The sequence below is a fragment of the Lysinibacillus sp. G1-3 genome (genome assembly GCF_056322905.1).
The window spans coordinates 1-57,671 of sequence record NZ_JBWHYQ010000025.1 but is presented as its reverse complement, the minus strand read 5'-3'; the positions used below and the strand labels follow the sequence as shown (position 1 = coordinate 57,671).

59 protein-coding genes and 1 riboswitch (1 of these 60 running past the window's edge) are annotated in these 57,671 nt (G+C 37.3%); of the genes, 14 read left to right on the top strand and 45 right to left on the bottom strand.

Annotated features, from left to right (window positions below; all coding sequences use genetic code 11):
* Positions 1-427, top strand: partial view of a GNAT family N-acetyltransferase gene (locus ACVYAD_RS22080; RefSeq protein ID WP_476427958.1) — the 3' portion only. It extends 98 nt beyond the left edge of the window; only the last 427 of its 525 coding nucleotides appear in the window; its start codon lies off the left edge, out of view; its stop codon occupies positions 425-427.
* Between the two features lie 63 nt (positions 428-490).
* On the opposite strand, the gene ACVYAD_RS22075 is transcribed toward ACVYAD_RS22080, so the two are convergent.
* Positions 491-1,354 carry an AraC family transcriptional regulator gene (locus ACVYAD_RS22075; RefSeq protein WP_476427957.1) on the bottom strand — a complete coding sequence of 288 codons (864 nt, stop codon included), beginning with the start codon at positions 1,352-1,354 and terminating at the stop codon, positions 491-493.
* 300 nt (positions 1,355-1,654) lie between these two features.
* Between ACVYAD_RS22075 and ACVYAD_RS22070 the strand changes: the two genes are divergently transcribed.
* The gene (locus ACVYAD_RS22070; RefSeq protein WP_432760137.1) at positions 1,655-2,050 is read left to right on the top strand and encodes an NUDIX hydrolase; all 396 of its coding nucleotides are present in this window, start codon (positions 1,655-1,657) and stop codon (positions 2,048-2,050) included.
* 116 nt (positions 2,051-2,166) lie between these two features.
* Here the strand turns inward: ACVYAD_RS22070 and ACVYAD_RS22065 are convergent, their stop codons facing one another.
* From ACVYAD_RS22065 to ACVYAD_RS21985, 17 genes are all read right to left on the bottom strand, one after another.
* A complete protein-coding gene (locus tag ACVYAD_RS22065; RefSeq protein WP_349659588.1) occupies positions 2,167-2,376 on the bottom strand; it encodes a hypothetical protein in 210 nt (69 codons plus the stop codon).
* 24 nt (positions 2,377-2,400) lie between these two features.
* The gene (locus ACVYAD_RS22060) at positions 2,401-2,577 is read right to left on the bottom strand and encodes a sporulation protein Cse60 (protein WP_349659589.1); all 177 of its coding nucleotides are present in this window, start codon (positions 2,575-2,577) and stop codon (positions 2,401-2,403) included.
* A 524-nt stretch (positions 2,578-3,101) separates the two neighbouring features.
* Positions 3,102-4,436, bottom strand: a complete 1,335-nt coding sequence (gene glnA, locus ACVYAD_RS22055) for a type I glutamate--ammonia ligase (protein WP_476427956.1) — start codon at positions 4,434-4,436, stop codon at positions 3,102-3,104.
* A gap of 300 nt (positions 4,437-4,736) precedes the next feature.
* Positions 4,737-6,083, bottom strand: coding sequence for a sodium-dependent transporter (locus tag ACVYAD_RS22050; protein WP_349659593.1), 1,347 nt, complete (start codon positions 6,081-6,083; stop codon positions 4,737-4,739).
* Between the two features lie 173 nt (positions 6,084-6,256).
* A complete protein-coding gene (locus ACVYAD_RS22045) occupies positions 6,257-6,844 on the bottom strand; it encodes an ECF transporter S component (protein WP_476427955.1) in 588 nt (195 codons plus the stop codon).
* 224 nt (positions 6,845-7,068) lie between these two features.
* Positions 7,069-7,257, bottom strand: a riboswitch (FMN riboswitch).
* Positions 7,258-7,551: 294 nt separating this feature from the next.
* Complete coding sequence (locus tag ACVYAD_RS22040; RefSeq protein WP_476427954.1) at positions 7,552-8,823, bottom strand: RNA polymerase subunit sigma; 1,272 nt, start codon at positions 8,821-8,823, stop codon at positions 7,552-7,554.
* Positions 8,823-9,353, bottom strand: a complete 531-nt coding sequence (gene sigX, locus ACVYAD_RS22035) for an RNA polymerase sigma factor SigX (RefSeq protein WP_386829324.1) — start codon at positions 9,351-9,353, stop codon at positions 8,823-8,825. The genes ACVYAD_RS22040 and sigX overlap by 1 nt, the downstream gene beginning before the upstream one ends.
* Positions 9,354-9,638: 285 nt before the next feature.
* Positions 9,639-11,414, bottom strand: a complete 1,776-nt coding sequence (locus ACVYAD_RS22030) for an ATP-binding protein (RefSeq protein WP_349659597.1) — start codon at positions 11,412-11,414, stop codon at positions 9,639-9,641.
* Positions 11,407-12,123: a response regulator transcription factor gene (locus ACVYAD_RS22025; protein WP_049668637.1), complete on the bottom strand. Its 717-nt coding sequence runs from the start codon at positions 12,121-12,123 to the stop codon at positions 11,407-11,409. The genes ACVYAD_RS22030 and ACVYAD_RS22025 overlap by 8 nt, the downstream gene beginning before the upstream one ends.
* 153 nt (positions 12,124-12,276) lie before the next feature.
* The gene (gene ccsB, locus ACVYAD_RS22020) at positions 12,277-13,464 is read right to left on the bottom strand and encodes a c-type cytochrome biogenesis protein CcsB (protein ID WP_476427953.1); all 1,188 of its coding nucleotides are present in this window, start codon (positions 13,462-13,464) and stop codon (positions 12,277-12,279) included.
* Positions 13,461-15,134: a cytochrome c biogenesis protein ResB gene (gene resB, locus ACVYAD_RS22015; protein ID WP_349659599.1), complete on the bottom strand. Its 1,674-nt coding sequence runs from the start codon at positions 15,132-15,134 to the stop codon at positions 13,461-13,463. The genes ccsB and resB overlap by 4 nt, the downstream gene beginning before the upstream one ends.
* 12 nt (positions 15,135-15,146) lie before the next feature.
* Positions 15,147-15,680: a thiol-disulfide oxidoreductase ResA gene (resA, locus tag ACVYAD_RS22010; protein ID WP_197144490.1), complete on the bottom strand. Its 534-nt coding sequence runs from the start codon at positions 15,678-15,680 to the stop codon at positions 15,147-15,149.
* Positions 15,681-16,032: 352 nt separating this feature from the next.
* The gene (locus ACVYAD_RS22005; protein WP_349659600.1) at positions 16,033-16,764 is read right to left on the bottom strand and encodes a pseudouridine synthase; all 732 of its coding nucleotides are present in this window, start codon (positions 16,762-16,764) and stop codon (positions 16,033-16,035) included.
* 577 nt (positions 16,765-17,341) lie between these two features.
* On the bottom strand, positions 17,342-17,926 hold the full coding sequence (locus tag ACVYAD_RS22000; protein WP_476427952.1) for a hypothetical protein: 585 nt from the start codon (positions 17,924-17,926) through the stop codon (positions 17,342-17,344).
* Positions 17,927-18,117: 191 nt separating this feature from the next.
* The gene (locus ACVYAD_RS21995) at positions 18,118-19,185 is read right to left on the bottom strand and encodes a D-alanyl-D-alanine carboxypeptidase family protein (RefSeq protein WP_349659603.1); all 1,068 of its coding nucleotides are present in this window, start codon (positions 19,183-19,185) and stop codon (positions 18,118-18,120) included.
* 91 nt (positions 19,186-19,276) lie between these two features.
* On the bottom strand, positions 19,277-19,870 hold the full coding sequence (gene scpB / locus ACVYAD_RS21990; RefSeq protein ID WP_349659719.1) for an SMC-Scp complex subunit ScpB: 594 nt from the start codon (positions 19,868-19,870) through the stop codon (positions 19,277-19,279).
* The gene (locus tag ACVYAD_RS21985) at positions 19,842-20,621 is read right to left on the bottom strand and encodes a segregation/condensation protein A (RefSeq protein WP_349659604.1); all 780 of its coding nucleotides are present in this window, start codon (positions 20,619-20,621) and stop codon (positions 19,842-19,844) included. Before ACVYAD_RS21985 ends, scpB begins: the two co-directional genes overlap by 29 nt.
* Positions 20,622-20,676: 55 nt before the next feature.
* Here ACVYAD_RS21985 and ACVYAD_RS21980 point away from each other — a divergent pair, with 55 nt between their 5' ends.
* A complete protein-coding gene (locus ACVYAD_RS21980) occupies positions 20,677-21,183 on the top strand; it encodes a DUF309 domain-containing protein (RefSeq protein WP_476427951.1) in 507 nt (168 codons plus the stop codon).
* Here ACVYAD_RS21980 and ACVYAD_RS21975 read toward each other — a convergent pair.
* The 11 genes from ACVYAD_RS21975 to ACVYAD_RS21925 form a co-directional block, all read right to left on the bottom strand.
* Complete coding sequence (locus tag ACVYAD_RS21975; RefSeq protein ID WP_476427950.1) at positions 21,177-21,551, bottom strand: GNAT family N-acetyltransferase; 375 nt, start codon at positions 21,549-21,551, stop codon at positions 21,177-21,179. The genes ACVYAD_RS21980 and ACVYAD_RS21975 overlap by 7 nt on opposite strands.
* Before the next feature lie 199 nt (positions 21,552-21,750).
* Positions 21,751-23,070 carry a diaminopimelate decarboxylase gene (gene lysA / locus ACVYAD_RS21970; protein WP_476427949.1) on the bottom strand — a complete coding sequence of 440 codons (1,320 nt, stop codon included), beginning with the start codon at positions 23,068-23,070 and terminating at the stop codon, positions 21,751-21,753.
* Between the two features lie 236 nt (positions 23,071-23,306).
* Positions 23,307-24,755, bottom strand: coding sequence for a spore germination protein (locus ACVYAD_RS21965; RefSeq protein ID WP_349659608.1), 1,449 nt, complete (start codon positions 24,753-24,755; stop codon positions 23,307-23,309).
* 15 nt (positions 24,756-24,770) lie between these two features.
* Positions 24,771-25,514, bottom strand: coding sequence for an RNA polymerase sporulation sigma factor SigF (gene sigF / locus ACVYAD_RS21960; RefSeq protein ID WP_206700774.1), 744 nt, complete (start codon positions 25,512-25,514; stop codon positions 24,771-24,773).
* Between the two features lie 58 nt (positions 25,515-25,572).
* On the bottom strand, positions 25,573-26,013 hold the full coding sequence (gene spoIIAB / locus ACVYAD_RS21955; protein WP_349659609.1) for an anti-sigma F factor: 441 nt from the start codon (positions 26,011-26,013) through the stop codon (positions 25,573-25,575).
* Positions 26,006-26,359, bottom strand: a complete 354-nt coding sequence (gene spoIIAA, locus ACVYAD_RS21950; RefSeq protein WP_079560712.1) for an anti-sigma F factor antagonist — start codon at positions 26,357-26,359, stop codon at positions 26,006-26,008. The genes spoIIAB and spoIIAA overlap by 8 nt, the downstream gene beginning before the upstream one ends.
* Positions 26,360-27,369: 1,010 nt before the next feature.
* Positions 27,370-28,620 (bottom strand): thymidine phosphorylase, encoded by a 1,251-nt coding sequence (locus ACVYAD_RS21945; protein WP_476427948.1) that lies wholly within the window; start codon positions 28,618-28,620, stop codon positions 27,370-27,372.
* A 14-nt stretch (positions 28,621-28,634) separates the two neighbouring features.
* Positions 28,635-29,816: a phosphopentomutase gene (gene deoB / locus ACVYAD_RS21940; RefSeq protein ID WP_386829340.1), complete on the bottom strand. Its 1,182-nt coding sequence runs from the start codon at positions 29,814-29,816 to the stop codon at positions 28,635-28,637.
* Between the two features lie 75 nt (positions 29,817-29,891).
* Entirely contained in the window at positions 29,892-30,794 is a 903-nt protein-coding gene (gene xerD, locus ACVYAD_RS21935; protein ID WP_476427947.1) for a site-specific tyrosine recombinase XerD, read from the bottom strand.
* Positions 30,795-30,907: 113 nt separating this feature from the next.
* A complete protein-coding gene (locus ACVYAD_RS21930) occupies positions 30,908-32,491 on the bottom strand; it encodes a hypothetical protein (protein ID WP_476427946.1) in 1,584 nt (527 codons plus the stop codon).
* Positions 32,491-32,913: a zinc ribbon domain-containing protein gene (locus ACVYAD_RS21925; RefSeq protein ID WP_349659614.1), complete on the bottom strand. Its 423-nt coding sequence runs from the start codon at positions 32,911-32,913 to the stop codon at positions 32,491-32,493. Before ACVYAD_RS21925 ends, ACVYAD_RS21930 begins: the two co-directional genes overlap by 1 nt.
* Positions 32,914-33,051: 138 nt before the next feature.
* Here ACVYAD_RS21925 and ACVYAD_RS21920 point away from each other — a divergent pair, with 138 nt between their 5' ends.
* Positions 33,052-34,515, top strand: a complete 1,464-nt coding sequence (locus tag ACVYAD_RS21920; protein ID WP_476427945.1) for a TcaA 3rd/4th domain-containing protein — start codon at positions 33,052-33,054, stop codon at positions 34,513-34,515.
* 44 nt (positions 34,516-34,559) lie between these two features.
* On the opposite strand, the gene fur is transcribed toward ACVYAD_RS21920, so the two are convergent.
* The 3 genes from fur to ACVYAD_RS21905 form a co-directional block, all read right to left on the bottom strand.
* Positions 34,560-35,024, bottom strand: a complete 465-nt coding sequence (gene fur, locus ACVYAD_RS21915) for a ferric iron uptake transcriptional regulator (RefSeq protein WP_079560689.1) — start codon at positions 35,022-35,024, stop codon at positions 34,560-34,562.
* Between the two features lie 259 nt (positions 35,025-35,283).
* On the bottom strand, positions 35,284-35,796 hold the full coding sequence (locus ACVYAD_RS21910) for a hypothetical protein (protein ID WP_079560687.1): 513 nt from the start codon (positions 35,794-35,796) through the stop codon (positions 35,284-35,286).
* Positions 35,797-35,869: 73 nt separating this feature from the next.
* A complete protein-coding gene (locus ACVYAD_RS21905) occupies positions 35,870-36,406 on the bottom strand; it encodes an NUDIX domain-containing protein (protein WP_476427944.1) in 537 nt (178 codons plus the stop codon).
* A 76-nt stretch (positions 36,407-36,482) separates the two neighbouring features.
* Here ACVYAD_RS21905 and ACVYAD_RS21900 point away from each other — a divergent pair, with 76 nt between their 5' ends.
* The gene (locus ACVYAD_RS21900) at positions 36,483-37,382 is read left to right on the top strand and encodes an aldo/keto reductase (RefSeq protein WP_386829348.1); all 900 of its coding nucleotides are present in this window, start codon (positions 36,483-36,485) and stop codon (positions 37,380-37,382) included.
* Positions 37,379-37,849 carry a VanZ family protein gene (locus tag ACVYAD_RS21895; RefSeq protein WP_476427943.1) on the top strand — a complete coding sequence of 157 codons (471 nt, stop codon included), beginning with the start codon at positions 37,379-37,381 and terminating at the stop codon, positions 37,847-37,849. The genes ACVYAD_RS21900 and ACVYAD_RS21895 overlap by 4 nt, the downstream gene beginning before the upstream one ends.
* Before the next feature lie 27 nt (positions 37,850-37,876).
* Here the strand turns inward: ACVYAD_RS21895 and ACVYAD_RS21890 are convergent, their stop codons facing one another.
* The 3 genes from ACVYAD_RS21890 to ACVYAD_RS21880 form a co-directional block, all read right to left on the bottom strand.
* Positions 37,877-38,380: a GNAT family N-acetyltransferase gene (locus ACVYAD_RS21890; protein ID WP_476427942.1), complete on the bottom strand. Its 504-nt coding sequence runs from the start codon at positions 38,378-38,380 to the stop codon at positions 37,877-37,879.
* A gap of 729 nt (positions 38,381-39,109) precedes the next feature.
* On the bottom strand, positions 39,110-39,376 hold the full coding sequence (locus ACVYAD_RS21885) for a YqkE family protein (RefSeq protein ID WP_197143970.1): 267 nt from the start codon (positions 39,374-39,376) through the stop codon (positions 39,110-39,112).
* A 23-nt stretch (positions 39,377-39,399) separates the two neighbouring features.
* On the bottom strand, positions 39,400-40,584 hold the full coding sequence (locus tag ACVYAD_RS21880) for an acetyl-CoA C-acetyltransferase (protein ID WP_476427941.1): 1,185 nt from the start codon (positions 40,582-40,584) through the stop codon (positions 39,400-39,402).
* A 256-nt stretch (positions 40,585-40,840) separates the two neighbouring features.
* Between ACVYAD_RS21880 and ACVYAD_RS21875 the strand changes: the two genes are divergently transcribed.
* Positions 40,841-41,812, top strand: a complete 972-nt coding sequence (locus ACVYAD_RS21875; protein WP_476427940.1) for an alpha/beta hydrolase — start codon at positions 40,841-40,843, stop codon at positions 41,810-41,812.
* A 348-nt stretch (positions 41,813-42,160) separates the two neighbouring features.
* Here the strand turns inward: ACVYAD_RS21875 and ACVYAD_RS21870 are convergent, their stop codons facing one another.
* The 3 genes from ACVYAD_RS21870 to sirA all read right to left on the bottom strand — a co-directional run bounded on the left by ACVYAD_RS21870 (position 42,161) and on the right by sirA (position 43,573).
* The gene (locus ACVYAD_RS21870) at positions 42,161-42,664 is read right to left on the bottom strand and encodes an S-ribosylhomocysteine lyase (protein WP_476427939.1); all 504 of its coding nucleotides are present in this window, start codon (positions 42,662-42,664) and stop codon (positions 42,161-42,163) included.
* A 162-nt stretch (positions 42,665-42,826) separates the two neighbouring features.
* Positions 42,827-43,045, bottom strand: a complete 219-nt coding sequence (locus ACVYAD_RS21865) for a YneF family protein (protein ID WP_049668607.1) — start codon at positions 43,043-43,045, stop codon at positions 42,827-42,829.
* A 102-nt stretch (positions 43,046-43,147) separates the two neighbouring features.
* The gene (sirA, locus tag ACVYAD_RS21860) at positions 43,148-43,573 is read right to left on the bottom strand and encodes a sporulation inhibitor of replication protein SirA (protein WP_053483154.1); all 426 of its coding nucleotides are present in this window, start codon (positions 43,571-43,573) and stop codon (positions 43,148-43,150) included.
* Positions 43,574-43,845: 272 nt separating this feature from the next.
* On the opposite strand from sirA, the gene ACVYAD_RS21855 reads away from it, so the two are divergent.
* The 5 genes from ACVYAD_RS21855 (at position 43,846) to ACVYAD_RS21835 (ending at position 47,290) form a co-directional block, all read left to right on the top strand.
* Entirely contained in the window at positions 43,846-44,199 is a 354-nt protein-coding gene (locus ACVYAD_RS21855; RefSeq protein WP_349659625.1) for a lmo0954 family membrane protein, read from the top strand.
* Positions 44,200-44,214: 15 nt separating this feature from the next.
* A complete protein-coding gene (locus ACVYAD_RS21850) occupies positions 44,215-44,853 on the top strand; it encodes a PspA/IM30 family protein (protein WP_349659626.1) in 639 nt (212 codons plus the stop codon).
* A 112-nt stretch (positions 44,854-44,965) separates the two neighbouring features.
* The gene (gene liaF / locus ACVYAD_RS21845; RefSeq protein WP_476427938.1) at positions 44,966-45,649 is read left to right on the top strand and encodes a cell wall-active antibiotics response protein LiaF; all 684 of its coding nucleotides are present in this window, start codon (positions 44,966-44,968) and stop codon (positions 45,647-45,649) included.
* Positions 45,646-46,683, top strand: coding sequence for a sensor histidine kinase (locus tag ACVYAD_RS21840; RefSeq protein ID WP_349659628.1), 1,038 nt, complete (start codon positions 45,646-45,648; stop codon positions 46,681-46,683). Before liaF ends, ACVYAD_RS21840 begins: the two co-directional genes overlap by 4 nt.
* Complete coding sequence (locus ACVYAD_RS21835) at positions 46,658-47,290, top strand: response regulator transcription factor (RefSeq protein ID WP_349659629.1); 633 nt, start codon at positions 46,658-46,660, stop codon at positions 47,288-47,290. The genes ACVYAD_RS21840 and ACVYAD_RS21835 overlap by 26 nt, the downstream gene beginning before the upstream one ends.
* 52 nt (positions 47,291-47,342) lie before the next feature.
* Here ACVYAD_RS21835 and ACVYAD_RS21830 read toward each other — a convergent pair whose 3' ends face one another.
* From ACVYAD_RS21830 to ACVYAD_RS21810, 5 genes are all read right to left on the bottom strand, one after another.
* Complete coding sequence (locus ACVYAD_RS21830; protein WP_476427937.1) at positions 47,343-48,002, bottom strand: HAD family hydrolase; 660 nt, start codon at positions 48,000-48,002, stop codon at positions 47,343-47,345.
* A 20-nt stretch (positions 48,003-48,022) separates the two neighbouring features.
* Complete coding sequence (locus ACVYAD_RS21825; protein WP_476427936.1) at positions 48,023-49,009, bottom strand: serine hydrolase domain-containing protein; 987 nt, start codon at positions 49,007-49,009, stop codon at positions 48,023-48,025.
* A gap of 183 nt (positions 49,010-49,192) precedes the next feature.
* On the bottom strand, positions 49,193-51,187 hold the full coding sequence (gene tkt, locus ACVYAD_RS21820) for a transketolase (protein ID WP_349659632.1): 1,995 nt from the start codon (positions 51,185-51,187) through the stop codon (positions 49,193-49,195).
* Between the two features lie 226 nt (positions 51,188-51,413).
* The gene (locus tag ACVYAD_RS21815) at positions 51,414-51,551 is read right to left on the bottom strand and encodes a hypothetical protein (protein ID WP_476427935.1); all 138 of its coding nucleotides are present in this window, start codon (positions 51,549-51,551) and stop codon (positions 51,414-51,416) included.
* A 53-nt stretch (positions 51,552-51,604) separates the two neighbouring features.
* On the bottom strand, positions 51,605-51,838 hold the full coding sequence (locus ACVYAD_RS21810; RefSeq protein ID WP_079560654.1) for a DUF896 domain-containing protein: 234 nt from the start codon (positions 51,836-51,838) through the stop codon (positions 51,605-51,607).
* A gap of 908 nt (positions 51,839-52,746) precedes the next feature.
* On the opposite strand from ACVYAD_RS21810, the gene ACVYAD_RS21805 reads away from it, so the two are divergent.
* The gene (locus ACVYAD_RS21805; protein ID WP_476427934.1) at positions 52,747-54,207 is read left to right on the top strand and encodes a serine hydrolase domain-containing protein; all 1,461 of its coding nucleotides are present in this window, start codon (positions 52,747-52,749) and stop codon (positions 54,205-54,207) included.
* Positions 54,208-54,408: 201 nt separating this feature from the next.
* On the opposite strand, the gene ACVYAD_RS21800 is transcribed toward ACVYAD_RS21805, so the two are convergent.
* Positions 54,409-55,002 carry a hypothetical protein gene (locus ACVYAD_RS21800; protein WP_476427933.1) on the bottom strand — a complete coding sequence of 198 codons (594 nt, stop codon included), beginning with the start codon at positions 55,000-55,002 and terminating at the stop codon, positions 54,409-54,411.
* A 366-nt stretch (positions 55,003-55,368) separates the two neighbouring features.
* Here ACVYAD_RS21800 and ACVYAD_RS21795 point away from each other — a divergent pair, with 366 nt between their 5' ends.
* Positions 55,369-56,604, top strand: a complete 1,236-nt coding sequence (locus ACVYAD_RS21795; protein WP_476427932.1) for an IS110 family RNA-guided transposase — start codon at positions 55,369-55,371, stop codon at positions 56,602-56,604.
* 175 nt (positions 56,605-56,779) lie between these two features.
* Here the strand turns inward: ACVYAD_RS21795 and ACVYAD_RS21790 are convergent, their stop codons facing one another.
* The gene (locus tag ACVYAD_RS21790) at positions 56,780-57,340 is read right to left on the bottom strand and encodes a DUF7018 domain-containing (lipo)protein (protein WP_476427931.1); all 561 of its coding nucleotides are present in this window, start codon (positions 57,338-57,340) and stop codon (positions 56,780-56,782) included.
* Between the last annotated feature and the right edge of the window lie 331 nt (positions 57,341-57,671).

The window sequence follows — 57,671 nt, the reverse complement described above, 5'->3', positions numbered from 1 at the left end:
GAAGTTTATGAATATCGCCAATTTCACCCATGAAGAACAAGCCAAGGAAATGATTGAGCTTTTTGATCAATTGGCTGAGGACCATAGGGCTATTCGTTTTTCAATTATTGAGAAGGAATCCAATGAGATTATCGGCTCTTGTGGATTCAATTCATTTGACCTAGAAGGAGCTACTGCAGAAATAGGCTATGATCTTGCTAAAGCACATTGGGGAAATGGCTATGCGCCCGAATGTATTTCCGCTTTGATAGATTACGCGTTCTCTACTTTAAGCATCACTAAAATTGTAGCAAAAATAGAGCCTGGTAATAGTAATTCTATAAAAGTAGTAGAGAAATTGAATTTTACGTTTGAAGGAACATTTCAAGAATATGAAGAATTCAAAGAATCTTTTTATGACATAAACATTTACTCTTTCAGTAAATAATTAGTGTAAAAAATGATAAGCCAAGAATGTTATCTACGAACATTCTTGGCTATTTCATTTCTATTACTTAATCGGAATCCAAATTTCAGAATAAAGGTTAGGACTAAATGGATCTTCGTCCGAGTAAACTTCCAGCTCAGCTGTCCCCGTAGGCTCGTACGGATTAGATGGGAACCATTCAGAGTAAATTTGTTTCCACGTATTTTGCATAGCATCCGGCATAGGGCCATGTACTTCAAACACAACCCATTTTGATGCCTGAACTTCCATTGCATTTAGTTCTTCTGGAACATTCCCATTATGATCCGTTGCAATCCAATAATCAATAAAACCATTTTTTTGTTCGCTGGCATTTGGTGCACAGACGCCAAGCACCCCTTTAATTTCTCCATTATTTAATGAAAATAATTGATGATCCATTCCCTTGCTGTTAATCTCATCCCAAAATTTAGGGATTTCTCTCGTATTCTCACCATTTTGACAACTATACGTTCTTTTTACTCCGACCACTTGAAACTTTTCTTTTTCTACGATTTTATACTTCATTGGTTCTGCTCCCTTCAAGCTCACCTGGATAACCAGGCGGTTGTATGATTGTAGTTGTCCTTGCTTCTTTCTTGCTTCACTGGGCGTTACGTGATGCTGCTTACGAAATGCCTTTGTGAAAGCTTCAGGAGAGTCGTAGCCATATTTGTAGGCGAGATCGATTACTTTCTGCTCTGTATTTATCAACTCTTGTGCCGCTAAGGTTAACCTTCTCCGTCTAATATAATCTGCAATAGACATATCCGTTAAAATCGAGAAAGTCCGTTGAAAATGAAAGATCGAAGAATTCACCTCTCGTGCGATTTGTTCCATTGTGATGTCATCTAATAAATGCTCCTCGATGTAATTAATTGCTTTTTGAATCGACTCAATCCAACTCATGTGCCCTCACTCCTTGCTTATAGCATAAAACATCAAAATTAGTTATTCCTGTCTTTTTATGCTAACTTTGGACTGGTTAAAATGAAAGCTTTTTTTATTGGCTTATCTCCCACCATAGTGTGGGGTTGATTTCCGTTCCGGCTGGGTGCTTTCCTGGGGGCGTTCGTGGAGTCGCCCAGCCTCCACTGCAATCAACTTTTTCACATGACATACACTTTAAATAAATGTCAGCTTCAGCACCCAATAAATAACTATAATACGTTAAAATTATTATTAAACAGCGTAAATAGATTGGAGGTTTTGATATTGGTTAAATGGCAAGGAGCTGCTGGAATTTGTTTAAACGAAGACAATCAATTATTAATGGTTTTGCAAGGTACGAAAGAAGAAGCAAAGACATGGGCAGTACCATCAGGAGGAAAAGAAGCTAATGAAAATTTTGAGAGATGTTGTATTCGTGAAGTGTATGAAGAAACAGGATATGTAGTAGACATCGTCAGAGAAGTGTTACATAAAAATAATGATGCAGTGGAAGTTCGTTATTTTGAGACGACTATTACCGGTGGACAAATGATGATACATGACCCCGATGAATTAATTTATGAAATTGCTTGGAAATCAAAAGAAGAAATACTCAATTTAACATTATCCTTCCCTGAAGATAGGCAATTTCTTTTATCATTATTTCAAAAATGAAATTGTCATGATCCATAGACAATAAATTTTAGGCTACTTGGCATTTTCTCAATCGCGAATATTTACCTTTTTTCCGCGGGTAGTTCCCTGTCACCCGCGGGTAAACTTTTAAAATATTATTTCATTTTTACCTTTTCAACGGCCGCTTCGTATATCAATTCGTTCTCGATTTTAATATATTGATTTCTTGCTGCCTTACAATAGCCTTCTTTTTCTAGAAAATCCTTTAACTCTGATTTCTTCGCAAATATTTTTTCAATGACATTCTGTTTCACTTCAAATTCATCTGTTTTTTTAGCAATAGATACCCAGTATATTTTTGACATGTTATAGCCCCCTCTTTGAATCAATTATTTATATATTATTAAAGCTGAATGTATAACATTATGCTCCCCTATATATAACGTATTATATTTTATATCAACTATTAAATAATCGTTTAAATCTAATAAAGCGTTATTAATGTCTTGTTCAAATTGAACAATATCATTGTTTTGGATCGTTACTACTTGAGTTGCTTGTGTCATACATTTTCCCCCTTTTCTTTTAATCATAGATTAAAAGGAAGTATTTGTCACAACAAAATGTTATCGTAGTAATAGTAGGCCATAAACAATAATGCTCTCCCCTCAATTTGTAAATAAAGGAAATAAAGATTGCCTGTATGTATTCTTGCCATTGTACTGGTGCAAAAGGATTTACTATTCTCAAAACCGTTTTTTTAAAATTACAATCTTTTAAAGCAGGACAAGTTATTGAGCTTTTGTAGATGTTAAAATTTAGAATTTAAAGACAGAAGAAATTCAGCCATTGACAAAAGAAAATGAAGAAAACGTTATTAATGATTTTCCTATATGAAACACGTTATTTTTTAGATTTTCAGCTGAAAATGATATTTATATCTATGACCAAGAACTCCCAAACGAAAAATACCAATTAATTATCCAAAGTGACCTCCCTAATTGAGAATGGCTATCCCAATCAATGAAAATTGGGATAACCTTCTTCTTTGACACTCATGTCGGAGCCCCAAAGCCCAAACACTCCCCGTCTAATACATTCTTAAATATTCTTCCCGCTCCCAGTTATGGACACGTGTGCGGTATTTATTCCATTCTATTTCTTTAGCAGCAGTGAATTTTTCAAAGATATGGCCTCCAAGTGCTTCACGTACGATACGATCCATTTCTAGTTCAAGGAGTGCGTATTCCAATGAAGCTGGGAGACTATCGATACCATTCAATTCACGTTCAGCTCGGGACATTTTATAAATATTTCGATCTACAGCATCTGGCGGTGTGAGATTTTTGCGAATTCCATCGAGCCCAGCTGCTAAAATAACAGCCATTGCTAAATAGGGGTTTGCTGCTGGATCGACAGAACGAAGCTCGATACGTGTTGATAATCCTCGTGCAGCTGGAATTCGAATAAGTGGTGAACGATTTTGTGCAGACCATGCCACATAGCAAGGAGCCTCATAACCTGGCACTAATCGTTTATAGGAATTAACAAGTGGGTTTGTGACAGCTGTAAAACCATGTACATGTTTTAGTATTCCTGCCATAAAGCTACGTGCTGTTTCGCTTAATTGCAATTCTGCATGTTCATCATAAAACGCATTTTTATCCCCTTCAAATAAGGATAAGTTGAAGTGCATCCCAGAACCGTTAACACCAAATAGTGGCTTTGGCATAAAGGTTGCATGCAGTCCATGCTGTGCAGCAATCGTTTTTACAACAAGCTTAAACGTTTGAATATTATCACATGCTTCAATAGCACTTGCATATTTAAAGTCGATTTCATGTTGACCAGGTGCAACCTCATGATGAGATGCCTCAATTTCAAAGCCCATTTCTTCTAGCTCTAATACGATATCACGTCGACAGTTCTCCCCTAAGTCAGTTGGGGCTAAATCGAAGTATCCACCACTATCATTTAACTCAAGCGTTGGATGCCCCTTTTCATCTAGCTTAAATAAGAAAAACTCCGGCTCTGGTCCTAAATTAAATGAGCTAAAGCCTAACTCCTCCATATCCTTTAAAACCTTCTTCAGATTGGAACGTGGGTCGCCTTCAAACGGTGTACCATTCGGTCTAACAATATCACAAATGACACGGGCCACTTTGCCTTTCTCGGCAGTCCACGGAAAAATGACGAATGTATCACGGTCAGGACACAAGTACATATCTGATTCTTCAATACGTACAAATCCTTCAATCGATGAGCCATCAAACATAATTTTATTGTCCAACGCTTTGTCTAATTGACTAACTGGTACTTCAACGTTTTTGATCGTTCCTAATATATCAGTAAATTGTAGGCGAATAAATTTTACATTTTCTTCCTTAACACGACGTTTAATATCTTCTTTTGAATAATGTTTCATTCTCCACCACTCCAATGTTATTTTAATTCACACAATTCTTTTGCAACTGCTTTTAAAATACATCACAAAGATGAAAAACACAATATCTATGTAAGGTTTTATTACATACATTTTCTCGAATATACTTATCGTTTTTTTAGATATATAGAGTTATCCCCTCTTACTACACCCGCTGACAGCAACACATCTTTTTTCTGTGCGAAAGCGTAGTGCTAACGTAGCGACAGTAAGCAAGCGTTTTTTTGCTGCACCATCAAAAAAGTAGGTTGCATCCCTTAAACGGAACACAACCTACTACCATTAGTATTGCAATAGCATATTTACAAACACAACAATAATCACAAGAGGTACTACTACTAGCATCAATAGACGATAAGTCGAATAGAACCCTTGTCCCAATTTGCTTCCTATTAATAATTCCTTCTTCACAAATTCTTTATCAACTACATATGCAATAAAGATAGCAATCAATAAGTTACCTATCGGAAGCATTAAATTAGAAACTAAAAAGTCAGTTGCATCAAAAATTGTTTTTCCAAAGATTGATACATCCGCTAACGTACTTGATGAAAGCGCTGCAGGAATCGCCGCAATAAAGACAACTACACCTAGTAACATTGTCAACGCAGAACGAGACATACGCCCTTTCTCTATAAATGCCGCTACGATAATTTCATATAAACTGAAGGAAGAAGTTAGCGTTGCGAATAAAAATAATAATAAAAACATCGCTAAAAATAGTTCACCAAATGGCATTTGACTAAATGCTGTTGGCAGAACCATAAATAATAAGCCTGGACCAGACGCTGGTTCTAAATCAAAAGCAAATACAACAGGGAAAATGGCTAATCCTGCAAAAAACGATACAAGCACCGTGAGAAGAACAACAGAGCCCGCAGAATTCGGTAAGCTTACATCCTTCTTTAAATATGAGCTGTACGTCACAAGACAAGAAAACCCTACCGCTAAACCAAAGAAAGACTGCCCTAATGCTTCTAATATAGCCTTACCAGTCATATTGGAAAAGTCAGGCCACAAAAAGAATTTAACTCCCTCCATTGCCCCATCTAATGTTAAAGCCCGCACAACAAGCACAATAAACATAATAAATAATAAAGGCATCATCCACTTATTAGCCTTCTCTATACCATTTTGCACACCAAGTGAAATGACTAGTACATTTACTAGCGTAAACAATCCTAAACCTAGTAGCGTAATCCAAGGTGTCCCTACAACTTCCCCAAATAGTTTACTAGGATCATTAGCAGGATCAATAACAGCCCCACTCACACCTAGGCCACTATATATAAAAATCCAACCTCCCACAACACTGTAAAAAGTTAATAATAAAAAACAACCGAGTACACCCATACGACCAACCCAAGCCCAGCCTGTTTTCGTCGGTGTAATTTTTTTATATGCAGTCACAGCCTCAGACTGTGTACCACGACCTAAAATATACTCTGATAATAACATCGGTAAACCAATCAACAATGTAAATAGAACAAAAATAAGGAAAAATGCTCCCCCACCACTTTGTCCAGTAACATACGGCAACTTCCATATTGCCCCTAGCCCGATTGCAGCTCCCGCTGATGCTAAAATAAAGCCTAGTTTACTAGACCACTGACTCTTTTTTTCACTCATCTCTTCAAACTCCTCTAACATTCTAAACTCTTCCTTATTTTACATGAAAATAGTAATCTAGACTAGATTATTTCTATTTGTTACTTTTGCACAATAATATCCAGCATATCCATCATTCTATCTATCCAATATAAAAAACCTCGAGCACTTAACAGCTCGAGGTCTCATCCATATTATTTTGTTATATACATAGAGCGCTGTTGATGAATCCATTTGCGCATTGTTGTGAATAGTAATGCCATGATGAACGTTATTAAAATACCCTTAATAATGTTAAATGGCAAAATACCAGCTACGATCATTTTATATAGTGAATCACCTACGACAGGCTCCATACCTAAAAAGTAAGTGTACATAGGTAAAAATACTGCATAGTTAAGAATGCTCATTCCTACTGCCATTATGATTGTACCTGCAGCTAAACCTCCGACAAGACCTTTAACTGTTTTGACGCGATTAAAGACAAAGCTAACTGGTAAAATAAATAAAATACCTGTTACAAAGTTCGCGATATGACCTACCGGTACTCCTGTTGGCGTACCTGAGAAAATCCAGTCCAACACATTTTTAAAGAATTCTACTAAAATACCAGCTACAGGTCCCATTGTGATCGCTGCAAGCAATGCCGGCATATCACTGAAGTCTACTTCCAAAAACGCTGGAAATGGCGGAATAGGGAAATTAAAAAGCATTAACAAAAACGAAATACTGCTCAGCATGCCAATCGTAATAAACGACTGAAGTTTAACATTTTTCTTCATAGTAAACTCTCTCCTCTTTGCTGATTCAATCTCGCAAGAAGAAAGGTTACGACCACATCAATTCTTATTATGAAAAAACCCTTATGCAAAATAAGCATAAGGGAGAATAGGCATGATTAAAGAAACGCCATTAATTAACTATTGTTGAGCATACGCTGCGTAAAGCCACAACGAAAAAAACGCTCGTACATAGCTAAATTCATAACAATGAATGACGATCGCACCTCCATCTTCTCCCATCCAGACTTTAACTGTCGGCCTTGGAATTACACCAAGTCAGCCATGCAAAAAAATATTTGCACAGGTCGCGGGCTGAAGAGTTTTTAGTAAATTATTCGAGCTAATGAAAGACATTAGCGATTTACAACTCTATTACCGCCGGTCGGGATTTCCACCCTGCCCCGAAGATGAATCAATATTTTTTTATTTCATAGCCTTACTATAATGAATTACGAAGGAAAAGTAAATAGCTTTGCTTAAAAAAATCCGATTAAACTTGTATGTTTTACAAATACCCGCAATAGTCCCATCTTTAAAAGTTAAGGGTTTACTATCATCCCCGTTGATTGTTATTCTTCACCAATCGGGCTTTTACCATCCTTTGATCTCCCCCTAAACTAACAAGAGCATTCACGCCCGTATAGCGGCGAGAATGCTCCAAAAAATTCACTTATAAAGTTACGTTCATTTATTTGTTGTTTCACCATTTATGGCATATATCGTTTATTGGCTCCTACAGGCTTTGGTAAGAAATTTTTCAAATCAAATCCTTCCCAATTCTCCTGTACAACATTGTCTAGGCGTACTTGTTGATCAAAGCTTGCAGCAGTTAGCATCATTGCTTCAATTAATTGGGTTGCACGAATCACGTCCATTGTCGTTAAATCAAGCGGCTCGTCGAATGTAACAATAACGCCTTCTGCTACCTCTTTTACAGTGTATGTTATATTTTCCGGTATGACTGGAACGTATGCATTATCATTTTTAGCTCGCATATCAACAAGAGCTTCTGTTACAGTGGAAAAAGTTTTACGAGAATCGGGTGATAAATATTCAACTCCATTTTCATCTTTATATAAATAATAATTAAAATGATTTGAGCTCGTTAATGCCATAGAATTACTGGCCTCTTCTTCATTGGAAAGCTCGGATTCTGTATCATTAAGTTTTCCAAATTCGATTTCTTTATACTCTGAGTCTGAGAATGTATCCTGTATAGTCCCTACATATTCTCCAGAATCTTTAGCAGCAACATCATAATCATTTTGCTCCGGCAATACATGAACAAGTTGATCGCCCTTCTCCTTCAATTCTCCTTTATATGGATGATAATTAGTAAAACCATTTGCTTCCTCATCAATTTTTGGCGCATACTTTTCATACATTTTTAATGTTGTAGGTTTTTTCTTCCCAAAATCAGTAGCCACTCGTTCATTTGGAATAATATACGTCATCGGTACGCTTTCCTTATCACGATTTGCCAAACCAATATGGAATGCTACTGCATCTGTTAAATCATCTTCATATACAGATGATCTCAGAGACATGATCCGCGAATGTTCTGCTACTATGTTAGACTCCATAATATTATCATGCATAGAGCTTTTTGCTGCACGATCTTCCTGCATTGTTGAATATTGAGAAGTTTCAGGAGCATTGGCCTGATCCATTTTTGTATCATGATTATTCATGAACATAGAGCCTGTAAGTACTGTTAAAGCGAAGACAGCTGCAACACTCATAAAGATTGGCCATTTACGACCTTCTTTCTTTATAGTCTGTTCCGCACTGTGTTCCTCTTGTGATGTTATTTCATCATCAATTGGTTGTTGTATAGCTTGAAGATGGACAGAATCCTGCAAGCGAGCATCTGCCAATAATCGATTTACTATTTCTTCTTTCGAACGGCGGTCAGAAAGCTTAGGGGCATTATTCAATATATGTTCCAGTTGGTCATCATCGAATGGATTATGTGTCATTACCGTTTCGCCTCCCGTTCTCTAACCTGTTGTAGCTGTTGCTTTAAAAATTTTATGGCGCGATGTTGCGTGGTTTTTACCTTCGCTTCTGTCCAATCTAATATTTGTGCTGTTTCTGCAATCGATAACTCTTGAAAGTAGCGCATAATAATGACCATTTTTTGGTCACCTGTACAATGTTCAAGCGCTGATTGAACTTGCATAAATTCATCATTTGCCTGCAGCACGTCTTCGGGTAATGGTGTGGTTGAATGCAGCTGTTCCGTTTCCCAATCAAAAAAATCAAGTGAATGTTTTTGGCGTACAGCCTGCTTTCTAAAATGATCAATAGCGACATTTTTAGCAATCGCAAAAAGCCATGTCTTTTCACTGCTATTGCCTGCAAACTTATCATATGAGCGCAATACGCGAACATAAACCTCATGTGCTAAATCCTCAGCAAGTGTACGGTTTTTTACTAAATAAATAAGAAACTGGAACACGTCTTGATGATATGCATCGTATAATCGATGGAACACGGAGTCATTCAAAGCACTCCACCCCCGTTCTATTTATATTTGTCGTTTAAACGTTCACAGAAGTTACATCCAATTAACACCAATTCACAAAGATACCTAGGTATAATTGGGTCAAAAATCGGCTTTAGGCCAACGTGATATATCACTCAGTCGTGTGTTGCTGTCGCTTCGCTTTCGCACAGAAAACATCACAAGACGAGGCGTTCTTAGACTGAGTTCTCTATGGATGTTTTGACACCCGCTGAAAAGTTACTTAAATCCTCTTTCATTTGCTGAAAACAGATAATAGCGACGCTTTTAATCGAATGGTAAATAAAATGTGAAGGTAGTCCCCTCTTTTAGCACACTATCCACCATAATATTGCCTGAATGTGCCTTAACTATATTTCTAGCAATAGCTAAACCTAGGCCAGTTCCGCCTTTAGAACGCGTACGTGCTTTATCCGCTTTATAGAAACGTTCAAAAACATATGGCAGGTCCTCTTGTGGAATACCATGTCCTGTATCCTGGACAGATATTTTGGCAAAGGTCGGCTCTTGCTCAACTTTCACGGTTACTGATCCTTCATCTGTATGGCGAAGAGCATTATCGACTAAATTCGTTAATACTTGTTCAATCCGATCCTCATCTATACTAATCGTAACATCGTCATTAAACTCACTGTCAAATATTAGTCGAACATGTTTCTCTTTAGCAACTTGTGCAAATTTTTGTGTAATACGTTCAAATGTTGAATTAATCGGAAGCTCATCTTTGTAAAGTGTCATATGCCCCGATTCCATACGAGCAAGGTCTAATAAATCTGTCACGAGGCGTCCCATACGCTTCGATTCATCATAAATAATTTTTGTAATCTCATTTCGTTCTTCTTGATCTTGAATAAAATCATCATCCATTAATGCCTCTGAATAACCTTGGAGCATCGAAATCGGCGTCCGTAGCTCATGAGACACATTGGCAATAAAGTCTGAACGCAGTTTTTCTAAGCGATGCTGCTCAGTCATATCACGAATAACTGCAACCGCTCCACGTATCGATTCCTCACTATAAAGAGGGCTAATCGTAAACGTATAGTAATTTCCGTCCATCTCAATTTCTTCTTCAAGCTTATCTTCAAACATCAGTACATGATCAAGCATATGATAAAGTTCTGGCGGAATTGGCTTCGCACTTTGTGAGCCTTTATTGACGAACCATTTTTGCATTAAACGGTCCGCTGGTGGATTACTTAATAATATTGTACGATCACGATTAAACGTAATAACTGCATCTGTCATCGATGTTAAAATATTTGATAGCTGTTCATTTTCTTGATTAATCACTTCTAGATTGTGTTTCAATTGACGTCCCATTTGATTGAAGGCAACTGCAAGCTGGCCTATTTCATCATTTTGGGTAGTTGGCATTTTCGCTTCAAAATTCCCTTTAGAAATTTCAAACGCCAACTCACGCATTTTACGTAATGGTGACGTAATACGTGACGAAAGGAAAAACGCAAAAAATGTCGTCAGAACAAAAGCTATGAAAGCAGATAAAAAGACAATTTTCGTCGTCTCTTTCGATGTTTTATGCAATGCATCTGGACTTTGATAAATAAAGACAGCACCGTGGACTGTATTTTCTACATTTAGCGGGAAACCTAGTACAACATAAGATTCCATTTTTTCTTCATCTGTGGAAGACGGCATCATCATTTCCTTAATAATCGGTTTATCTGATTGAAAAACTTCATGAAACGATTTATTAGCTAAAATCATATCCTGAATTTCTATTTTATTGACACCTTCCTGCATAGCGAAAGAGACTCTATCATGATTAATAGCAATAAGTGCATTTGTACTTTCAGGTAAAATATCTTTTAATAATTCAGAAGTCGATTCTGCTGTTTCATTATCATCCACTATACTTGCAATCGTTGCAGCAGTTTGACGCAAAGAGCTTTCCGCTTGTTGCATATGGTAATTTTGAAGAAACTCAAGCATTAAAACCGTGAAAACAAATAATACAAATGAAACGAGAAGCAATATGGTTACCCATAGCTTCCCGACAACACTATTCCATATTCTATTCATTGACAACCTCAAATTTGTAGCCAACGCCCCATACAGTAACAATCATCTTTGCAGCGTTTTCTGAAACACGGTTGAGCTTTTCACGTAAACGTTTTACATGTGTGTCAACTGTACGTAAGTCACCAAAGAAATCATAATGCCAAACTTCTTTTAGTAATTGTTCACGGTCAAATACTTTGTCTGGTGATTTTGCTAAGAAATAAAGTAATTCATACTCTTTAGGTGTCAAATTCACTTCAATACCTTCTGCTGTTACGCGGTGTGCATCATGATCAATCATTAAATGTTGAAACACAACTAAATCTTTTGAAGAAGAAGCATTTGTCGAAGGTGAGAATGCTTGTGAACGGCGTAATATAGCCTTCACACGTAACACAACTTCACGAGGACTAAACGGTTTTACAATATAATCATCTGCTCCAAGCTCAAAGCCTTGTACACGATTCGCTTCCTCGCCTTTTGCAGTTAATAAAATAATTGGTGTTGCTGCTCGTTCACGGATTTCCGCACAAACTTCAAGCCCGTCTTTTTCAGGCATCATAATATCAAGTAAAATACAGTGATACTCTTTTTCTAAAGATTTTTCGATCGCTTGTTCACCATTTTCTGCTTCGTCAACAAGGTATCCTTCTCGCTCTAAATACATTTTTAATAAGCGTCGAATACGGTCCTCGTCATCTACTACTAATACTGAAATATTTTCTGACACTTTCACGATCCCTCTCTTCTAATCTTTCTCTACCTTCTATTGTACATCGTACGACACATATTGAAAAGAAAAGAAAGCCTTCTTGCCACAGCAAGAAGGCTCTTCTTTCTAATACTAGCGACGTTAAAAAATTATTTGCTCAAGTTAATCAATTTAAGCTGAAGCGTATGAGTGTAAACCTGCAAGAATCAAGTTAACAGCAATTAAGTTAAATAAGATTATTCCAAAACCAATTAATGCTAACCATGCAGATTTTTCACCTTCCCAGCCCTTTGATAAACGTAAGTGTAGGAATGCTGCATAGAATAACCATGTAATAAGTGCCCACACTTCCTTCGGATCCCATCCCCAGAAACGACTCCACGCAAGTTGTGCCCAAATCATTGCAAAGATTAGAGCTCCTAACGTAAATACTGGGAAGCCAATTATAACTGAACGATAACCAATTTCATCAACTAATTGTAAATTTACTCGTTTGACAAAAGGTTGGAAAATCGCACTAATTCGACGTCTTGCAATTAATCGAATTAATAAGTATAAAATAGACCCTACCAATAATGACCAAACAACTGTAGTTAATTTCTTCGCATTAATGAGCGCAGGCATTTCTACTAACGGAGACATGCCATGTTCTTCCACTGCCTTATATTCATTCATACCAAATAGTGGCGGCATGTTGTAGTCAATTTGACGTTCATTTCCTTCTTTATCTAAATAAGAATATGTTGAATTGTAATCCATCATATTAAAAACTGATGTAGCAACTACGAAACCAACGACTACCACAAGGAAGAACATTACCGCTTCTAACCAGAAACGTTGTTTAGAAGGCTTCTTTAAATCAACTACTTTTAATAAATAAATTAGTCCTGCTACCGCACTAATCGCTAAAATTGATTGACCTAAAGCAGCTGTAATAACATGAATTGTTAACCAGTAACTTTGCAAAGACGGTACTAAAGGACTAACTTCACTCGGGAACATCGATGCATAGGCAATTATTAATAACGCCACAGGCAATGCTACTAATCCTAGAGCTGTCACTCGATAAATAAAATAAATTAATACGAATGCCCCAACAATGAACATTCCAAACGCAGTCGTAAATTCAAACATATTACTGACAGGTGCATGTCCTGAATAAACCCAACGAGTAATAAAATAACCAAGCTGCGAAAGTAAACCAATAATTGTTACAACAATTGCCACCTTGCCCCATTTATCGGTATTTTTCCCCGTTGCATTCGATTGCTTTATCGAACCACCAAACAATAAAGTTGCAACTAGGTAGGCTATGAATGCTACAAATAATAGGTTTCCACTTATGTCAATCAAACTCATAAGGTGTTGTCACCTTCCTTTTCTTTAGTGCCTGGCTTTGCGGATTTGTTGTCATCTTCAGGCTTATCCAACTGATCTTTATATGTTGGTAGACCAGCAAACGTAGTGACTGTATCTAAATCCTTTTTCATACTAAACATATTTTTATTCACATGAGCAGCCATCAACACTCGACCATCCGGATCCACCTGTAACCATAAACGTCGATGATTCCAATATGAGCCAATTACTACACCAATCATGAAAATAACACCACCAACAAATAAAATTGGTATCGTACTATCTTTACGAATTGTAAAGTTTGATGAATTACGCATCTCTGCTCCTGCGAATTTCATTCTATATTTGTTTTCACCAAGTGGTTCAAGTGGTGGCTTTCTGATTTCTACAAAGCTTACTTCACCTTTTGGTGTTTCTGGTGTTGTCATTCTAAATAAAAATGCCGGATTATTTGGTATTGATGTTTTTGTCTGTGGCTCTCCATTTTCAAAACCATCAAAATCTGGCGTATAAACAAGAATTTGTACTGAGGAACCATTTCCTAAATCATATTCTTTTTTAGGATTCGTTAAATCAATTTCAATTTGACCTTGTGATTCTTCAGAAGCTTTATTCACTAAATTAAAATTCATCTGTCTCAATTCATTAAGACGATAATTCATTTGATACAACGCAAAACCGTTTTCTTTTAACGGATGATTAACACGAATTGAGTAATCTCTCAATTTTTCAAGATTGTCTGAATCTCCTGGAAGAGCTCCCTCAGGTTGTTTGTATAATGTTATATCCGTTTGATAGTTCTTCGCCATAACATTTACACCTTGGCTCGCTTCCCCGCCCTGTTGCTTTTCGCCATGGGTTTCCAAAATAAATTTATTATTTTTAATAAAATACCCATCCATACCTGGTATAGCTCGTGTTTCACCTTCACGGATCCAAATCGTCTCATCCACATAAAAACCAGGTACTAAGCGCAACATAACACCTGTTAAAAAAATAATGAGACCGACATGATTTATGTATGGGCCATATCGAGCGAAGCGGCCGCGCTCTGCTAGCAGTGCACTTCCATCACGACGAACACGATATTTTAATTCGGACATTTTTTGTTCAACTTTATCAAGCGTTTCATCAGCGTTTGGCACTTGCCCTTCCGCAATGATCCGTTGGCGTTTCATGAAACTTTCATGACGTTTAACGCGTTGATTTTTTAAAGACTTATGCAAAGGTAACCCTCGGTCTAAACTCGCAACAATAATCGATATCGCAAGCATACCTACCAAAATTTGAAACCACCAAGTGTTGTATAAATGAGAAAGTCCTAAATTATTATAGAGTTTGCCTAATACACCATACACTTTTTCATAATACTCTGCTTTGCTAGGCTCCGGGGCATTAACATATATCGCTTGCGGTAGAATTGTTCCGATTGACGCTGCGACCAACGTTATTATAATGAGGGCGATCCCCACTTTTACACTCGAGAAGAAATTCCAAATTTTATCAACAAATGTTGTATTATACGTTTTTGAACGAATTGCCGTTCCATCGTAACGCATATCAACAACTTTTGTCTGTTTACCTTCCTCAGTTAAAGGACGACCACATTTCTCACAAAGCTTCGTGCCATATGGGTTACTATGACCACAAGCACAAATGATGTTTTCCATAGTCATTACTCCTTATTTTGGCTTCACTAATTCCATGTACGAAGCAATTTTTGCCTCCGTCATTTCACCAGTAACGATTTTGGCTACTTTACCATCTGGATCAATAAGGAGAGTTGCAGGTAAATTACCTACATTGTAGGCAGTCATAACGCTTTTCGTTTTGTCGATAACTACCGGGAACGTTAACTCATATCTATCGACAAAATTCTGAACTTCAAAATCTGTTTGGGCAATATTGACCGCTAATGTTTGTACACCCTGATCTTTAAAAGCTTTATACTGACGATCCATTGCAGGCATTTCCTTTTCACAAGGCTTACACCAAGTTCCCCAGAAGTTCAAAAATACGCCCTGCCCCTTATAATCAGACAGTTTATGTTTCTCACCGTTTAAATCTACTAACGTGAAGTCTGGTGCTTTAGAGCCTACTGCTAATAACTCTACTTTATCTTTTGTCGCTGTACCGTATACCGTATAACCAATCGCTAACACTAAGACTGCCAAAATAATGGTACGAATGACGAGACGTTTTTTCTTTTTCTCCAAGTTAATAAACCCCCTATCAATTTCGGCTTAGAATAATCCCTATTGACGCAAAGCTTTTCCTACAAACATTCATATGTATAGTTTTTAACGTCTAATTTATACCATTTATTATGTTTGTCAATTTTTATATTTGTCATTCACTTGTGCGTCATACACCACCTGATAATTTGTGGAACCGATTTCATCAGGATGAAAACTAAATTAGGTGTACTATTCTCACCTATTATAGCAAAAGGAAACTCAAACGCTTAGCTAATAATTATGAATGATTTATGAACGATTTCACTAATAAGAAAGTGAAAACATTACTATTACACATAGAAGTATTTCACTTTCTCTTAGAAAATGCTAATTATCCGATTTGTCCTGTCTCTGCTAGCACTCGTAATTGCTTCACTTCATGCTTTGTTAATTCACGATATTCTCCTGGAGCAAGTCCGAATAAATCTAAAAAGGCAAAGCGTTCACGTTTAAGTTTAACAACAGGTGTACCTATTGCCTCAAACATGCGACGCACTTGACGATTTCGTCCTTCGTGAATAGTAATTTCACAAATTGCCTTACCTGCTGTTTCATCAAATGAAGTCATACTCACTTTTGCTGGAGCTGTTTTACCATCTTCTAGCTTAATTCCACGTTGAAGCTTTTTTAAGCCCTCAATCGTCGGAACACCTTTAACACGAGCAATATATGTTTTGTCAATTTTAAACTTTGGATGTGTCAGCATATAAGAAAATTCACCATCATTTGTTAATAACAACAGGCCAGATGTATCATAATCGAGACGACCAACTGGGAAAATTCGTTGTGGGATATGCTTAAACAAATCTGTGACAGTTTTGCGTCCTTTGTCGTCTGTTACAGCTGATATCGTTCCACGTGGTTTATATAACAAGTAATAAACCTTATCCTCTTTCTCAAGCTTCACGCCTTCTACTTCTATCGTATCTGAGTTTGACACCTTTGTACCTAACTCACGCACTACGACTCCGTTCACTTTTACTTTACCTTCTACAATTAATTGTTCTGCCTTACGTCTAGACGCCACACCAGCATACGCAATAACCTTCTGTAATCTTTCCATTCTTTCACCTCTAATTTTCATTCACCTTGGTTTTAGACACCAAAATATAAACCTCATTCGTATAATATGAATAAGGTTATTTTTCCCGCTATTCTGTGAAAATTATGTCATACTTTTATGCATTATTAAAGAAAAACTAATTATGCGAAAGTAATTAGATTATTCGAAATAATTTCCATCAACTAGTTTCTGGATAATTTGCACTTAAATTTTAAGGGTCCTCAGTATAGCGTGGGTTGATTTTCGTACCGACCGGGTGCTTTCCTGGATGTGATCGGATTCGAATTGTCTCCAGGGGAGCAACACGATGTCAGTCATTTTAGTAATGCCACAGGACGTGGCGTTCTAACACTGAGTTCCCTTATTTCTATAAGTGTCAGGACCCCATTGAAAGAGAACCACATTCAAAGGTGGGAGTATTCTGCAGAATGAAAAATGTCCATAAATCACAGAACTGTCATCCCTAACTTTTGGCGTATTCTAATTTTAACCAACCCTTCCCATTTAAATTTGCTATCGGCTTTGAAATCTTTATAAAACATAAAAGCTACCCAATTTGGGCAGCTTTTCATAATTTCTAGGATTCACTATATTTATTTTCGATTCTAAGCCCGTAGGTACTTAATTCTTTATTAATAAATTGCTTCGCGCTTGATAGCTTTCCTGATAAAGATAATTCAATTGTTGAACCATCTTGTAATGTGAAAATCAGTTTTTCCGGAACACTCACACCATTCTTTTCTACAATAGTCTGTTCAACCTTCACAATATCTTCCCAGCTTATATAATCTTCTTGCAAACTAAAAAAATGATTCATATGAAGTCCTTTTGTATCAATGTATTGATAGTTATTCATACATAAAAATATTAACGCGCCAGCAATTATAAACGATGTTCCCACGAGTCCACGTTGAATAATCTTCCTTTTTTTTGTTTTAGGGTTCACTAAAAAATTGACTAATAACGTGACCGCTAGCATGATCATTACTACCATCAATATAATATAGGCTGTAAAAAAAGGATCGAAAAAATAGGATTCCTTAGGTCGAAAGAGCAATTCTTGAACAGGATATAAGAAAATAATAGGAGCGATAAAGCTTGACAAGAATAAAATTATTATGCCCCCTATTTGATACTGTCTACTGTTTGATTTAGTAATCATAAATCCTTCTCCTTCTTCAATGGTATTTAAAAATTCGGAATTTTAAATCAAAACCACCTAGGTTTTATTTTACCTTATTATTTCTCATTTGTTAAATAAATCAAAATTATTTCAAACGCTACCGTAATATAACGGAGGGTACTGGCATTGACACACAAATGTTAGCTCATAAAAAAATCAGCGTATCGCTTTTAACGATCCGCTGATTCAACTTTTACTGGCACTGCATAAATACGCTCTTCACCGATAAAGATGGATAGTACACCTTCCATACGTTTTCTAGAAACATGTAATACTTGCCTTACACTTTCTTTTTCTTCTTTATTTAATTGCAAACGAATCGGTTGCTCTAAGCGAATAGATAGGTTTTTATTAACTTTATATTTACCTTTTTTCACTACTGTTTCAAGGCTGTAATCTCCCCAAACCTTGTTGGCAAAACTCCGATGCAGATTCCAATCATCGGATTCATTCAATGTGACAACAATACACGTTTGCCCGTCCTTTTGGAAGGCGGTTGCAAGTGTCCGCCCAGCTACCTTTGTAAAGCCTGTTTTCCCGGCAAATGCTGAACCTTTTGCTGTTTTTAAGGCACTGACAGGTTGTGTCTCATCGTCTATTTCGATAGCAACCCCAGACCCTTCTCGTATTAAACGGTGCTTATTTTCCCATAACATCCCGTTTTCCGTATTGGCACGATATAGCACTGTGGAGGCAATCTTCTTGAAAGTTTTATTTTGAAGAGCTATTCTCAACATTTCAGCAGTATCCCTCGCTGACGATAAATGCTCATCATGATGCAAGCCAGACGGGTTCATAAATACTGTATTTGTGAGACCCGCAACAACAGCCCGTTCATTCATTAACTTTACAAACCCTTCTACCGATCCTCCTACATGCTCTGCTAAAGCTGTTGCAGCGTCATTTCCTGATCGTAGCATCAAACCATATAACAGCGTTTCTACCGTTACTTTTTCCCCTGCCTGCAAGTAAATAGACGAGCCCTCAGACGTTGCTGCCTTTGGTGAAATAACCACTTCATCTTGAAGATTGCTATTTTCAATAACAACGAGTGCTGTCCACATTTTTGTTAAGCTTGCAATGGGTAACCGGGCATCACTATTAGATCCATATAAAACACGTCCCGTATCACCATCTAAGACAGCATATCCGCTACCACCTCGAGCCAAACTGGTTTGTGGAAGCATTAACATTACCACGACTATCATGAACAATATTAAACGTACTAACCGATGCAACGAGCCACTCCTTATTAAAAGTAATAGGAAAATATAGATTATATTTATGTTTTAAGCTAAGCTTTATACCTTTAACTCATTCCGAACTGATTTACTTTACACCGCTAAATGTTTCTTGGAATTTAGTCATAAATAAATCTGTTTCTTGCTCTGCTTCAACTAGCTCATCTTCAGGTAAAGACGGCATTTCTTCTATACTATTTAAACCAAAGTAGTTTAAGAATTCTTTCGTTGTACCATATAAGATTGCACGTCCTGTCCCTTCTGAGCGACCCACTTCCTTAATTAACCCCCTAGAAGCGAGAGTCTGTATTGGTCTTTCACATTTCACACCACGCAAATCTTCAATTGTTACGCGTGTAATTGGCTGTTTGTATGCCACGATCGCCAATACTTCAAGTGAAGCTTGAGATAATGATTGAGCAGTTGGATTTTCTACTAATCTTTGTATCGTATCTGCTAGTTCAGGTTTTGTGATAAGCTGATAAACGCCAGCTATTTCTTTTACCGTTATACCTCTAGATCCATCGTCTTCATATGCCGTTTTCAATGCCTCCATTGTCTCTACGACTAACTCTTCTGGTTCTACTAAAAGTTGTGATAATTGTTTAATGGTTAAGCCATCGTCACCAACAACAAATAATAAGGATTCTATTTTACTCTGTAGCATCTTTGTTTTCGTCATCATCCCATTCCTCCTTCTGTAATGTAACTGTTAATTCTTCAAAGTTACCATCTTGCTCTACGATGACTACCTGACGTTTCATCAATTCAAGAATAGATAAAAACGTCAGAATAAGCGTTGGCTTATCTTCATAGGGAAATAGCTCAAAAAATGATGCACGTCCACCTGTAAATCGTAATGAATCGACAACCGAACGCATTTGATCTTTCACAGAGCGTTCCTGTCTTGCTACAGTTGTCTTTAGTGGTTTTTTTAATTTTTTTCGACGCATTAGTTTTTGAAAGGCTCCAAGCATGTCATAGATGTTGACGTTCAAATCAAATAACGCCATTTGCTCATCTGAGGCTAATCCAGATAAATCTGCTGGTGGCCGTGTAAACACCTGTGCCCGATCTGTTTCAAGCTCTTGCAGGCTACTTGCTGCTTCTTTATATTTCTTATACTCTATTAAACGTAGCACCAGTTCTTCACGAGGGTCTGGACCGTCAACTTCTAATTCAGCTTCGTCAAGCTCACCTTCATGGATTGGCAAAAGCATACGACTTTTAATAGCCAATAATGTTGCTGCCATCACTAAATATTCACTAGCCTCATTTAACTCCAGTACTTGCATAGCATGTATATGGTCGATATATTGTTGAGTAATTTCAGCCATTGGAATATCATAAATATCAATTTCCAATCTGTTAATTAAATGTAATAATAAATCAAGAGGCCCTGAAAAGGCTTCTAATTTCACTTCATAAGACATTGTTTTACCACCCTGAGATTATATGTTCTTTTAGTATAGTAGAAAGGAGTCTAAAATGCATCCACAGCACCATACTTTATTTATCGACTACTGTTCTTTTTTCAATGGTAATCACGATTTTTTTGAATGCCATGAAGTCCTTGAGGAATACTGGAAAGATATTGCTCCAGGTGATAAAAAGCATCCACTCGTTGGATACGTACAGCTTGCAACCGGTTTATATCATTGGCGACGTAACAATTATATTGGCGCTGCGCGATTATTAGAAAAATCACTCAAAAATTTCCAATATAATAAGGGACATTTATTTTTTGATGAAATCGACTACGAAATACTACTAACTCAACTAGCAGATACACTTTCTGCTACCCAGAAGGGCAAGTCCTTTCAAGCATTTCAGCTTCCTCTTTCACCTACATTGGAGGAATTAGTATTTGCTCGCATGAAGCTTTTACCATCAACTAGCTCTAACTATCTTCTTCATAAACATATGCTTCGAGATCGCTCACATATTCTTGCAGAGCGTCAAGAAAGCAAACAAAGAAAAAGCAGACGTCAATGATCGTCTGCTTCTCCATCGATACAATTTATACATTTGTGAACAATATTACGTGTTTCCTCTGTTGCAAGCACAGTTTCATAGTGACCAAGTTCTGCCACTTCCTGTAGCATTTCCTTCGCAACACCTTCACCTCTATATGAAGGGACAACGGAAACATGTTGAATCGTAGCTATATTATCACTATTTGTTACAAGTCCAACAATGCCAACATACTCGTCGTTCTTTTTCCATAAATATAAAACCCAATTATTATCATTTTCATAGGAGTGGATTGTCTCTTTGAGCTTTTTTATGTCTTTTTCGTTAGGCATAAACGAGAGTAGCCCCATTGCTATTTTCTCGAAAGCTTTCTTATATCGAATTAACATATTTGTCTATTCCCTCATTTTCTAGCTGTACATAATCTTTGACTATCCTACACGATTTGTACTTTTACCGCAAGTCCATTTCTGTCTTACGAACCAGGTCCGAGAATACCTTTAGACGCCAACACCCAATAGACAACGCCCCACAACAAAATAAAAGTTGAAATGGACGCTAGTAATACCCATTTGTTTTTTCTCATATTTACTCACCCTTTTTTAACGTTAGCGGGAGATCGTTCTGTACAATATCTTCATAACTTTCGCGTCGAATTGCTAATTGATGTTTGCCATCTTCTACAAATACAACTGCTGGTCGTGGCACACGATTGTAGTTACTCGCCATAGAATATCCATACGCACCAGTACAGAAGATTGCTAGCACATCACCAGAAGCAGCTTCTTGAAGCTTAGCATCAATAATTAATTTATCACCTGATTCACAAAGTTTACCAGCCACTGTATATGTTTCACTTTTCGATTCGTCTGCTTTACTCGCAATGATCGCTTCGTACTTCGCATCATATAAAGCAGGACGGATATTATCACTCATACCACCATCGACAGCAATATATTTACGAACATTAGGTACTGTTTTTTGTGAACCAATTGTATAAAGAGATATTCCTGCATCCCCTACAAGTGATCGCCCTGGTTCAATCCAAATTTCAGGCATCGTTAGACCAAGTACAGTAGCTTTAGTCTTTACAACTGTAATCATATCCTCTACATATACTTGTGGCTCAAGCGGTGCATCTTCCTCAGTATAACGAATTCCGAAGCCCCCACCTAAGTTTAACACAGTACACGTAAAATCGTGAGACTTGTTCCAATCCGAAATTTTATCAATTAGTTTTTCTCCTGCTAAGCCAAAGCCCGCTGTGTCAAAAATTTGAGAGCCAATATGGCAGTGTAATCCTAGAAGCTCTAGATATTCATGTTTAAAAGTTTGTTGGAAAGCTTCATCTGCTTGACCATTATTTAAGTCAAAGCCAAATTTTGAATCCGCTTGACCTGTCGTAATGAAATCATGTGTATGTGCCTCCACACCTGGTGTGACACGTAGTAAAATACGCATTTTTTGCTGACGGCGCTCTGAGATTGCTTGTAAAAGTTGAATTTCATAGAAGTTATCCACGACAATACAACCAATTTTTGAGTCAAATGCTAATTCTAGTTCAGCAATGCTTTTATTATTACCGTGGAAATGAATGCGCTCCGGAGGGAATCCAACTTTTAAAGCTGTAAATAATTCTCCACCAGAGACAACATCTAAAGATAAATTTTCTTCTGCCGCTAATTGGTACACAGCTACACATGCAAATGCTTTTGAAGCATAAGCTACTTCTGCTTTTACACCTAGTTTTTTAAACGTATCTATAAAGCCGCGCGCACGCTTTCGAATAAGTGCTGTATCGTACACAAATAAAGGTGTACCATACTCTTTTGCAAGCTCTAATGTATCTACCTGTCCAATCGTTAAATGACCATCTTCAGAAATCGCTTGTGTTCCATATAAATGCATGTGCATCTCTCCCTTTTCACATCGTTCCATCATGTGATACATTGCACCTCATTTTAGAAAGATTTTGGGCAATTTAGCCTACAATCCTTATTTAGAGGGATATTGCTTCATTCAACAAGTTGCTACATATGTTTTACCACGTGGTGAAGCTTTTGATGAATGAAGACAATTTTCGCAAAAATCACAAAATACTATATGTGAACTTTATCACATGAAAAAAACGAGTGCAACGGCTTCTATGATCTTTTTCGCTGTTGGGAGTCGACAACATATGGCCTCAATGCATCAGCTGTCATCGGGAAACGAACAAGTACGCGAAGCATCGCATTTGGGAAGAACGGAATAAGTGGCCATAAATATGGCGCTTGCATCGGACGTAATGAACATAAATACGTAAATATTATGAAGATCCCGATAAATAACCCATTAACTCCCCAAATTCCAGTCATTATTAACAACACTAGTCTAAAGAGTTTAATGGAAATACCTAGCTCATAAGATGGAATAATAAATGTCAGAATAGCTGAAACGGCTGTATATAACACTACCTCTGGCGTAAATACCCCAACATCAATAGCGATTTGACCAATAATTACACCTGCAACCAACCCCATCGCAGTGGATAATGGTGATGGGGTATGAATGGCTGCCATCCTCAAAAACTCTATCCCAATATCACCAATAAGTACTTGTAGCAAAAGTGGGATATGTGATTTTTCCTTAGCACCTAAAAAGGATAGCCCATCTGGTAAAAATACCCCGTGCGTTGCACATAAATACCATAATGGCAATAATAATAAACCCATAATCGCTCCGAAATAGCGCATAAAACGGACAAAGGTTCCAACTGTTGGCGCTTGTCTATACTCCTCAGCATGCTGCAACAAATGAAAAGCAGTTGCAGGTACAAGAATGACAGAAGGAGACGTATCGACAATAATGGCTATATGGCCTTCAAGTAAATGTGCTGCGGTAATATCTGGTCGTTCCGTATAACGTACAAAAGGAACTGGATGGAACTTCTGTTTAAACAGCCATTCTTCTAATGATTTATCAGTCATAGTCAAACCATCATGATGAATTTGTGCAATGCGCCGTCGCAATTTATCGAGCGCTTCATCATTCGCAATACCTTTTATAAACGCTAGAGCGACATCGGTTTGACCAATTTCGGATATTTTATGTAGCTCGAAACGTAAATTACTATTGCGAATTCGTCGACGAATCAAAGCAGTATTTTGAGAAATACCTTCAACAAAACCGTCCCTAGATCCTCGAATTACCTTTTCATTGTCAGGCTCCTCTGGGGAACGTCCTGGATAACTTCGTATCTCTGCAACAAAACCGTAACCACTTTTAGTTATAAAGACTACTTGTCCACTTAATATCGCTAATAAAATGGCTTCACGCTTTGTTTCCTCTGAACGACCTTGGTAATTGAAATAGGCTTCAAAATACTCCTTTTCATCCTCAATATCAACGTCCTCATCAGGCAACATATTAGTGAGTAATTGCGTTAACACAACTCCATCCACAAGTCCGGTTACATATGCACAAAGAACCGGCAAATCTTTGACAAACAGATGCTTTATACTAATGTCAAATGATTCGCCGTCTCCAAACTGTTCTTTAAGAAAATCTTCGGCTTCTTCTAAGCTGTTAAATAGTTTATCTTTATCTGTCATGCTGTCACCATTTTCTTAAATGTCTTTTTTTACTTCTTCCTCTTCAACTGTGGCACTTGTGGCCATCCAAGTTTTCAATTGAGCAAGAATTTTTTTCTCTAATCGTGATACCTGAACTTGTGATATGCCTAGCCTGTTGGCAATTTCAGTTTGGGTACAATCTGAGAAATATCGTAAATAAATAATGGATTGCTCTCTAGGCTCAAGCCTTGTGAGCACCTCTTTTAGTGGAATATAGTCAAATGGCTGCTCAGATTTTTCGTCCTTCATCTGATCCATTAATGTAATAGAATCCCCTTCACTCTCATACAATTGTTCATGCAAGGAAGCTGGATCTCTCAATGCATCTGAAGCTGTTACAATTTCCTCAGTTGTAACACCAAGAACTTGCGCTAATTCATGAATGGTTGGTGGATGCTCATTATTTTTAATGAATTCATCAGTTGCATGACGAATTTTAAAATTAAGCTCACGAATAGAACGGCTAACCTTCACCATTCCATCATCCCTTAGAAAGCGCTGAATTTCTCCGATGATCATTGGTACAGCATATGTCGAAAATTTAACATCATACGTTAGATCAAATTTATCCACAGACTTCATAAGCCCGATGCAGCCAATTTGAAACAAATCCTCGAGCTCCACGCCCCTGCTTGTAAAGCGTTGGACAATAGACCACACAAGCCTCGTATTCCCTTCAATCATTCGTTTACGAGCCTCATGATCGCCCTGTTGTGCACGCGCAATTAAATCTCGCATTTCTCCCTGTGACAATAGCTTATCGGACGACTGTTCTAGCGGCTTCACAATCGCAGCCTCACATTACCGGTGTGCGAACCGAGTAAAATTTCTTCGTAAATGTGACAGTTGTACCTTCTTGCCACTTGGACATGACTGTCAACTGATCTGAAAAACTATCCATAATAGTAAAGCCCATACCCGAACGTTCCATCTCACTTTTCGTCGTAAACAACGGCTCCATTGCCCGACTTACATCCTCTATACCTAACCCTTTATCCATAACAGACACCGTTACAATATCATCCTCACGCTTTGCATGAACTGTAACAACACCCTTACCATCCTCTTCATAACCGTGAATAATGGCATTAGAAACGGCCTCTGAAACAACCGTTTTAAATTCGGATAGCTCATCAATAGTTGGATCTAATTGTGCGATAAAGCCGGTCACAGCTACACGCGCCAAGGCTTCATTTTCACTAATTGCTAAAAAAGTTAATGTCATTTCGTTATCCATTTACAATCCCCCTAACTCGATCAATCGCTTCTTCTTCTGTTGCTTCCATCATCCACGGCCCTAAACCTGAAAATTGAAATACTTTTCGCATTGTCGGCGATGGATTCAATAATATCGTCCGCCCAGCGACTGCCTCTAACTCACGCATCCGACCAAGCACTAAACCTACACCTGAACTATCCATAAAAGAAAGCCCCTCTAAATTCCAAATAATAGTCGTTACAGTACCTTGAAAAATTGCTGTAGAAATTTTAGCTCGAATTTGCTCTACTGCATGATGATCGAGCTCCCCAAATAAACGTATAACCACTGTCTCTCTTGTTACCATTTCTAACTGAAAATGCATGAACATCGCCTCCTCCTCGTGCAATTCCACATTTAATGTGGTGATTCCTTGCGGCTGACAGAACTAGTGCAAAGTCTTCCGAAATAGTGGCAAATCGACATACTTATAGCTTTTTAGGTTAATTGCAGTATGGGATAAATCAACATTTTTTAAACATAGCTGACACTTTTCACAAGAATTATTATTATGTTAGAGGTGTGAGGTGTGAGTAGAAATTTAGTGGTAGGCGGGGGCGGAGAGGAGCAGGGCGGGGGAGCGAAGGTTTTGTATGTCAAAGCGTGGTGACCGGGGGTGGCCGCCGGGGCGGGCGGGGTGGCGGGTCTGTCTGTCGAAGAGGGTTGGGTGGTTCTTCCGTGACTTTGGCGGTTCTATCCACGATTTTGACCATTCTATCCACGACTTTGGCGGTTCTATCCACGACTTTGACCGTTCTATCCACGTTTTGGCGGTTCTATCCACGACTTTGACCGTTCTATCCACGTTTTGGCGGTTCTATCCACGACTTTGACCGTTCTATCCACGTTTTGGCGGTTCTATCCACGACTTTGACCGTTCTATCCATGTTTTGGCGGTTCTATCCACGACTTTAACCGTTCTATCCATGTTTTGGCGGTTCTATCCACGCTTTGGCGGTTCTATCCACGACTTCGGCTTTTCTTCCTTCGCTTCAGCTTTTCTTTCCGTCGCTTCGCCCTACTTTCCGTCGCTTCAGCCCTACTTTCCGTCGCTTCAGCCCTTCATTCCGTCCCTCTGACTTCTTTCCGTCGCTTCGGCCCCACTTTCCGTCGCTTCATCCCTTCTTTCCGTCGCTTCATCCCCTCTTTCCGTCGCTTTGGCCCTACTTTCCGTCGCTTCAGCTTTTCTTTCCGTCGCTTCGGCCCTACTTTCCGTCGCTTCAGCCCTTCTTCCCGCCGCTCTAACTCTACGTTCCGCCGCTCCACCCTTCGCTTTTCAGAACAAAAAAGCGAGAATCCCCTTTTATTAAAGAGAATTCTCGCTTTCATATTTATTTATGCAATTGTATAAGCTTTCTGTACTTTTTCGATTGTTTCCTCATCAATTTGACCATTTGAATATAAATAAGCAATCGTTTCGCCAGTACGAACTTTGTCACCTTTTTTGGCAACCAATTGAATACCGGCATCATAATCAAGCTCTGATTCCTTCGTTAATCGGCCTGCACCAAGACCAACGCTGGCTTCTCCGATCAATAGTGCGTTAATCGTCCCTACAGTACCTTCAGCAAATGCGTTAACAGCTACTTTATTTGCTGTGTCTTTTTGTAGGATATCTGCTAAATCGCCGCCCTGTGCTACGATAAATTCCTCGAATTTTGCAGCGGCTGAACCATCTTCTAATACGCGTTTAACAGCCGCTGTTGCTTCGGCCTCATTCACTCCAGCTGCAACTTGGTACATCAGCGAAGAGATAATAATACATTCATCTAGAAGATCTTCGTGCGTTTCGTCCATACGTCCATTTAATAAAGCAACTGCTTCTACTACTTCAAGCTTATTGCCAATCATTTTACCTAGTGGATTATCCATATCACTAATATGCGCGACTACTTTACGTCCTAGCTTTTCACCGATTGCAGTCATCGTATCAGCTAAAACTTGTGCTTCTTCTTCTGTTTTCATAAATGCACCTGAGCCACATTTAACATCTAGTACAATGCCGTCTGCACCACTTGCTATTTTCTTACTCATGATAGACGCGGCAATAAGTGGTGTGGAATCGACAGTACCTGTCACATCTCGCAACGCGTACAATTTTTTGTCAGCTGGTACAAGGTTGCCTGTTTGACCAGCAACTGCAATTTTATGTTTATTGACATTATCGATAAACTCTTGTGATGAAAGCTCTGTTTTAAAGCCACGAATCGATTCTAATTTATCGATTGTCCCACCTGTAATGCCTAGACCCTTACCACTGAATTTTGCCACAGGAATATCAAGTGCAGCAATGATTGGAGTAACAATTAGTGTAACTTTATCGCCTACACCGCCAGTTGAATGCTTATCAATTTTAAAACCTTCAATAGATGATAAATCAATAACATCTCCAGATTCTATCATTGCTTTTGTTAAATAAAATGTTTCATCATATGTCATGCCCAATAAACGGATTGCCATTAATAGGGAACTTGCTTGATAATCAGGAATTGCACCAGTAGTGTAACCCTCTACAAAATACTGTATTTCAGCCTGTGATAGCTCTTTGCCTTGCTTTTTCTTTTCAAACAGCTGTGCCATATTCATATCTATTATCCCCCTTACTTCAGATCATTTAAGAAGCTTTTACCAAACTTTGGTGCTTCTACTTTGAAGTTTTCTGCAACTGTCGCTGCGATATCTGCAAAAGTTTCACGAAGTGCTAGCTCACTACCACCATTAAAGCGTGGTGAATAAACAATTAACGGTACATATTCACGTGTATGGTCTGTCCCTGGGAATGTTGGGTCATTTCCGTGGTCCGCTGTAATGATTAGTAGATCATCTTCTGTCATTACCTCAGTAATCTCTGGTAAACGTGCATCAAATTCTTGTAATGCGTTACCATAGCCAATAGGGTCACGACGATGCCCAAAATTCGCATCAAAGTCTACTAAGTTCAAGAAGCTTATACCATGGAAATCACGACGTACTACCTCTGCAAATTTATCCATACCATCTGTATTATTTTTCGTACGTACTGCATCAGTAACGCCTTCACCGTTGAAAATATCAGAAATTTTCCCAATTGCGATAACGTCTAAACCTGCATCCTGTAAGACATTCATCGTTGTACGACCAAATGGTTTTAACGCATAGTCATGACGATTAGATGTTCGCGCGAAGTTTCCAGGTGTACCGATAAATGGACGAGCAATTACACGACCAACTAAATATTCTGGTTGTAATGTTAGCTCACGAGCAATTTCACAAATTTTATATAATTCCTCTAATGGAATAATTTCCTCATGTGCAGCAATTTGCAAAACAGGGTCAGCAGATGTATAGACAATAATCGCTCCTGTCTCCATATGTTCCTTGCCAAAGTCCTCGATTACTTGTGTTCCGCTTGCAGGTTGATTGCAAAGAACTTTGCGGCCAGTACGTTTTTCAAGCTCTGCAATAAGCTCAGCTGGGAACCCTTCCGGATATACCTTAAACGGTTTATCGATATTTAACCCCATGATTTCCCAGTGCCCTGTCATCGTATCTTTACCAACAGATGCTTCTTGCATTTTTCCGTAGAACGCTTTTGGTTTGTCAGTAGCTTGTATACCTTGTAATGGTTCAATATTTGCTAAGCCGAAAGACTCCATATGTGGCATTGTAAGCCCATTCATTTTTTCAGCGATATGTCCAAGAGTATGTGAACCTACATCTCCAAAATTCGCTGCGTCTGGAGCTTCACCAATCCCAACTGAGTCCAATACAACTACATGGATTTTCTTAAATGGTTTATTCATAATTTTGCCTCCTACTCTCATGTCTCTATTTTACCAAAAAAGCTCGAAAAATAAAGGTCAGACCTCCTACTAATTTTAAGCACGTGGATGAAATTGCTTATAAACCTCTGATAGTCGGGATTTACTAATATGTGTATAAATTTGCGTTGTGGAAATATCCGCATGTCCAAGCATCTCCTGTACTGCACGTAAATCCGCACCGTTCTCCACTAAATGCGTTGCGAAGGAATGGCGTAATGTATGTGGTGTTAGTTCATGTTGGATGCCTGCTTTTAAAGCATGCTCCTTCATTAATTTCCAACAACCTTGCCTTGTTAAACGTTTTCCTCTTTGATTAATAAAAAAAGCATCCGTTTTTGGGTACTTTCCTTGTAATTGACTTCGTGCGCCATCTAAATAAGTACATAATGCTGAAAGCGCGCTTTTTCCAAGGGGAATGATTCGCTCCTTGCCTCCCTTACCAAAAACACGCACAAAGCCCATCGTTAGGTGAATATCAGTTAAATCCAATGCAATTAGCTCACTAATGCGCATCCCTGACCCATATAATAGTTCTAGCATTGCCACATCCCGAATGCCCTGTGGCTTGCTGCGATTTGGTGACGCTAATATAGCTTCAATCTCTTCAATCGAGAGGACATTTGGTAGCTTTTGCTCAATGATCGGCATTTCTAAATGAACTGTCGGATCTGTTTCAGCTCGCTTTTCTCGAAGTAAAAATTGGTGAAAACTACGAATGGAGGAGATATGGCGGGCAACAGTACGACTTGTCTTTCCTTGCATTCGCAACTGCTCTAAATGACGCAAAATGGTCGTCCTTTCCACTTTACGAAAGTCAGACATCCCTTCCGTTTCCCGCAAAAAATTCACGTAATTTTCTAAGTCTCGGCGATAGGATGCTAATGTATTATCAGATAATTGTCGCTCTACTTGGATAAAATGGATATAATCCTCTATTGCATATTGAAATTCATTCATCATAGCGCCCCCTTAACATTCTACTATCTTCCATATTAACATGTTCAATAAACCAAATGCTTGCTCCACAAAAAAAACCTCCCTTCACGCATCGTGTAAGAGAGGTAGTTCATTTATTTTTTTAATTGATACTGTCGCAAATAACCACCTGCGGCAAAACTTGCAGAAGAGACGATCAAAACAAGTAAAGCTGTCAAAATGATTTCAAATGAAAATGAAAACTGGATGTAACCATCGGAAGCTGCTGTAAAATCGAGCTGGATATTCACAAAATAAATAATCATTAACTGTAACGCTGTAAACAAACCTGCAAAAATCAAACATTCTTTCCAATTCATACGATGGACAATATATAATATATAGCCAGCTGCACTTATCAATACGATCGTGATTAGTACTAAAATAAATGATGGCAATAACGAATATTTTTCCCCTTCAAATAAACTATTATATAAATAAGACTGATATACTTCAGATTTTTCATTATCAAAAAGGCTGTAAGTAATGTTCTCTGAAAAACCATCTAGTGATGCATTCATGTGAAGCTTTGAAAAGAACGTACATATCCAATTCCAAGTCCCCATATAAATACTGCTAAAAATTGAAACAGTTTCTGATTCTAAAACCTTTTTATCCAAACTAAAATAAATGTTCGAGAAATTAACAAGCAACCCAATTAATGTAATGGCTACTGAAAACATAGCATACTGCACATATTTTACTTGATAGCTTAATTTTTCAATAATAGATTTATTAAAGTAAGTTAAAATTGCTGCAAACCCAAATATTACAATTGATAAAATAGTCGCCGAGAGAATCATATCCAAAACAGAATAATTCATTGACGCGTCAATCATAAATAGCCCTTTAGTTTCTACTTGACCAAGCTTTGTACTGAACTTTGATATGAAAGAAATAACTAACATCACAATAACATAGACAATTGTTGAATAAAGTATACCTTGATACAAAGGCCAATTATTTTTCCGTGCAAGAATACCGTAAATTACACCACCTATTACTAAAGCAATGAAAGGAATGAACATTAGCCCAAATAACACATTGTCCATAGATATATGCAATGAATTATTAGTAAAACCTGTGTCTAAAACAACATTCCATTCTGCTTTAACATTATGAACTACTGTCACTAAGCTTGGAAGTGAAAGTATTTTAGGTATATTTAGTCTGACACCAAACTCTTTATAAATATTATCCTCTAACTCTGAAGGGTCACTCATAATTGCTTTAACGATTGCTGATTCTTCATGATCTAAATCAGCCGTTACTACATCTAGTAAGCTATTTTTTGCAATGAAAGTAAACATAAATATTAACAAAATGGACACAACAATAGGAACAAAAAATAATGGATTATTTTTAAAGAAATTCACTTTTTCCTTTGAAGCATTCTTTAATTCTTGCCCTTTTATATTCCCCATATTTGGTACATTCACATTTTTTAACGTTTCGCTTATTACTTTATTGAATGTCGTTTTTTGCTCAACTCTTTTAATAGTTATCTCACCACATTGACTACAAAACGAGCCTGATTCTTCGTTTTTTGTGCCACAAGATAAGCAAAAATCATTCGTTGCATATGTATGTTTAAATGGCTCTTTCTCAATAACTCCATTTGTCTTAGGGCAATATGTAAAATAATTAGGATGTTGCTCGTGACAATGCCTACAAGTCATTATAGTGCCCCCTGTTTCATACCACAGCATGGACAAAATAAAGCGGATTCATGTATTTCTTCAGAACAGCTTTGGCATGATTTATACACAGTATTTGGATCAATATAAGTAGGATTCAATGTACCACAATTCCCGCAGAATTTTGCATTTCCGCCAAGTTGTTGCATGCATTTTGAACATTGTTGTGATGCCGCGTTTATATTTGTTATCTGCTTACCATATCGGTAGATTAAGCGATCCTGCGACGCAATTCCTAAAGAAATCTCTGACAATTCATCATGATTAAGTTTTTGATTTAATAATTGTAAATGAACCAATTCTCCTAATTTAACAATCAGTTCCATTCGCTTATCTTTCGCCAATTTCAAGCCATTTTTTAAATCCTTTAACTCCATTGTACTTATATCTTTCATATCAATCATATATACACTTCCTTCACTATTTCTGTTGTTGCCATCCCTAATAGTATCCATTTTTTATTATTTTTTCAATAAGTTATTCTTTATTCTTCCATTTTACATGGTATATTTATATTATATTTACAAAAAAGGAGTTTTATAATGCGCGAATGTCAGAGTTGTGGAAAACAAGTAATATCGAACGAGAAATTTTGTTTAGAATGCGGTACTAAACTCTCACCTACTCGTTCTGAGGAATCAGAAATTATAGCAAACGTCCCAAAACAACAAACCTATTTCTCAGAAACATCCCACAAAAAAGAACCTATGAGCACAACAAAAAAGGTTATCATTAGTAGTATTTTTGCTATACTAGCATTGCTAATCGGTGGGCATTTTATTATTAAAAGCCAGATAGACCCTAAAAAACAGCTAGCTGATCTGAACAATTATTTTTCTGATGAAAATTATGAAAAATTCGCCCAATCATTCCGATTTCCTGAAGATACAATCATTGATAATAAAGCATTTTATAATTATATGAAGGATCAAAATTGGACAAAGAATATTAATCCTATGTTAGAGGAAAATTTGAATGAATATATGGAAAAAGGATATACCGAACCTGTAACAAATAAGGATGATTCGAAACTAATTACGATAAAAGAAAACAATTTCTTAATATTCTACAAAAAATATACATTTGATATTCAACCAATTGAATTAAGTGTACATACTATTAGTCCTGTTAAACTTGACGCAAAATTTAAATTAGGAGAATTGGTTTCTACTGATTTATCTGATGAAACAGAAAAAATCGGTAAGTTCGCCCCTGGAATTTACAATTATAGTTTAGCGTTAAAAGATGAATATTTTCAAAATGAAATTAAAGATCAGCTAATAATTTCTAATAATGAAGATAACAAAAAAATGCTTTCAATAGATCTTGCAGATTATCAGGTACATCTTACATCTGATATTGAAGATGCAATTGTATTTATCAACGGAAAAAGTACGGGAAAAAAAGCACAAGATGTTAAGCTTTTCACTGCAAAACTAGATGATTCTGTTAAAGTACATGCTGTTAAAAAAGGACAAGATGGTCAAGAAGAGAAATCCGAAATAATAACATTAAATAATCCGCAACATCATCTTCAATTTGGCTCTATACAGACTAAACAAAGAGCTGAAGCAGAAAAAAAAGCAAACCAACAAGCATTGCAAACTTTCCTTTCTGAATATGAAGACGTGGCTCGCTCCCTCTTCTATGATTTTCGTAATAACTACAAGTACGCTTTAGATAATGCTGATTTTAGTTATGTTCAGGATTATTTTTTAGAGGGTACACAAATACGAAGAGATTACAGTAAATTCGTAACGGATCATATCACATTTGATTACTATTCCTATGATTTCAAGTCTAATATGATTGACAAGGTATATGCTACGGATCCATCCACAATCATTCTTGATTCGACGGAAATTTTTGATTTTTACCTAACAGAAGATGGTACTTGGTCATACCAGCGCGAAAAACGTTACACAATGAAACTATCAAATAATAGATTACTGATTACAGACATCCAAGACCGTTCAAAAGTTATTAAAACTAAAATTTCAGATTAAAAAAACGTCCCAAAAAGTCATAAAACTTTTTGGGACGTCTTTTTTTACTTTTCTTCTGATACTTCGTCGTTTTTATCATGACAGCGCCAGCAAATGCCGTGGAAAGTTAATCGGTGGTCCTTTATAATAAAATTCCAACGTCTTTCAACAACGGCTTCCACGTCTTCAAGTAAATCTTCCTGAATTTCATCAACCGCACCACATTCGATACAAACAAGATGATGGTGGAAATGCGCAGCTCCCTCTTGGCGTAAATCATAGCGCGAAACGCCATCGCCAAAGTTGATTTTGTCGACAATTTTGAGCTCAGTTAGTAATTCTAACGTTCTATAGACAGTCGCTAGACCAATTTCTGGTGCTTTTTCTTTTACTAAAAGGTAAACATCTTCTGCACTTAGGTGGTCTTCCTCGTGCTCAAGCAGTACAGCAACTGTTGCTTCTCGCTGCGGCGTCAGCTTATAACTAGCACTATGCAACTGTTTTTTTATACGATCTATTCGGCTCTCCATGTGACGCCCCCCTAAACTCTTCCCATTATACCAAAGTAATAAATCCTATTACAAGGTAGTGAGTAGATTTCGAATTTGCTTTTGTATGTTTTTACCTGACGAGCAATTATGCCTCGGCATAATTGCGTCCAGAGGCTTTGGGCCAACGTGATGTTGGTCACTCAGTCGTCGCACAGGTCGTGGCGTTCTTAGACTGAGTTCCTCTAGCAGGTTTTATGACACCCGCTGAAAGAAGTTAAATTCCCGTGAATTGTATCTATTATTTAATTACATAAGAAATAACAATAAACTCAGCCACTATTATGATGAAAAATGCGAAAAAATTCAACAAAATTGTCCGACCATGTATCATTTTTCCGATTTTTCTTTTTGACCAAGCTGGTACAAGTAAATTACATAGGACTAGCAACAATATACAATAGATGAGCTGAAATGGAAACCACCAAATCGTATAAACCCAGAAAGCTTCAAGTTTTTGTAATAAAAAAACCGAGCTAAAGCCAAAAAAGGTTGCACGTATCGCCACTGTAACACGTACTAAAACCTTCAGGAGACTATGTGTTGCAAGCAATAGTATAAGAGCGATTGAAACAGCAACAGGTAACACTAAACGAAATAGAGAATGCCTGTCCCCATTTATTAAACGAGGCTCTATAAATGAAATAAAAGGCTCCGCATTCGGCCCACCAATAATATGAAATAAGATAACGCCACAAACGAAACTCACCGCAATAATAGATGCGTGATAAAATATAGACACCGTACGAGACATAAACATGCTCCTTTTCTATCAAGGTTTGTACAGCTTATGCTCGTCCGCTTCTATTATGCAAAAGATTATTATCTTATTGTGCTGCAAGCCAAAGTACTGCAAACGCTGTTTTAGCGTCGTATATACGCTCATCTGCAACCATTTGCCCCGCCTCTTCCAACGAAACTTCTACTAATTCGACAAATTCATCCTCATCTAGATCTGCTTTGTTTTCAATTTTGTATAAATCTTTTGCTACAAATAGATGGATGATCTCATCTGCGAAGCCCGGAGATGTTGAAAACGCTTGTAAATACGTTAAGCTTTGTGCACCGTAACCTGTTTCTTCCTCCAGTTCACGTCGCGCCGTCACAATCGGCTCCTCACCAGGTTCAAGCTTACCAGCTGGAATTTCAACAATTGAACGTTCTAAAGCTTTGCGATATTGCTCCACTAATACTAACTTTCCTTCATCGGTAATAGCAATAACTGCCACTGCACCAGGATGCTTTATAATTTCTCTTTTTGCAACATTACCATTCGGTAAAGTGACATCGTCAACTTGTAGTTTCACAATTTTCCCGTCATAAATGGGTGTAGTCTTTGTCGTTTTTTCTTCAAACTTTTTCATTGACTATAACCTCGCTTGTTCTTCAGATATGTTCATTGTACCATTACAAGTAGAGAAATCGAAGGAGGGTATTGGTATGAAAAAAAGACAGCTTGGCTCAAGTGACTTGTTTATTTCAGAGATTAGTTTAGGGGGCATGTCTCTTTCGACAGATAAGATAAAGGCTTCTAAAATCGTCGATATGGCATTAGATGCAGGCATTAATTACATCGATACAGCCGATTTATATGATTTTGGGGCAAATGAAGAAATGATCGGCGCTATTTTAGGAAAGCGCCGTCAAGATGTTATAGTCGCGTCGAAAGTGGGTAATCGATGGACAGAAGGCGTAGAAGGTTGGCATTGGGATGCATCTCCGTCTTATATAAAGGAGGCTTTACATGCTAGCTTAAAACGTCTAGGTACTGATTATATTGATGTTTACCAATTACACGGCGGTACAATAGAGGACGATTGGGATGGAATTATCGACACTTTTGAAAATTTGAAAAAGGATGGATTAATTCGAGAATATGGTATTTCCTCTATTCGCCCAAATGTACTAAAGCGTTTTTTACCAGCAAGCTCTGCAAAAAGTGTCATGATGCAATATAGTGCTTTAGATCGTCGTCCAGAGGAATGGCTCGACTTTATCGCAAATGAAGGGGCTTCCGTTGTAACGCGTGGGACTGTTGCAAAGGGTTTACTAACGAATAGTTGGAAAGAACGTTTACAGCGTGTCAATGGCTTTAACACTTACACAGCGGACGAATTAACAGCAACATTAACAGGTTTAGCTTCACATTATGACGATTTACATGCACTAGCAATCGCCTTTAATCTAAAGGAATCTACTATCGCCTCAACAGTAATCGGTGCAAGCTCACAAGAACAGCTAGCGCAAACACTAGTTGCCTATGAAAAAATTGATTCGATAATAGATTTTAAAGCTATCAAAGAGCTAACGAAAGCCGAACAATATATGGATCACCGATGAAAAAATGGCTTATCTTAATCGTATTTTTAGTAGTACTTGCGATTTCCTCCAGTATGACCTATGAGCAACAGTCTATTATTCCTGAGTTGGAGCAGATATTAGTAAATAAGCCGTTTGAAAAGCAATTATCTGTTTTAAAAATACCATATTGGGATACAGTTGTTTCCGTTGAAGAGCGTGGTTACTTTAAGTTTGTAGAATTTTTAATTCGGAAATTCACGCATTTTGCTGGATTCGGCTGTATCGCACTTGGCATTTACTTTGTATGGGGAAAACGTCGGTTCGCCGCAGGAGTCGCTATTGCCGGGACAGCTATTATTGCAATTCTTGATGAGCTACGTCAAAGCTTCACTCCCGGACGCACGATGAGCGGACAGGATGTTATTTTGGATACCGCTGGAGCAATTGTATTTGTTGGGATTGTAGTGCTGGTGAGGAAGATTTTTAAAAGACAAAGGACGCGTTAAAAGCACCCTTTGTCTTTTAGTATGATGTTATACGAATTTCCAGAAATATAATTCTTCAGATTCTGAATATAACGTTGCACCTGCTTTTTGTAATACTCTATGGGAGGCAATATTATTTTTATCAGTGTCAGCAATCACATACTTAACATTAGATTGACTAAGTAACCAATCTTTCATCAGCCTAACAGTTTCCGTCATGTATCCCTTTCCCTGATACTGTGGAAATGTATAATATCCGATTACGACTTCACCTTGCTCATTCGGTAGACCTTTTAACATAATGCCACCAACGATACAGTTTTTTTCTTTCGATACGATTACCCAATTCGTGTACCAAATATAATTTTCTTGATCTTCTAATACTTTTGATAGTCTAAACATCAAAGCTTGCCTTAGTTCTTCATCAAGAAAAACTTCATTACTACTCACTGACAGTTCTATTTCCAATGTCTTTTCTTCATTAATTAGTAATTCTAAACACTTTGCGTTTAATGGGATTAGTCTTAATCTTTTCGTGCTTATTTCAATCATTTTTTCTCTCCTATCTTAGATTTATCTAAAACTATTAAGAGATATATGTATTGGCAGCGTCTCCCGTTTTTTATTTTTCAAATAAATTTTGATCTAATCACCATAGAGTAGGCTTGATTTCCGTTCCGGCTGGGCGCTTTTATTCAGCCTCCACTACAATCAACATATTACACGGCAATTTGCTTATAAAATGAAATATCCAACTTTTAGTCAGTAAAGCAATAATAGAGAAATTATAATTTATCTATTAAGAAGTAATAAATTCTCCTAATCGAGATCGTACAATAAAATTGAAAACGATTCCGATTTTGCTTAAATCGCATTCATTTCACTACCTACACTTTTAGTCAAAAGGCATTGGTAGCTGACTTTCACTTTCACTACGAAACACATGTTGAAGTAAACCTTACGAAAGTGTTTGATTGTCGAAGTTGTTACAACAGCATATAAGTAAGAAGAGGGAGCAATTTAAAATGAAACAAGTCCAATTAAACTCTCCTGAATTTAATCGTGTACTTAAAAATTTACAGAGCATCACATCCGGGATTTATCGAAACAAAATCGCTCTTTATCGAAACTATTTGAGCTTTTATCGAAACAAAATCTCATTTTATCGAAACTTTTTGGGCTTTTATCGAAAAACAAGCTCTTTCTAGCAAAGAAATCAGTAATGTTCCGATAAAACATAAAAACAGTGAATCCACATGCATTTGGATTCACTGTTTCTCTTTAGAATTTCGAGCCTTTATCGCCGTATTCGTTTAGTAGTTCTTCAAACGATTTGTTTTTTTCGCGTTGCTTGCGCTCAAAGGCTAGCTTTGCTTGACGCTCTTCTTCAGCAGCTTGTTCTTTCACTGTTAAATCTTGCTTTGCAGCTTTTAATTTGGCTAGCACATCACCGCCTAGCTGATCGGCTAATGTCACTGCCTCCTGCTTTGGTAGACTAGCTGTTATGCTACTATCTACGCGTTGCTGTTGTTTTCGTTTTTTTCCCATTGCATTTCACCTTCTTATTCACTTCAAGGGCGCTTGACAATTGTTGCCACACCTTGCCCACCACCGATACATAGCGTTGCGAGACCTGTTTTTGCATCACGCTTTTCCATCTCATGTAACAGCGTTACTAAAATACGTGCTCCACTTGCACCAATTGGATGACCAAGGGCAATTGCTCCCCCGTTCACATTTAGTTTATCATGATTAAAGCCTAGTTCGCGATCTACAGCAATCGATTGAGCTGCAAAAGCTTCATTCGCTTCAATTAAATCTATAGTTTCTAATGTTACATCAGCCTTTGCTAACGCTTTCTTTACTGCCGTTACTGGGCCTGTTCCCATAATGGCTGGGTCAACACCTGCGCTTGCATTTGCTGTAATTAATGCCATTGGTCGAATGCCTAGCGCTTCCGCTTTTTCTTTCGACATGACAACGACTGCCGCTGCGCCATCATTAATGCCCGATGCATTTGCAGCTGTCACAGAACCATCCTTTTTAAAGGCAGGACGTAGTTTAAATAGTGACTCAGCTGTAACGCCTTGACGCGGGAATTCATCCTTATCAAAAACAATAGGATCTCCCTTGCGCTGAGGAATTTCAACCGCTATGATTTCATCGTTAAACTTTCCTGCTGTAATTGCCGCTTCTGCACGCTGTTGTGAACGTGCTGCAAAGGCGTCTTGTTCCTCACGAGAAATCTCATAGACATCACATAAATTTTCAGCTGTAACGCCCATATGATAGTCATTAAAGGCACACCATAAACCGTCATGAATCATCGTATCTACTACTTTTTGATCCCCCATGCGGAAGCCTTCTCGTGCATTTTTTAATACATACGGTGCTTGGCTCATATTTTCAAAGCCACCTGCAACGACAATATCCGCATCCCCAGCTAAAATGGCTTGCGTCGCTAAGTGAACAGCTTTTAGTCCTGATCCACATACTTTATTAATTGTTAATGCTGATACTTCATGTGGTAAACCTGCTGCAATTGCTGCTTGACGAGCTGGATTTTGTCCAAGTCCAGCTGACAAGACATTCCCCATAATGACCTCGTCAACTTGTTCACCTGCTACACCAGCACGTGCTAATGCTTCTTTAATAACTATGCTCCCTAATTTTGTCGCTGGTACGTCCTTTAATGTTCCTTGAAATGAACCAATAGCTGTACGTACTGCACTTACTATTACTACCTCATTTGTCATAAACATTCTCCCCTTTTCCCCGTTCAAAAATGAACACTGCATGCATATGCTACTAGCAGATATATCTATTTTAACAAATATTTTGACGATTTTCGATAATAGAAATAATCGCAGTTTTGCCAAAGATATTGTAAAATGTTGACGTGTTTTAAACAATCTCAGTTGGGAACATTACAATTAAACAATGTGCATGCATACGAAAGATGTCGTTTGTATGCCTAGACAACAAAAGAAACAGGACGTGGAGGTGTTAATAATGAAAAAGAAAATGCTTTTATTTTCAGGTATAACGACGACGCTTGCCGCAGCAGCAACAGGTCTGTTTGGTTTCGCGCTCTCCAATAAATTAATGTTCATTAAGCAAAAGGATCCTGAATTTGTTCGTGAACGTGAAACGACTGCAAAACGTTTTGACGAAGCTTGGTACAATAAAAATTTAAAATGTGAATTAAATATTGACTCTCCAAATGGCTATACGATTCGCGGTATTATGTTTCAGCCTTTGGAAACAAACAATACCATCATTATTTGCCATGGCGTAACGGAAAATAAAATTAACTCTGTCAAGTACGCTCGACTTTTTGAACGGCTTGGATACAATTCCGTTATTTTTGACCATCGTAGGCATGGGGAAACAGGTGGGAAAACGACTAGCTACGGCTATTATGAAAAAAATGATCTTGACGCAGTTGTCAAAACTGTCCAGGCAATGATTGGTGAAGATGCTCTTCTTGGTATTCATGGTGAATCGATGGGTGCCGCAACAATGCTCCTATATGCAGGAACTGTAGAGGACGGTGCGGATTTCTATATTTCTGATTGTGCGTTCTCTGATTTTTCAATGTTGTTAAAACAAATTGCGAAAACAGAATTTAAATACGGTTCGATTATTCCTATTCGTTTTGCCGATTTCTTCGTCCGCTTGCGAGACGGTTATTCCTTTAAAAGTGTGACTCCTTCTGAGGCTGTGTCAAATATTAAAAAGCCTGTACTCTTTATCCATAGTATCCCTGACACATTTATTCCAGCTTCCATGTCATTGGATTTATACAATAAAAAAACTGGACCTAAGAAGCTACAGCTGTTTGATAATGGTGCTCATGCTCAATCCTTTAATGAAAATATGGCTGAATATGAGGATTTAATCCATGATTTTTTAGAAAACTTCATCTACCAAAAAATTAATCGTGATTCTTCTTCGTCCAATGTCATTCCATTTCATTTTTAGTTGTGTCAATAGGTTTCATTTTAAAGTATAGTTCTTCTGCAAAAAGTAGGGTTGATTTCCGTTCCGTGGGCGCTTTGTTGTTGCCACTTCGCTTTCGCACAGACAGAGCTTCCTGGGAGCGTCCGATGAGCCGCTTTGCTGCGCTCCAATCAACCAATTCACATAGCATGTCTCTTTAATTTATAGCGATAGTACAAACATCAACACTGTATCCGTGTGAAAGCAAAGCAGCACGATTCTCACAAACATCATGAAAAACCATGCAATAATGCACTACACCTCCAATTGTTAAATGGTCTAACAATTAGGGTGCAGTGCATTCATTTCACGCAAGGTTTTTTAATTTTTTTATTCTGCAAAAACAATATGCCATTCATCGCGTTTTGCTAAAAATTCTTTAGCTAACGCTTGTGCACCCTCTAGACTGTGGCTAGCTGCCCAGCCGCATTGCACTTCATTGCACGCTGGAACTGCAGTGGCTTTTGTTACATCTGTAAATGTTTTTTCTAAAATATTCAATAAGTCTTCGTAATCATTGTGATTGATTAGTGATACATAAAAGCCCGTTTGGCATCCCATTGGACTGAAATCAACAATATGATCAGAGTAATTGCGGATAATGTCTGCCGATAAATGCTCTAAGGAATGTAATGCAGGCATTTGCATATGCTCTTTATTAGGCTGTTTAAAACGAATATCATATTTGTACACTTCATCGCCATTTTTTCCTGATTTAACACCTGCTAAACGTACATATGGCGCTTTTACTTTCGTATGGTCTAAATCAAAGCTTTCAACATTTGTTTTTTCTGTCTGCAATGCACACAACTCCTTTAAATAGAATATTTCCATTATAACGAGTTTTCCGATAGAATTATATGCTTTTTACAAATTATTTATATTATTCGTAAAAATCGATTTAATTCGAATATTCAACTTGTGGTAGATACCACTAAAAAAACTTAAAAAAGCAACTGGCCCAGGCTTGGACTAGTTGCTTTTTAAAAATTCCAATTATTTTTGGAATTTATTCATTTGTGACATCATTTGGCGTACTTGCTTTTCAGACGGCGTACGACCCATCTGCGCCATCATCATACGAATCATTTGCTCGTTAATCGGTGGGTTTTCTTTTAAATATTTCATCATAGCTTGACGAGCTAAAAAGAACCCAAGTGCTGCGCCCGCTGCTAATGCGATAATTACAATAATAATCCAGCCCCATGTAGGCATACAACCAACCTCCTCCACTACAATATATACCGAGAAAAAAACTCTCCACGCTCCATTATACACCAAATATTAGCGTGTTACTATATATTGTAGTGAATTTTCCTAATGCATTGTATACTTCATTGGCTTTAGCCACCCACACTCATTATCTTGTTTATTAAATGCAATAAAGCGTTCGCTCATCTTTGCAAGCATTTGGAATAGATCCAAATCAAGCATCCGTGAACCCTCACAATAGACACAAATTTTGCGTTCCACTAAATAAATAGCCATTTTTCCTTTTATAGGATGTTCTAAAAATAATGCATTACGAGCTCTCTCTAAATGTGCATACTTGGAATCTAGTTGCGCCTCTAGCATCGTAGCTATCTCATCGAAGCGAACGGTTTCACATATATATGCGAGTTCTTTTAAGGATTTCTCGTTAGCGTCTTCACAGCCTTGCATCATTTCTAACAACTTACGCTCTCTGCCGAAAATAAACGTTAAATGCTCTTCTTTTATTTTATATATGGAATAGGTTCTCACTAGAAATCCTCCTTCGCTCATTTCTTTTTCATAAGTATAGCTCATCCAAACTCTTTAATTTGTCAAAAGAAGGAGGCATTCATCTTCTATTTTTGTCGAAAACTTTCTACTTTCAGTTCTATTAATTACATTATGGCTAATTGCAATTTCGTTTTTTATAGTACTTAGAATACTCTCAGCCTCAAGACCTAGAGTAAAATCAATTTCCAGTCCGTTTTAGCAAAGCGCGCTAATAGGTAATATAAAGGTATCAACGAAAGGAGCTAGAACATATGAGAAAATTTTTTCTACTAATAGGAGGCTTTATCGCAGGATGTGTTGCACTCGCTTTAACTGGACCGCTTGCAGGGCTACTATTTTCAGGATTATTTGTAGCACTCGGTATGCACTTCTACACTGCGAGTAAATCGTCATTCGGCAAAATCTTATGGGTTACAGTAGGTCTGATAGGTGTTCTATCAGCAATATCTAATATCCCAGCAATGATTGGTTTAGCAGCAATCGCTGTCATCTACGTTATCTATAAAAAATGGAACAACGAAGATGTAAAAATCCCAACAATTGAAGCTAAAGAAGAAGATCCGTTTACTAACTTTGAAAAAGAATGGTCTAACTTAACAAAATAAAAGGAGCGAATTAACATGAACTTATTTCAACGTTTTAAATATACAATAGAGGCAGACTTGCATCATTTATTTGATAAGAAAGAACAAAAAAATCCAATTGCGATGTTAAACCAATACATTCGCGAAGCTGAAAAACAAACAGAGCAAACTGGAAAATTATTAGAACGTCAAGGTCAATTAAAGGAAAAACTAGAGCAGGAATTTAAGCAAAATGCAGATTTACTAGCTAAACGTGAAGCTCAACTTAAATTAGCGACTACTAGCGGTGAGCAAGATTTAATCGATTTTGCTACGGATGAAGTAGCTGCTTACACAGCACGTAACAATATATTACAAACTAGTATTGAAGCAAGCACACGTGAATACTTCGAACTAGAACGCAAATTTGAAACGATGAAACACAAAATTAAAGATATGAAAGTACGTCAATTACAGCTTATGGGCAAAGAAAATGTCACACGCGCTCACCATCAAATGGACGGGATGATTGCTAAAAACAATAAAACCAATTTTGAAGATTTAGAATCATACATCGATAAGCTTGCTTACCAAATCGACAAAGATCATGAAATAACATCTTTCGAAACTCGTCTTGCACAGCTTGAAAAAAATGTCGCAGAAGATAACGCACCACTGCTAATTGAAAATAAATAACATGTTATAATAAAAAGAAATGCGCCGTATTTAGAGGCGCATTCTTTCACGTTTTGAAATAGAGGGACCCATTCCCTCTCTTATACTCTTAGTAGAAAGAAGGGTGACCCTCTTGCAAAATTTCACAACTAATAAGCTCACTTTTTGGGTACTATGCTTCTTTTTACTCGTTTTTGTCGAGCTCACAATTTTTAATAACGGTGGCGCCTTTTGTCTATTGATTGGAGTAGGACTTCTTTATTTAAGTTTCTCGAAAAAAAATCGTTTCTTTAAATGGACGGGAATTTTCTTTATTTCGATTGCACTCTTTACGATGTGGAGTTTACGCTTATTTATCGTCATTATTCTTTTATATATGCTCTATCAATACTTGCAAAGAGAAAACACGGCCAAAGTTGTTGGTGCGGAGCTTTTCGAAAAGCTTCCTGCTACAAAAAGTGAATTATTCGGGACATTAGCGGCACCAGTAGAAGCTTATAAATGGCAAGATGTCCAAATACAACGACTTGCAGGCGACATTACGATTGATACAACACAAACAATTTTACCTACCGGCACAAGTATTATTACGATTCGACAAGGGATTGGTAAGGTACAAATTTATATCCCATATGAAATTCCATTCCGCTTACACTATACAACATTGTTTGGTGAATTAAAGTGCCTACATGTTGGTCCACAACGTATACTCAATGAAAGTGTAAGTTTCTCAGATGGAAACCCTGAGGATGCAAAGCGTACCCTTGTTATACATGTTGCAACATGGCTTGGGGACTTGGAGGTGCTACGCAAATGATTGCCTTTATCTCAAGAATATTTACCCTACTTTTTATTTTGATGAGTGCTGCATTCGGCCTCCTTGTCGTTGTTTGGGGCGAGCCAAACGAGAAGACATGGGAGCCCTTATGGCAACAGAATTATAATAATATTCCACTCGGTGGTTTTATTGTCGTTATTCTTTTTGCGCTTAGTTTAATGATTGCAAGCTGGATTAGTATGACTGCTCGTGCTAGAGAGGCTCAGGCAACCCGTATCGTGAAACAGTTAGTTGAACCGGATTTTGTCTTACCTAAAAAGCAACCTTTACCAAAACCCTTGAAGAAAGCTTTAGTTCAAACAAGTGAATTAATTGATACGCAACGAAAAAGCTTACAACGCTTATCGAATGAACGTGCAGAAGCTAATGATAAAATTATTCAAGAACGTATTGTTGCTGAACGTCAACGTCTTGCTCGCGAGCTCCATGATTCAGTATCACAGCAATTATTTGCAGCTTCGATGTTACTTTCAGCCTTAACCGAAACCGATGAAAATGCTACGAGCTTAAAGCAGGTCGAAAAAATTGTGCAACAGGCACAGCTTGAAATGCGTGCATTATTATTACACTTACGCCCAGTTGCTCTGCATAATAAAACGCTGGCACAAGGTCTTGAGGAACTAATTATTGAGCTACAGCAAAAGGTATTTTTTCATATTGAATATGAACTTGAAGAAATGTCGTTATCCAAAGCGGAAGAGGATCATTTATTCCGTATTGCACAGGAAGCATTATCGAATACGCTACGTCATGCCAAAGCGAGCGAAGTTGAGTTATTGCTCGTTGCCCGCGATGATTTAGCAATTTTGCGTATTCAGGACAATGGCCTCGGCTTTGATGTCGAAGCCGATAAATCTACTTCTTATGGTCTACAAAACATTGCTGAACGTGCGGTAGAGATAGGCTGTATGTACAAAATTGTTTCAGTGCCTGGGGAAGGTACAATTGTAGAGGTGAAAATCCCTTTACAAAAGGAGGTTGAAGTGAATGATTCAAGTGTTAATAGTGGATGACCATGAGATGGTGCGTATCGGTGTATCTGCCTATTTGTCAGCACAACCAGATATCACCGTTGTAGGTGAAGCTGAAAATGGCAAAGAGGCAGTGGAACGCGCTCTCGCCTTGCGTCCAGATATTATTTTAATGGACAATGTAATGCCCGTCATGACAGGAGCTGAGGCGACAGCTGAAATTTTAGCAGCATGGCCAGAAGCAAAAATTATGATGGTGACAAGTTTTTTAGATGATGACAAAGTCTATCCTGCATTAGAGGCTGGTGCAGTCAGCTATATTTTAAAAACGTCAAATGCAAAGCAAATCGCCGATGCCATTCGTAAAACAATGGGTGGCGAAACTGTTTTAGAGCCAGAAGTAACATCAAAAATGATGCATCGTATGCGCCATGGCTCTAGTACCCCACTGTATGAGCAGCTTACCGATCGTGAAATGGAAGTATTATTGCTTATGGCTCAAGGCAAAGCAAATCAGGAAATCGCCGATGAACTATTCATTGCATTAAAAACTGTAAAAACACATGTCAGCAATATTTTAGCGAAACTCGATGTTCAAGATCGCACGCAAGCGGTTGTCTACGCTTTTCAAAACGGTCTAGCGAAGTGAGATTTTCCAAAAAATACGAAACTGCATTTCTACCAATGCAGTTTCGTATTTTTTACCCTAATCTATTAAAAATTTCTTGAAGCTCGTTTACACTGTTAACTATGTATGTTGCTTGTACATCCGTTAATTCGTCAAGTGAGCCATAGCCATAAGTAACACCGATCGAATCAATTTGATTTTCATGTGCCCCTACAATATCGTATTTACGATCACCAATCATAATAAATTGATCGATATTGACTTCATCAAATTGTTCGCGTACGAATGCGATAACTTCTCCTTTAGCTGAACGTGTACCATCTAAATTACTACCTGCTACGAGGTCAAAAAAATCTTCTAGATTGAAATATTGTAAAATTTTTTCTGCAAATACAGTTGGCTTAGATGTAGCGATCGCTAACTGATATCCCTCTTTCCGTAAATATTCTAATAATAAGGATATATTTTGATACAATTTATTCTCATACATGCCGATTTGGATAAATCGTTCACGGTAATAGGCAATCGCTTGCTGAATTTGAACATCATCCAATCCATATATTTCTCGAAATGATACTTGTAAAGGCGGCCCAATAAACGTTTCAAGTTTATTTAAGTTTTCTTCAACTATACCAATTTTTTGTAAAGCGTATTGGACAGATTTCGTTATCCCTACTTTAGGATCAGATAGTGTGCCGTCTAAATCAAATAAAACAATGCTATACTTTTTCATACCTAGCTCTCCTTTTATTTTTATAGAATTGATTGATACACTGTTGAACCAAAATCATGAATATCCTTAATATAATCAAAACCTTTAGGTGAACCAAAGCTATTAAATCCACGAACTGCCGTAATATTTTTATTTGGAATTACCAATATTGCAACACTTGTGTAACCAAGTAGTTGAAAGCTTCCTTGTGGCAATACTGGGCTTAACTCTGTATTCCCCTCTCTTTGTTGAGGCTGAACAAACCAGAAAAAACCATTAGTTGGTAGATTCTTTGGTTTAGAAATAGGAGATTGAATTGTCGTCATTAGCTGTATGATTTCTTCAGGTATCATTTGTTTTCCATTCATTCTCCCTTTATCAAGAAGCACTTGTCCCCACTTAGCTAGCTCTCTTAAAGAGCTATACATATTCATTTTGCTGCCATCACAAACATCGCTTTTATACCAAAATGGACTATCATTATGTATTACTTCTACATGTTGTTCCCATTTTTCACTAAACCAATTTGTCTCAGTAAAAGACAATGTCTGAAATATTTGCTCATTTACAATTTCTGCAATAGTTTTTCTAGTGACCTTAAAAATAACTTTGGCAAGTAATTCTACATTGATATCTCGATATGCCCAGTTATATCCTGCTTTAAATTCTTTCATTACTTTTTCATTTTGTAGACGCAAACCGTGAGTATGTGTTAGAAGGTGTCTAATCGACACATCTGCAAAGACTTTTTCATCTTTTAAATAATCACTTAATTTATCATCTATTGAGGCAATATAGTTATGATAAATCGCATATGCTACAGCAAATCCTACATAAGTTTTGCGAACTGAAGCAAGATGAAAAAGAGTATGTGGACCTACCCTCATCGCGTCTTTTTGTCGCCCTTGTACACCAAAATATTCTTCTAGTATAGTTTGACCCTGTTTATAAATAATGACTCCGCCACCTGTACAATCTAATTCTGAAAAAGTTCCCTTTACTTGTGTAACTATATTTTGTAGCTTCATTTAAAAACACCCCTTTTGCGAACATCATTAAAATATTCTAAAAACTCATACTATCATTGTATATCAATTGGGAAATAACACCACAATAGTTTATGTCCCTTAATCGAATCCTTTTAACGCGAAAAAATACCGCAACACTCAGTGGAGATTTAACCCTTACTGAGTATTGCGGTATTTAATAAATTATAGAGCTTTAACCTTCGCTACAACATTTTCTACTGTGAATCCGTATTTTTCCATTACTAATTCACCTGGTGCAGAAGCGCCGAACTTGTCAATTGCAAGAACGTCCCCTTCAAAACCAGTGTATTTATGCCAGCCGAATGATGCGCCCATTTCGATTGCTAAACGTTTTGTTACAGCTTTTGGAAGAACAGATTCTTTATAAGCTGCGTCTTGTTTTTCGAAGCGATCCATAGATGGCATTGAAACAACTGCCACATCCACGCCTTCAGCTTTTAGTGCTTTTTGTGCTTCAACTGCAAGTGAAACCTCAGAGCCTGTTGCAATTAAAATGGCATCCGCCACTTCTTTTGTAGCAGGAGATACTGTATAAGCACCTTTTGTAACACCTTCACGCACTGTATCAATAGATGCGTCAAGAACAGGTAAGTTTTGACGAGATAATACTAAAACAGTTGGTGTTTTTTCAGATGCTACTGCTAGCTCCCATGCAACTGCTGATTCATTTGCATCAGCTGGACGAACAACAGATAAATTAGGCATTGCACGTAAAGATGCAAGGTGTTCGATTGGTTCGTGTGTTGGACCATCTTCCCCTACAGCAATTGAGTCATGTGTAAATACATAAGTAACAGGAAGACCCATTAATGCAGAAAGACGTACAGCTGGACGAACATAATCAGAGAATACGAAGAATGTACCACCGAATACGTTTAGACCACCATGAAGTGCCATACCGTTCATAGCAGCACCCATTGCAAATTCACGTACACCGAACCAAATATTACGGCCAGCATAATCATCTGCAGAGAAATCTCCAGCGTCTTTCATCGTAGTTTTGTTTGACCCAGCAAGGTCAGCTGAACCACCGAAGAATGATGGTGTTTTCTTCGCAATTGCATTGATTGCATCTCCAGAAGAAGAACGAGTTGCTACTGATTTACCTGCTTCATAAACTGGTAATTCTGAAGCGAAATCTTCCGGTAATTGACCATCCATTGCGTTTTCAAATTGCGTCGCTAATTCTGGGAACTCTTGCTTATATGCTTCAAACTTAGCATTCCAAGCTTCTTCAGGTTGTGCACCTTGAACTTCAGCAGCTGCTGCAAATGTATCATAGGCTTCAGCAGGAATTTGGAATGGCTCGTGCGCCCATTCATAAGCAGCTTTTGTTAAAACGACCTCATCTTGACCAAGTGGTGCACCGTGAGAAGCAGCTTTACCTGATTTGTTTGGTGAACCAAAACCGATAACAGTTTTCACTTCGATAATTGTTGGCTTGCCAGTTGATTTTTTAGCTTCTTCGATAGCTGCGTTAATTGCTTCAACATCTGTACCATCAGCAACTTTTAAATAGTTCCAGCCATAAGACTCAAAACGCTTTTGAACATTTTCTGAGAATGATTTTTCTAAATCACCATCTAAAGAAATATCGTTTGAATCGTATAAAACGATTAACTTTTCAAGTTTTAAGTGACCAGCTAAAGAGATAGCTTCAGCTGCTACACCTTCCATTAAATCGCCATCGCCACAAAGTGCAAATGTATAGTGATCAACGATGTCATGTCCAGGTTTATTGTAAGTAGCTGCTAAATGGCGTTCAGCCATTGCCATACCAACTGTCATAGCAATACCTTGACCTAGAGGACCTGTTGTTGCCTCTACCCCTACAGTATGACCATATTCAGGATGTCCTGGAGTTAATGAATCCCATTGACGGAAGTTTTGAATTTCTTCCATTGGTAAACCGTAGCCCCCAAGGTGAAGTAGGCTGTATAGAAGCATAGAGCCATGACCTGCAGAAAGTACAAAACGATCGCGGTTATACCATTTTGGATTAGCCGGATTATGGCGAAGTTGTTTTGTCCAAAGCGTATAAGCCATTGGCGCTGCCCCCATCGGTAAACCTGGGTGACCTGAGTTTGCTTTTTCAATTGCATCGATTGACAAAGTTCGGATAGCATTAATCGCTAGTTGATCCGCATGTTGAGTCATTATTTTGTGACATCCTTTCTCGTCCTATATATTGTTCTTATACAGTTTAGTCAACATTGCTTCAGAAAACAATATTTTTGTTATACTATTTATGTTTTATTACATACTTTATCTTTATTCAGTAGAAATATTTATTTTAAGTTTAATATTTTCACAGCAGTGAAACCGTATGAGACTAACTGAATAAAGATAATGCCTCCGGCGGATGTTCGGATTTTGAAAGGAATTAATATAAGGTTGTTAGCATAAAACCTTCGCGTCCTGCGAAAACGGCTAACTGACCTGCATCGGTAAAAACGCCACGTCCTGTGGCATTACCGAAATGACCGACATCGTGTCGGCCCTCGTGCAAGCCTAAGCACATTTCAAAATCCAGACGCTATTACGCCGAGGCGTAATTGATTTAAATGTGACACATTAATTTAGAAATTTATTTTTTTTCGCTTGTTTAACTTTTTCTGGTGTTACATCATTTCCTTCAGCATCTACCACTTTTACGTTTTCAATTGTATCACGCATCGTTGCTCTAAATGTATCTAGGTATTCCTTACGAAGCGCTGTTCGTTCTTTAGCTTCTGCCTCTGTTAATGTACCATTTTTAGACTTAGCAGAAAGTTCATTGATTCGGTTAATTTTTTCTTTTGATAACATAATTACACACCTTTCAATACATATCTTAATGAATATGGTATGCAAAGTATAGCATGTATTCCCTGAAAATGCAGTAATACCAACCTTTCAAGGATCACTTTATTCTTTAAAGTAGTGCAATCTAAGTTTGCACTGTTAACTGATAATTTTCCGGGTGCTTTAAACATTCTACTATTTGAATACGTTTATCAATGGTTATTTTTCTCCCTTTAGTCATAGCTTTGTTCATTCCTTTACCTAATTCTTTTAATTCACTATGACTAGAATACTTATGAATTCATTTTCGTAAAACACGTATTTTGCGAACATCTGTTAATACATAAATTCAATTTACGATTATTTTCCTACATTTTTCCTTAATCGATGTATATGGACAAGAACTTTTAGACACTGCCACAAACCAGCCTTCTTAGCATGAGGGTTTTAAAGCATTTTGATTCTTTGAACAAGAACTTTTAGACATTTTATTATGAACAGATGAAAAGACATAAAATTTAAATAGCTCTGTGTAAATGGTCACTAAAGGCAAATTAATATTTACGTTTTGTATTAAGAAATTAGTTTTTTTCTTTTTCAAATTATGCTCCGATTTCAGTACCTAATGTTGGTTTAGAAAAAAGTTTGATTATAAATACTCGAAACCCTTGATTTTACTGTATATAAAAAGCTGCCATTTTGAATAAGTAATGATCAAAATGACAGCTTTCTTTTGTTTTTAATAACTTTTTTTTAAAAAAGATTGATTATTTTAATTCTCCTTATTCCACTAAAGCACTCCGTTAGTTTAAGTGTAACTCTTCACAATTACTTGATATTATATAGGTAAGTAGAAATATAAATTAGAATTTAGTTTATAGTTATAAAAATAAGTTTTTTATACTCTTATAATTCTTCAAAAAGGAGAGTTTATGAAAAAGACTATTGTTTTTGTATTAACGATACTTATATTATTCTCGGGATTCGCAACACAAAGTTATGCGTTGTCAGATTCGAAATCTGTGGCAATACAAGCGTTGCTAGATGATGCCTCTCGTACATCAGGTGTGCCTGGAATGTCAATCTCAATACTTGCTAATGATGAAGTGTTCTACTTTTCTTCTGGGTATGCAGATCTTGAAAAGGGGTTGTCTGCAAGTGAAAATACACTCTATGAGTTGGCCTCGGTGAGTAAAGCTTTTACTGGTATGGGGATTCTGCTATTGGAAGAGCAAGGGCTGCTATCAATGACTGACCCTATCCAAAAATATTTACCTTGGTTTACGTTAAAGTATCAAGGTAAACCTGTTGATATGCAAAGCCTTACACTAAATAACTTCCTTCACCATACCAGCGGCTTAACAAATATTAGACATACTCAAAATATTCCACAAGGCAATACGCCTGATATGTTGCAAAAGACTGTGGAAACGCTGGTAGATGCTGAATTGGCGTTCTCTCCCGGTGAACAATATAACTATGGAACTGTTAATTATGACGTATTGGGTTTGGTTATTGAGATTGTATCACGACAAAGCTATGAAGACTTTATGAGGGAACAGGTATTTCTACCCTTAGGTCTTCACCAGACGTATGTTTATAAAGAAGATGCTCAAGCCACTGGACAGTTAGCACAGGGCTACCGTTCTTCCTTTTTCATAACAACTCCGTTTAACGCTCCGGATTATGCTGGGAATAAACCTGCCGGCTATATCATTTCTAATACAAAAGATATGGCGCGTTGGATGGGCATACAGATGGGTATCGTGCAGGACATACCCGAAATATTTCACAGGGTTATCGAAAAATCACATAGGGGTGATATGTCTGTTTCGGCTGTCAACGATATGTATTATGCGGCAGGTTGGTCGGTAAACGCCGAACAAACGTTTATAGAACACACTGGGGGTAATCCGAATTTTAGAACCGAAGTAGCCATACTGCCAAATGAACGAACAGCCATCTGCTTACTGAGCAACGGCGCAAATACCAATATAAACCTGGTACTAAAAGTTAAAGATATATTAGACGGCAATCTAACTCAGTCATATGAGATAAGCGGCACACAGCTTTTGGACATCATTTTGTCGTCTACCACAATTATTCTTTGCCTATTGGCCGTTCTGTTATTTCTCTTAGGATTAAGAAAAAGGAAAACGAATGAGCAGCAGCCAATGACAAAAAAGAGAACGATCGTAACAATTATTTTCCTAATCGCTACGATTGCCCAGTGTATAATGTTTTTTGCCTTCGATTGGTCAACGATACTTATTTGGCAAACATATAGTGTTCTTACAGCTTTGATTTCGTCAACATTATTAACAGCAAGCATTACTTGGTATATACTCACCGATAAGATGCCTCGCTCCGAAAATAAGTATAATGTTAAGTAATTAAATTCCAATTTATCAATATTCTTAATTTAAAAAACATAAGACACCTCGGTGTCTTCTTTAATGTCATCGACACTTCTCCTAGTTAAACCCACTTGCTATTTCTTCCACTAACCTGCCCCGTTAGTTCAATAAGAAAAAAAGAGCTGCCTATGCAACTCAATGATTTTCAAGTAAAGCACCCATTAGCACAACAACAATTTAGTCATTAAACATTTTTTCAATATTATTTAGTTCTATCTTTTCTTCTTCTGTACGATAATCGTTATATTCATTTTCAACAGTTATTCTTAACAGTCCATTCTGAAAGAATGATAACAATCTTCTTGCTTCATTAATCATCTTAGGTTTAATATTTTTTAATATTTCTCTCTTACAATCAATTTCGTTTTTATTCCATTTCTCTTTTTGATGTAATTTAGGAAGATTATCAATTCCAGTAACATAATTAAGCCCTAAATATCGAAGAAACGAATATCCACTGCAATAATCGTCGTATATCTGCTCTAAAACCTCTACTAAATCACCTTTTTCATAAATTATATTTTCTAATAGTGAAACAATCCGCATTTGTTCAAACTCACCAAATGGAATTTTAATTTCAATAACTTTCTCTAATTCATTTTTAATGTGCCTATTTCTATAATTCAAATCAAGTAGGTTGAAGTAAAAGTCACCACCATAAACCTTTTCAATTTTTGGTGTATTATAAAGCCATTCTTCGAATTCCGAAACGCTAATTAGCCCTTTATAAATTTTATAAAACTGCATTTGAATGTCCTTTTCATTGCTCACTCGCTTACTTCAACTCCTTAAATTCTAACTTCGCTTCTTCAACTCTTCTGCCCCGTTATTACAATAAGAAAAAAGAGCTGCATATGCAACTCGATGATCTTTAATTAAAGCACCCCGTTCGTATTATAAGGTCAGCCAGAGTAATCTGGTTGACTATTTTTTATTCAATTTATAGATTGATAGTAGCCGGGGTAGAACGGAAGCACCCGTGGCACTTGATCCCGACAACTAAACTGTTCGCCCTCTACTTGTTAACACATGATTAGGCTGGTTGGGACATAGTGATCCCGTATAACAAGCGAAGATATGAATAACAAGCTAGATAGAGGTTACCGGTCAATACACTACATGAGGAGGAGATAAACTATGAATCCAGTAGTAGGTCTGGATGTCGCAAAAGGTGAAAGTCAGGTTCAAATGTTCTTGGATAAAAAAATGCCCTATAAAAGCAGTGTGAAGATTGAACATACGGTGGGAGGACTTGAAGAGTTACACTCTTATTTACTAGATTTAGAGCGTCAAACAGGATTAAAACCACCTGTTGTATTGGAATCAACAGGTCACTATCATACCCCAGTTGTGCAATTTTTAGAAGCTAGAGAATATATTGTCATTATCGTAAATCCGCTCGTTTCATACCGAGCTAAAAGCTCTAGTTTACGAAAAACTAAAACAGATGTAATTGATGCCTATCACTTAGGCGAACTGTATTACAAAGAGGATTTAGAGCCGCAGAAAAAACGTGGTATTCGGCTTTTAAACCTTCGGCATCTAACAAGGCAACACGAAAATATGACGGGAATTATGGTTCAAACAAAGCTACAATTTCAAGCTGTATTAGATCAAGTTTTCCCTGAGTATAAAGGAGTTTTTGGTGATTTGTACGCAGAGATTTCATTAAGGACTTTACAGTCCTACCCTACATCTGAATTAGTACTAAACGCAGGTGTAGAAGAGATTGCACAATTTATTGATAAGCATTGTAAAGCACGTTCATTAAATTGGGCGCATGAAAGAGCTGAAGTATTAATAGTAGCTGCAGAACGCAACCCATTTCAGTCAACGCTTTATCAAAGCCTTCTCGTCAGTCTGAATATGTATATTGATTTACTTCAAGCTTACCGTCAACAACTTTCTACGTTAGAGCGTGAGATTGATCAATTGGCGGCACAACTCGAAGAATATGAATTAATCCAATCACTTCCCGGTGTAGGTGAAAAAATCGCGGCCACGATACTTTCAGAAATTGGGGAAATTGAGCGGTTTAATCATCCAAAAAAGTTAGTAGCCTTTGCGGGACTAGATCCCAGTGTGTTTGAATCAGGTCGCTTTAAAGGCACGAAAAATCACATTACAAAACGCGGCTCAGCTAGGCTTCGCCATATGCTTTATACAGCCGTTCGCTGTTCCATTCGAGATAGCCGTAAAAAGAAAACAACAGATGAAACTATTGCCCGAAACAAACGATTACGAGCCTTCTACGATTTAAAACGTGAGGAAGGAAAGCCGTATAAAGTAGCCATTATTGCTTGTGCTAATAAGCTTTTACACTGGATTTATGCGATTCTAAAAACGAAAGCACCATTCCAAGAAACTATTTAATAACAGCATTTTCAAATAAAACAAAAACCTTCCAAACTGAATGAGGAGGGTTATTTGTCTTGCGCACTTTTAGTATAACATGAAGTGTTTTTGGATTATCAATGTTTTTCTTGACATTCTATTAGCTGGTTTAGTTGAAGAACTAATTTTACGCATAACTCCCTTATAATTATCGTTAGCGGAAGTCATTTTCCGAATGTTCTTTCGTTAATTTCTCAAGTGCTTTAACATAAGCATCTTTGTTTTCCTTACTTAACTCACGCATCGCCCTTTTCCAATATTCCCCATCTACACCTGATAAATGTGGAGTACTTTTTCGTACAGCTTCTTGCATATTCGGTTTATCCTCTTTACTAGCGTCTTTAATAAACTTTGTTGCTTTTCTTGCATCTGTTACCCCTACTTGTATGTCTTTGTGAATGTCTTTGTATTTATCAGGAACTTTTATATATTCCATATTGTCTAAAATCTCATCCATCTTGTTTGCTGTTTTTAAAATATCTTTTTCTTTGTCTTTCATAGCTTTCATCGAGTTTACTATGAATATATCCTTCATGTATTGAAACTCTACTACTTGTTCACAAATATAATAGGGATACTGTTTCTCTGATATTACTGTTTTCATTGTTGATTTGCTTACCTGCTCAGTCTTAGGAGTAGACTCTTTATTTTCTACCGCACAACTTACTAATAATAGAATAGGTATTGCTAATGATACGAGTTTCGTTGCTTTCATTATATATCCTCCTTTTAGAAAGTATTGTAATTAATTAACATATTATACCATAACGTAAATTATAAATAATAGATATATAAAATTCCTATCATTTGAAAGAAGTGATTTGTCATAAATATTGGATGTATATTCAATACCTGTCAGGTTACATAACGCATCATTATCGGTAGCAAGAAAAAATTCTTTAATGAATGGAAAGTTCCTTCTTCAACTAAACTCCCTCTATAAACATTGATGTATCAACGGTTTCCGCCATTTCATGATGAAGAGAAAATATTTTTTCACTTCATTTACAAACAGTGTTTTGAATTTATTGTTATAATTTACAACT

Coding starts and splice junctions, on each gene's coding strand:
- ACVYAD_RS22075 (WP_476427957.1), bottom strand. CDS start 1,354: ATGAGTTGGATTGAGTCGATTCAAAAAGCAATTAATTACATCGAGGAG.
- ACVYAD_RS22065 (WP_349659588.1), bottom strand. CDS start 2,376: ATGTCAAAAATATACTGGGTATCTATTGCTAAAAAAACAGATGAATTT.
- ACVYAD_RS22060 (WP_349659589.1), bottom strand. CDS start 2,577: ATGACACAAGCAACTCAAGTAGTAACGATCCAAAACAATGATATTGTT.
- glnA (WP_476427956.1), bottom strand. CDS start 4,436: ATGAAACATTATTCAAAAGAAGATATTAAACGTCGTGTTAAGGAAGAA.
- ACVYAD_RS22050 (WP_349659593.1), bottom strand. CDS start 6,083: ATGAGTGAAAAAAAGAGTCAGTGGTCTAGTAAACTAGGCTTTATTTTA.
- ACVYAD_RS22045 (WP_476427955.1), bottom strand. CDS start 6,844: ATGAAGAAAAATGTTAAACTTCAGTCGTTTATTACGATTGGCATGCTG.
- ACVYAD_RS22040 (WP_476427954.1), bottom strand. CDS start 8,823: ATGACACATAATCCATTCGATGATGACCAACTGGAACATATATTGAAT.
- ACVYAD_RS22030 (WP_349659597.1), bottom strand. CDS start 11,414: ATGAATAGAATATGGAATAGTGTTGTCGGGAAGCTATGGGTAACCATA.
- ccsB (WP_476427953.1), bottom strand. CDS start 13,464: ATGAGTTTGATTGACATAAGTGGAAACCTATTATTTGTAGCATTCATA.
- resB (WP_349659599.1), bottom strand. CDS start 15,134: ATGGAAAACATCATTTGTGCTTGTGGTCATAGTAACCCATATGGCACG.
- ACVYAD_RS22005 (WP_349659600.1), bottom strand. CDS start 16,764: ATGGAAAGATTACAGAAGGTTATTGCGTATGCTGGTGTGGCGTCTAGA.
- ACVYAD_RS22000 (WP_476427952.1), bottom strand. CDS start 17,926: ATGATTACTAAATCAAACAGTAGACAGTATCAAATAGGGGGCATAATA.
- scpB (WP_349659719.1), bottom strand. CDS start 19,870: ATGACGAAAACAAAGATGCTACAGAGTAAAATAGAATCCTTATTATTT.
- ACVYAD_RS21985 (WP_349659604.1), bottom strand. CDS start 20,621: ATGTCTTATGAAGTGAAATTAGAAGCCTTTTCAGGGCCTCTTGATTTA.
- ACVYAD_RS21980 (WP_476427951.1), top strand. CDS start 20,677: ATGCATCCACAGCACCATACTTTATTTATCGACTACTGTTCTTTTTTC.
- ACVYAD_RS21975 (WP_476427950.1), bottom strand. CDS start 21,551: ATGTTAATTCGATATAAGAAAGCTTTCGAGAAAATAGCAATGGGGCTA.
- lysA (WP_476427949.1), bottom strand. CDS start 23,070: ATGCATTTATATGGAACACAAGCGATTTCTGAAGATGGTCATTTAACG.
- ACVYAD_RS21965 (WP_349659608.1), bottom strand. CDS start 24,755: ATGACAGATAAAGATAAACTATTTAACAGCTTAGAAGAAGCCGAAGAT.
- sigF (WP_206700774.1), bottom strand. CDS start 25,514: ATGCGAGATTTAATTGCGCGTGCACAACAGGGCGATCATGAGGCTCGT.
- spoIIAB (WP_349659609.1), bottom strand. CDS start 26,013: ATGGATAACGAAATGACATTAACTTTTTTAGCAATTAGTGAAAATGAA.
- spoIIAA (WP_079560712.1), bottom strand. CDS start 26,359: ATGCATTTTCAGTTAGAAATGGTAACAAGAGAGACAGTGGTTATACGT.
- ACVYAD_RS21945 (WP_476427948.1), bottom strand. CDS start 28,620: ATGAATATGGCACAGCTGTTTGAAAAGAAAAAGCAAGGCAAAGAGCTA.
- deoB (WP_386829340.1), bottom strand. CDS start 29,816: ATGAATAAACCATTTAAGAAAATCCATGTAGTTGTATTGGACTCAGTT.
- xerD (WP_476427947.1), bottom strand. CDS start 30,794: ATGAATGAATTTCAATATGCAATAGAGGATTATATCCATTTTATCCAA.
- ACVYAD_RS21930 (WP_476427946.1), bottom strand. CDS start 32,491: ATGACTTGTAGGCATTGTCACGAGCAACATCCTAATTATTTTACATAT.
- ACVYAD_RS21925 (WP_349659614.1), bottom strand. CDS start 32,913: ATGATTGATATGAAAGATATAAGTACAATGGAGTTAAAGGATTTAAAA.
- ACVYAD_RS21920 (WP_476427945.1), top strand. CDS start 33,052: ATGCGCGAATGTCAGAGTTGTGGAAAACAAGTAATATCGAACGAGAAA.
- fur (WP_079560689.1), bottom strand. CDS start 35,024: ATGGAGAGCCGAATAGATCGTATAAAAAAACAGTTGCATAGTGCTAGT.
- ACVYAD_RS21910 (WP_079560687.1), bottom strand. CDS start 35,796: ATGTCTCGTACGGTGTCTATATTTTATCACGCATCTATTATTGCGGTG.
- ACVYAD_RS21905 (WP_476427944.1), bottom strand. CDS start 36,406: ATGAAAAAGTTTGAAGAAAAAACGACAAAGACTACACCCATTTATGAC.
- ACVYAD_RS21900 (WP_386829348.1), top strand. CDS start 36,483: ATGAAAAAAAGACAGCTTGGCTCAAGTGACTTGTTTATTTCAGAGATT.
- ACVYAD_RS21895 (WP_476427943.1), top strand. CDS start 37,379: ATGAAAAAATGGCTTATCTTAATCGTATTTTTAGTAGTACTTGCGATT.
- ACVYAD_RS21890 (WP_476427942.1), bottom strand. CDS start 38,380: ATGATTGAAATAAGCACGAAAAGATTAAGACTAATCCCATTAAACGCA.
- ACVYAD_RS21885 (WP_197143970.1), bottom strand. CDS start 39,376: ATGGGAAAAAAACGAAAACAACAGCAACGCGTAGATAGTAGCATAACA.
- ACVYAD_RS21880 (WP_476427941.1), bottom strand. CDS start 40,584: ATGACAAATGAGGTAGTAATAGTAAGTGCAGTACGTACAGCTATTGGT.
- ACVYAD_RS21875 (WP_476427940.1), top strand. CDS start 40,841: ATGAAAAAGAAAATGCTTTTATTTTCAGGTATAACGACGACGCTTGCC.
- ACVYAD_RS21870 (WP_476427939.1), bottom strand. CDS start 42,664: ATGGAAATATTCTATTTAAAGGAGTTGTGTGCATTGCAGACAGAAAAA.
- ACVYAD_RS21865 (WP_049668607.1), bottom strand. CDS start 43,045: ATGCCTACATGGGGCTGGATTATTATTGTAATTATCGCATTAGCAGCG.
- ACVYAD_RS21855 (WP_349659625.1), top strand. CDS start 43,846: ATGAGAAAATTTTTTCTACTAATAGGAGGCTTTATCGCAGGATGTGTT.
- ACVYAD_RS21850 (WP_349659626.1), top strand. CDS start 44,215: ATGAACTTATTTCAACGTTTTAAATATACAATAGAGGCAGACTTGCAT.
- ACVYAD_RS21840 (WP_349659628.1), top strand. CDS start 45,646: ATGATTGCCTTTATCTCAAGAATATTTACCCTACTTTTTATTTTGATG.
- ACVYAD_RS21835 (WP_349659629.1), top strand. CDS start 46,658: ATGATTCAAGTGTTAATAGTGGATGACCATGAGATGGTGCGTATCGGT.
- ACVYAD_RS21830 (WP_476427937.1), bottom strand. CDS start 48,002: ATGAAAAAGTATAGCATTGTTTTATTTGATTTAGACGGCACACTATCT.
- ACVYAD_RS21825 (WP_476427936.1), bottom strand. CDS start 49,009: ATGAAGCTACAAAATATAGTTACACAAGTAAAGGGAACTTTTTCAGAA.
- tkt (WP_349659632.1), bottom strand. CDS start 51,187: ATGACTCAACATGCGGATCAACTAGCGATTAATGCTATCCGAACTTTG.
- ACVYAD_RS21815 (WP_476427935.1), bottom strand. CDS start 51,551: ATGTGCTTAGGCTTGCACGAGGGCCGACACGATGTCGGTCATTTCGGT.
- ACVYAD_RS21810 (WP_079560654.1), bottom strand. CDS start 51,838: ATGTTATCAAAAGAAAAAATTAACCGAATCAATGAACTTTCTGCTAAG.
- ACVYAD_RS21805 (WP_476427934.1), top strand. CDS start 52,747: ATGAAAAAGACTATTGTTTTTGTATTAACGATACTTATATTATTCTCG.
- ACVYAD_RS21795 (WP_476427932.1), top strand. CDS start 55,369: ATGAATCCAGTAGTAGGTCTGGATGTCGCAAAAGGTGAAAGTCAGGTT.
- ACVYAD_RS21790 (WP_476427931.1), bottom strand. CDS start 57,340: ATGAAAGCAACGAAACTCGTATCATTAGCAATACCTATTCTATTATTA.